A 57,671-nucleotide genomic window follows, 5' to 3' on the forward strand; every position below is an offset into this window, starting at 1 on the left:
CTAAAGCCTTCAATCCAACTTGACTAATTAGTTCTTTCTGGGTTTTTTTTAAAAGCAAATTGGCATTAGACAATAAATCTGAAGATTCTATAATTAAATTATGTATTTGCTCTTGTAGTTTTTGACTGGGAAGTAAAATTGGCAAATGGCCTAGTTCTACTGGTGAGATCCTGGGAACGACTGCACCATAAATCATAGATTGAATGTAATCCTTTATTATTGGCGAACTTATATATGCATACAAAAACCCATTCTTTACTTTTTCTGACTCAATTCTTATAATTTCTTGTGAGCCTACCGATCCAGAAAAACTTTTGTTAACTAAAGCCGTGTTGCCTACTGTCCCTGCACAGCTAACCAAGAACTGAGATTCCCTGAGAGTCATTTCTTCTATCCAAGGAGTGTACTTCTTTGAAATCTTTTTCGCTGTGTCTAAAGGCTGCACCTTCATCATATCCGTTGCTGTAACATATTTAAAAGAATTGGTTTCAGACTCAACGAATACTCTTTTAAATATTCCTCCTTGATAAATTTTGTCACATAAATTTGAAAGACTATCGTATTTAACGCCTTTTTCGATTAAGTCCGTAATGGTTTTCTTTCCTTTATTTAAATAGTAGTCAGGTTTAAGAACGGTTAATCCCTCGTCAAATCTTGATATTTTAATTAATCCAGTCTTCATCTATATTTTGGAATTTATAAATTGCAGATATTCATTATAGATTTCAGGCAAATCATCGTCTAGCTGCTTTAACTTTTCTTTTCTAATTTTCAATATTTTCTCGCCATTTCTCTTTTTTGAGAGATACCTTGTTTCGGAACTAAATAATAATTCAGCTCCTTCATCATCACGCAAGTAAATTGGATTTCCTCTTCTGTCCTTACCCAATTTTTCTGCTATTGCCATAAATACATCATAGCCTTCGTCTTGTTCTTGTGCCAATTGTACTTCTTGTTCTGTTTTCTTTTGCAAGAATAGTAATGAGGCTTGGACACCAACTTGTGGCAAGAACGCTTCTACTGGAAGATCTACGGAGGCAAGTATTTTGAAGTGATTAAGAATCCACTCTCTTACCGAAAGCATATTGGGATTTCCTAGAATGCCATCTGGCAATACAATCGCCATTTTACCACCTTCTTTCAGAAGATTGTAGCAAGCCTCAATGAACAAAACTTCTGGCGCACTACTATACTGGCTTAGGTAGTAGCGGGACGCAATTTCCGTTTCGACCTTCACTTTGGCACCAAATGGTGGATTGGTAAAAACTAAATCAAACTTACCACGAGCATCGGTAGTGTATACATTTTCAATATCCTGCATAACTCTGATACTCTCTTCTATCGTGCGGTTTATTTTTTCAACCTCTGCAGGGTGCTCCCATAGCGGGTAAGCAAGTGAGTTTACGTGAAAAATATTGGCGTGACCATCGCCGCCCATAACCATGTTCATGCGTGCTGCTTTCTTTAGATCAGGGTCAAAATCAAACCCAAAAATGCTATGCTCGGCGTAAGTTCGAACACGTTCGTTCACTTCTATAGAATTATATTTTTCTTCTAATAATGGCCCTTCCAACTCTGGATACATGTATTTGGTAATTTGCTGGCGAACATGGTCAAGAACCATTACCAAAAAGCCACCCGAGCCACAAGCAGGATCCAATACACGATGATGTTCTTTAGGATCAAGCATTTCTACCATAAATTTCACAATGTTACGTGGCGTAAAGAATTGTCCCGCCTCTTGTTTTAGGGTATTGCTCACTATAGTTTCATAAGCAAGCCCTTTTACATCTACGGAAGCATCTAGAAAAGAATATTTTGAAAGTTCTCCCGCAATAAAGGCCAGTCCTTTATCCGTAAGGTCAATGCTTTCATTTCCTTGAAACACTTCAGAGAACAAATTATCGTTTTTGAGTTCTTCAAAAAGACTTTTAATTCTTTTTGCTACAGCCTTTCGACCTTCTTCTGAATTCTGTTCTTTAACACCTACCCAAAATTTACGGCGGTAGCTTTCTCCGTTGGGTAACTCCATGAATCTTCGCTTCTCATCGTAGATTTTGCAAAATATAAGGTTCAGTAATTGCCAGAAGGCATCTTTTTTTCGACCTTCATTTCCATAGATATAATCATGCGAACGTTTGAATACTTTTATCAAAGAGTCATTTGCGGGCGTACGTGTATGCGAGCGGTCTGCTCGGTCTAAATCTTCCAAGGTTTCTCCTTCTCCGGGAAAGTCTGATAAATCGGTAAATTCAAAATCAAAACCAATCCCATCATCTTCTTTTTGAAGAAAATGATAGCTAGAGCCATTTGCCCAAAGACCAAATTCACAACTATTAACTGCACCCATTGCATTCTCCAAAGTAGCAGAAAGGCCTTTTTTCTTATCGGTTTCCTTAACCTTATCATCTTGTACTACACATATACGAATAATAAAATCTTGTTCGTGCGGTTTGTCTTTTTCAAAGATGGCTAAATCTATCTTTTGTTTTTTAGTTCGACCAGTATCTGGATCTTCGTAATCAATGGTATAATTGCGCTCCATATCACCTAAGTCGAATCCATATTCTTCATTGAGCATTAAGATTACGGATTGCAAATTAGTTTCTTGCGCCTTTATTTTTTTTACTTCTCCTGTTAGTATGCAAACGAGTTCATTATCTTCTAATACTACTTCTTCTTTACTTTTTATAGTTGTGGCCATATAAATAATGGTTGTGTTTAATTAAGTTGGTTGATTATGTTTTCTATACTATTTAACACCTCTTCAAACGAGAATGCCTTGTGCGTTTCTATAATTTGATTGATCAGTTTACTGTCTTCCTTTTTATTGTTTTCAGCAGTTAATATTTCAACTATGGAAGCTTTGGTTTTTTGATGGGTTTTGAGCAATTCATTGATATCCTTACCTAAGAGAGTTGCGCCACTAGTTATTGTTGAAAAAGGTTCAACTCCATAAACTTCATCATAATGTTCCATAGCAGCTCGCTCTGAATTGATATTGAGATAGTTTTCTAAGATGAATCCCATATCATCAGCGTCCTTGTTATTTTTATGATTTCGGTCTTTCCACGCGGCTATTTTCAATAAAAAAATACCACTAAGGGTGGCAATTTTAATATCAGTCTCTTTATCGATACTAATGGATAAAGCTGCTTCATCGGCAGCCGAAAATCCTAAGACTGACATAGCAAACTCTTCATCGGGCGGCCAGAATATTCTACTATCCTGTTTCATTATTTCTCCAAAAGGCACAATATCCAATTGAAACTTACCCTTATAGATAAAGCGTTGTTTTTGGTTCTTGTCTTTGGTAAAATTTTCAAGACTTATAATTTCCTCTTCAACCTTTTTCCATTGTTCCCAATCGTTGACTGTTATGGCGATATCGAGATCATGTGTTAAGCGACCAGATTTTTCATTATGTAATTCCATAATGATGTCTCTTGCCGTAGCTCCAATCACAAAAAAGGAGATTCCTGCCTCTTTAAAGTATTGTGTAAGCTCCATTAAAATGGGCTTTAACAGCGGATGAGTGAATCTACTGCTAGATATATTGTAAGTCATTCTCCAATATTTGTTTTGCCGTTTCTATATTTCTGCCGTAACCGCTATTAATCAAATCAGCATATACCAAGAGGGCAGGGGCTACACCAGTGTCATCAAAATCATTCTTCCAAAATTTTTGTAATACTTCAATTTCCCCATCTTCACTTGGCACTAATCGAAGCACCTTAGCCAATTCTGATAGTTCTAGGTCAGTAAAAAGAGTGAAGTGTTCCGGTCTTAGATTATTGGTAAGAATAGCGCCACCAGGCTCCCCACCCCAAAGAATTGTTCCAAGATTAGTATTCGTATTTATATTTCGCCAATGTTGTAAATAGTCTGGATCAATAAAACGCATACGTTTTCTTACGATACGTGGTCTAAGAACTTCATTGTATTCGACAATCCATCGTTCTAAGAGTGCTCCTGTGTTCTTAAGAACACGTTTATCACTAGTTTTTAAAAGATAATTTAAGTCTTCAAGCTCTGCCATAACATTGCTTACTGAACCTATAGAAACATCTGCCTTTTCTGCGATTTTTCGGTAAGAATCCTGAAGGTGTTCGGGCTTCGACAAAAGATGGAAGAGTATCTTTAAACCAGCCTCTTGAAAGGCACGAGATTGATTAGTTTTTTCTCTTTTGACCTTCTTTTGCCCCTCAATATATATTACTAAATCATTGTGCTTGATAAAGGCATTGCCAGCTACATCGATATAATTGATAAGACGTTCCTTCAATTCCTTTGCAGCCATTTTAGAAATATACTCAGCAATTAAAATAACAGGCCTACTGTTATTATTTTTCATCTCCTGTAGTTGAGATAAAACAAGACCTTGATTAGAAGTTCTAACAGCAGATTTTGCTTCGACGATGAATTGCTCGTTTTTGATGCGCAATAGAGCGTCATAATTTTGACGGCTACTATCTATTTCTATAGGAATGTTTATGAGCTGCTCAAGCTTAGAAGTGGCTTCATATATAAAGTCATTGTTACGATACATAGTTTTTTATGTTCATTATTTTCATTTGTTCAGCGACAATGAACATTCAAATATAATGAACACTTTGTTAAATGCAAAATATTCTTGTATACTATTAATGATGTATCCGACAACAAGTTTTCTTGCCTTCAAATACCTCCAATATAATAAGGGTTTGAAATGAACAGTTTGAAAGCCGATTTAAATCACTGAGAAATTTCTGACAACCTTAGAACTAAAATAAGTTGCGAAGAAAACAGATAAGATACATATTAAAAAAGCACTTCACTCAATAAAAAAGGCAGCTACATTCTTATGTTAACACCTGTTTTAGGCTTCCACATATTGGACTCAAATCAAGCCCCCCGATTAACAGCCTGATACTATATCCAATTGAACAAAAGGGGATTCCCTTTATATAAAAGTTAAAACTGGTGACACTCTTTACAGATTGCACCTTGTGTAAAGAGTTTAATGTGCGGCGAGAGTTTTAATATCTTCCTAAAAAGTTCAAAAAAAAAAAAACGATACGTTCATAAATACCCCTCAAATTGATTTAACTTTCTCTTTAACAGAATTTGAAATATATTTAGCACCTACCAAAGCCGACCATGACTGAAAACATAAGAAGATTGTTCAAGCTGATGGACCATAATACCAAGGAGGAAGCCTTGGTCTGCCTAAAGAAAGAGTTTAACCTCCAAAATAGGAAATTAATAATAGACGGATGGATTTTAGGTGGACTAATACCCGAGGCCTATCAAGAAAGAACCGTCAAATTGTTTCAAAATCTACTTAGGAAGCAGCAGGCTTTAAAAGCTAAATAAAAAGAACGGAATTTAAGACCATAGTTCAAATTAAGCATTAAAATTTATGTCGTTATTCCCACCTAAAGGCACCTTCCATTAGCTGCACTTCGCTGTTCTTGATTCCTAATTTCTTAGCCACATCTTTCCAACATCTAACTGCTGTCAATACTTCACTCAAAATGACATTCATTTCCTTTTCATTTAAACGAAAATATTCCCCAACACTTTTAGCCAAATCAAAGTTTAAAGCATTATCATCCATATCAATATTTAGAGATAAACCATCCTTTTCAATCGATGGATTCAAGTCATAAGCGGGTGAGAGCACCCAACCCTTATCCCGTAAAATAAAACCGTGGTTTCGCAAATGGTCGTCGGTGTTTGAGATGGCAATATTAAATACAATGCGTCGCCAAAGTTGGTGCAAGTTGGCTTCGACATCAACTCCGTAATTCTCAATAAATTCCACAATTTCGAGATAGTTTGGGGATGCATCTTTAATGGTCTCTTCTGTATTCCCTGTCATGGTCATTGCCGAGGCAAAGTGTATGCGTTTATCCTCTTCCCTATCAAAGCGTTTGGTCAAGAAAGTATGATGTTGGCCGCTGATTTTTTCCACTTTGGATTCTGCCATATCGATGCCGGCAGCTATGGCCAATCGATAGGCCAAAAATTCCCATAGCGCTTTGTCAATTGTATCTGTTTTGGATGAAAACTTTGCAATCCACAAGTTTTTCCTTGTATCAAAAACATTGGCCTTGGGTCTGGCACCACCCAATGAGGAACCTGGCGCAATCAATACGGCGATCCATTTTTTCAGCGCTTCATCCTGAGCATCACTTTCCAACTGTTTGACAGCTTCCTGCAAGTCGCCCAAGGATGACCAGGGCGGTGTTGGCGTCTGGGCATCGTTATCCAAAAACGGACCTTCCAAGTCGGTCTTAAATCGTAAAGCGCCCATTCGGCTTTCATCAAAAACACCTAGTAGATAATCTATTTCGTAAAGGGCTTTTGGCTTTTCATTTTTCGCCCGAGCATCTTGTGCAGCCCTACGTTTCATAAGGGTTTTGCCCCAAGTATCAGGCATACTGTCTAGAAAAATGCCAAAATTCTCTTTGTTGGTAGGAAACTGTGGCCCGGAATAAAACTCAATGTCAGGGTCGAGCAAACGCTGTGCATCGGTTTTTAACCACGCTTTATCGTATTCAAAACTGAAGGCTTTCTTTCCTTTAGCGAAATGCGCCGATAGCGTACCGATGAGGGTTGGTTTTTCTAAACAGACCCAATCTGCAAAAACATATATGTCAAACTTTCCTTCTGCCATTATTATAATAAATCAAGGTCTTGCAGTTTTCTTCCGAATTCATCGTCTACTGCTAGCTTTTTAAAATCCTCTTCAAGATTCAATACTCTAAACACATTGAAGTAAGAACCTATGGCAACCTTTGGGTCACCCTTTTCTATTCTATACAATGTAGTTCGGTTAATTCCTGCGCGTTCGGAAACCTGCTCGGTCGTAAGCTTTCTTCGCTTTCTCGCCAACTTTATATTCTCGCCCAACTGCTCAAAAATCTTATGGTACTTTGGCAATAGAATAGCTTTCTTAGGATTCATTTTGTTGCATATTTTCCACAAATTTAATATTTATGTTGATATTATGCAACATTTATGATAATTCACTAGCATGTACAGCATTTTCAATCCAGACCACCATTTGTCCATTCCCATGGGCCTACCCCATGTGTTTCGATTCCGACCGCCAAATGATTATACTCTAAGCGAGATTGAAAAAAACTACATTTGGTTTTCTGACAGGGATTCGTTGAATGACGAAATGGATTCAAATCCAGAATTTGTGAAGCTTTCATACATATCTTTATACATTCCAGAATAAGAATCTAGAGGATATGGTCACCTATCAGGGGACAAGTTACACCACTTAGTAAACTACCATTTGACAGTACTCCAAATTCAAAAAGTTCAATTAAATCCTGTCATCGTAGTTTAAGACCATCTGTTTGTTATCAAAGAATATTGACCCCGCCATCACTATTTAACTATTGAATATCAATATATTACGAAACTATTCACTATTGGCTTTTAGCCTATTTCGAGTAAAATTTTTGTAAAAGCGAGCATCTTACCGAACAAAATTTACAAAGTACAAGCCTAGGAAACCAACATAAAATTGACCTCAACACCAACTATATCAATCCGGTACAATTACAACTATAGCATGGAATATGAAAGGTGTTAGAATTTTGTTTTTTAAAAATAAATCGTACTTTTACCTTCTTGAAAAGCGTACACGCGACCGAACAAAACGGGCATTTTCAAGAAATTTGACGGAATTATTAACCTTTTGGCTTTCAAGGGCTTAGGATTTAAAATATACATCGCGGGGTAGAGCAGTAGGTAGCTCGTCGGGCTCATAACCCGAAGGTCGCTGGTTCGAGTCCAGTCCCCGCTACTATTAAAATAAAGGGTTTCCAAAAATGGAAACCCTTTTCATTTGTTCTGGGTACAACATAGGTACAACATTTTGAAGTCCTTACAGCCCCATTTTAGATGATATTATTCAATATTATATTTAATTATTTTGTACCACAACATTTAATTGGTGTCCTTAAATACGTTGACTTTAAAGGCCTATTGTTGTATTGAATGTCTCATGGTCAAATATGGCGAGATAATCACTATAACTACCACTAAAAATTCAAATGGACATTGTTTAATCCCAAGCAAATCCTGTCAACAATCTATAGCAAAAGGCGTACAGGACCACTGCAAGTAGAGCGGTGCAAATCCAAAAGTAGATTTTAAAACCATTTTTAAGAATTTTGTGTCCGAGGTTACGGAAGGCCTCCGCATAAATCTTTTTAAAGAGTAAAATTTGGTCCATAATGATTTGGGTTATAAGTTCAGTACAAACCTACGCCCACTGTCGGCATTAAAACCTTCCACTCTGATAATCGGTTTTGATTTTCGGTAAAACATCAAGCTTTTGGTGAGAATGCCCTATGGTGAAAGATTATCCAAATTCTAGTTTGGACAAAGGGTTGGGTTTAACCGATAAATGTCTCTCGTTACCATGTATTGCAATTATACTGGAGGAAATATGGTCTCGTCACAGCCATTCCCGAACTTTTTCCACAATGCCCGTAAACTTGTCATCACCATCAATCCAAAGTGACAATGATAAACTCCGATCTCCGGTTAATATCATGTTCTGAATTGGAACACCGCACCCCATTGGAACAATGGTTCAACAATCTCTTTTCACCGTATCCTATGGCACTTTCTATTCGATTGCCCTCTATCCCTTGGGATACGATATAATTTCCCGTGGATTTGGCACGACGGTCCGATAGTTTTTCATTGTACCTATCACTGCCCCTAGAATCCGTGTGGGATTCGATCTTGATGACCATTTTGGGATATTCCTTCATGACCTCCACGATTTTGTCAAGCTCCTGCGCTGCATCGGCCCTGATATCCGCTTTGTTGAGATCAAAGTAAATGTCGTCAATCTTGATTTTCAACACCCCATTTTCCATGACTATCAATTTGTTCAATTCCTTGGTCATGATCAAGGGGACATTGTTGGTCTCTCCCAAAACTTTACCTGTACTGAACTCCTCGGATACCCCATCATATCCCTCCTTGGAGACCTCAATGGAATAGCTCTCTTCACAATCCAATATGTTTTCAAAAGTAAATGCACCATAGGCATCCGTATTGCCAGCGGCAATCAATGATCCATCTTTCTTCTTTAATTCAACGATGGCATTGACCACAGCTTGGTCATTGGCTTTTCTGAGTACTGTTCCCTTAACAAACTGTTCGCATTTGGGTTCCAACCGTCGAAAGGAATAAATATCATCATCACCTGTTCCCCCTTCGCGATTGGATGAAAAATAGCCTCGGTTGGAAGCTTCATCCACGATATACGCAAAGTCATCTTTGGGGCTATTAATCAGCGGCCCCAAGTTTGAAGGAAGTGAAAAACTATTTCCCAATTCACTCTCGAAGATATCCAGTGCCCCAAGACCTAAATGTCCATCCGAGGCAAAATATATTTTTTCATTGGTCACAAAGGGGAACATTTCCCTTCCACTGGTATTGATAGTGGGCCCTAGGTTGACAGGCTTCGAATAGTTTCCGGTACGGTCAATGGATACATAATAAATATCGGTTCCTCCAATACCTCCAGGCATATCGGATACAAAAAACAGTTTTTTACCATCAGGACTTAATGCTGGCTGTCCGGTGGAGTAATCCCTACTGTTAAAAGGTACTTCCTCCGGAAAGGTCCAATACCCCCCTTCCAACTGTGTGCGATAGATTTTAAGGTGATTGGTGCCAGTACTGTCCCGTTCGAGGTTTTTGGCTGTATAATTATTCCGGGTAAAATACATAATAGTACCTTCCGGGTTGAAGGTTGCTCCGGCCTCGTGGTATTTCGTATTGATGTTATTACCAAATATCCTGATATCCACTAAATCACTGCCCAGTTGTACGGTATCTGCCTCATAAAGGTTGAGATAGGGCTGCTTGTTCCATTCGTACACCCGTGTATGGAGTTTCATGGTATCCCTGCTAGAGGCGAAGACAATCTTGTCCTGATAATACATTGGTCCAAAATCGGCCAAGGTTGAATTCAGTGACAAATGGGTAACCACAAATTGGGGTTGGCGATTTCGAAGTTCATCCAGGGCGAGGTCATTATCACTGAACTGGGAAACCTCGAAATCATCCCCATTGAACTTTTCAGCATAGATTTTCATCAGTGCTTTGGCAAGAGGATAGTTCCCAACTCCTTTCAACGTATGGATATACCTGAAAATGTATTTTGCGGCCAGTGTTTCCTCATATTTGGAGAAGAGTTGACCATACCACTTTACAGCGTTGGTCATATCGGAGTTATAATAATAGATATCCCCTAAGCGTTGCAGGGTTTCCTGGGAATCGTCCCCTTTTTTTGCCAAGCGCTCATATTCAGCAGCAGCTTGGATGTAATGATAATTGTGATATTTTTTTTCCGCTCTTGAACCTTTGTCTTGGGCAAATCCAAAACTGAAAATCAGTAATACCGTGATTATATGGATAGATGTTTTCATAAATTTTGACTTAGTAGAATCTTGGGGATTTTAAACGCTTTTCCTGTGTCTTTAATTCGAAGCGGAGAAATACCTCATGGGTTCCGCTATTGAAGTTTCTAAGGTCGGTTGTGGTACGGTCGTAAGCATAGCCCACGTTCAATGCCGGCGAAATCTGTAGGCCCAACAGGCCTGAGAAAGAATCATCCCAACGATAGGCGATTCCGGCGGTCACCGTCTCCCGGATCATGAAGTTTGCCGACAGATCTGCTATCACCGGAGCCCCAGGCACCCACTTGACAAAAAATGCGGGCTTGAACTTGATATCCGCCGATATGTCCCTGACCAATCCACCGATCAAAAAATAATGGAGGCGTTCGGTGGCAATCTCCTGGGTCGCCCCGTCATAGTGGTCCTCCGAAAAGAAATTGGGGATGGCAAAGCCAAGATACGAACGTTCTGTATGGTAATACGCTCCCGCTCCCACCGTCGGGAAGAACCGGTTTTCTATGTTATTTTGGAAAGCAACATCTGGGTTTCGAATTAGACCCTCAGAAAAGTCCACGTTAAAGATACGTCCACCTGCCTTCAGTCCGAAGGAAAGCCTTTTATTGTTTGCCCCGACCTGGATACTGTACGAAACGTTGCCATCCAAAAACAATTCATTGGAAGGACCAAGTTCATCATACGTGGCAACAACCCCTAAACCTACTTTCTCACTTACGGGGCCATCGATTGCCAAAACCTGTGAGGTGGGAGCCCCATTGATGCCAACCCATTGTGAGCGATGCATCCCCAAAATGGACAGGTGCCCTCTTGAGCCCGCATACCCGGGATTTACCGTTATGGTGTTGTACATATACTGTGTAAACTGTGGGTCTTGCTGTGCTTCCAACTGAAATGATATCAGCACGAACAGAATCAAAAATGCTTTTTTGAACATTGTTTTTAATGGTATTGTTTTCATAATTGCCGATATCATTTTAACGATTGATGTATAGCCAGTCCGCGATGGGTTCCGAACCATCGCCCAGATCTAAAATGTAGTAGTAAGTGCCTACGGGCAGAAACTCTTCCTTTTGGATGACTGCCCGTCCATTGGATATTCCGGCGAACTCATTGTTATATCCCTGGGCCTGGAATACCAGATTGCCCCATCTATTGTAGATTTTCAAGGTATTGTTGGGGTATCTTGAAATACAATCGATTTCAAAGGTTTCATTTACCCCGTCCCCATTTGGTGAGAACTCATTGTAGAATACCAGACAGGTTGGTTCGATGGATGCCGTATCCGAATCGTTGGCGGTATCCATATCAAACTGGTCCACAAAGGCCAGTTGGGCCACATTGAGGTAATCCTCAATATCCAATACTTCCACCGTTAAGGTCAACGTAGCCGTCTCACTTCCATTTAGGGTGTCAATTTCCCAGAAGCCTTCAGATGCATCGTAAGCGCCTAAGGTGGCGGTAGCGGTGATAAATCGATAGCCGTTGGGCAATTGCTCCTCGATACCGATGTTGGTTGCTGGCAATGATCCGTTATTGGTCGCCGAAATGGTAAAGTTGATTTCATTGCCAATATTTGGCCTTGCGTTGTCAACGGTTTTTACTACAGCAATATCTACCGATTGAGGCATAATTGTGATACTGGCCTCATCATCATCGGGAATTCCATCCGCTAGGTCGTCCGTGTCAAAATCCGATGTAGCATCACTATCCGGGTCGGCTTGGTTACTAGCCGTAATCTGAACACGATTTGTATATTCCCCGTCGGTCCCAGTTGGTGCATTTACCCGGGCCAAGATGACCAAGGTCTCAGTAGTACCATTTGGGATGACCCCATTGGTATTCCAAACACCTGTATTTTCATCATAAGTACCGGCTGTGGCCGTGTGGGCCTCGTAAGTAAACCCAATGGGCAATAGCTCATTGACAACAACACCGGAGGCATTGCTATCACCACTATTGGTCAAATTAATAGTGAACTCGATCACATCACCAACATTTGGTTCGATATCATCCACTGTTTTGGTGATCGATAGATCGGCCAAGCCCGTTGGTTCCGGATTTACCGTATCCTGATCATCTTCAGAGTTTAAGTTGTTATCTGGTGAAGAATCAGGATCGAAAGTGTCCAGAGCAATCAACTCCGCTGTATTGCTGTACTCTCCATTGGACAATACCGTTGCAACAATCACCAAAGTCTCTGTGGTGCCATTTGGAAGAGATGCAATATCCCAAGAGCCAATAATCTCGTCATAGGACCCAATGGAAGTGGTCGCACTTACAAAATCATAACCACTGGCCAAAATATCCTCGATTACCAATCCGGCGGCATCACTTGGACCATCATTGGTGATGGCCACGGTAAATGTGATATCAGTACCCACTGATGGAGCGAGATTATCCGCTGTTTTCACCACAGAGATATCTGTGATAACACGAGGCAGGGTAACTTGCCCGTCCTGATCATCCTCATTGGGGTCATTATTATTTGGGGTTGAGTTCGGATCCAACTCATTGATTGCAATCAATTCTGCTGTATTTGCATAACTTCCTGTGGTATTAATGCCTACTGTGATATCCAAAGAAGTATTGGTATTGGCCGCTAAACTTGCTACATCCCAGATGCCGCTTGTAGGGTTATAGGTGCCCGCCCCACTATGCGATACATAGTTATATCCTGTTGGAAGCTGGTCCAACACTTGAATTCCAGTTGCCTCGCTTGGGCCATCATTGCTCAAATTCAGTGTAAAGGTGATTTGATCCGAAACATCAGGAAACTCATTGTCCACCATTTTGGTCAAGGAAATATCGGCCAAAGGAATTGGGATAGTAGCTGCCTCGTCGTAATCATCTTCTGCAATAACACTATTTCCAGGAACAGAATCCGGATCAAGATTATCAGAATTGGTTATTTCCGCACTATTTGTATAAACGCCGGTTGGGTTTACAGTTGCCTTTATTTTAAGCGTTTCCGTTGTTCCATCAGATAAGCTTCCATTCAATTGCCAGGCTCCTGTATTTTGATTGTAATTTCCAGCTGTTGCAGTATTTGAGATGTACGTATAGCCATTAGGTAGCAAGTCTTGTACGATTACGCCCGAAGTGTCACTTGGTCCATTGTTGGTAATGTCAATGGTAAACTCCACTTCATCTCCGACCAAAGGTGTGGTGTTGTCCACAGTCTTTACAAGATCAAGGTCCGATACTAAAACAGGGGTTGGCTCAATAGTTGCCTGGTCGTCTTCCGTATCATCATTGTTTGCTGGAAGGGAATCAATATCATCTTCATTTAGATCGGTCAGTTCCGCGGTATTGGTATAAATTCCATTGGGTAAGACCGTTGCCTGAATAACGATGGTCTCAAAAGTACCATCAGGAAGGTTTCCTACTGTCCATGAACCATTGAGTGGTTCGTAAGTGCCAACAGATGGAATCGCTGAAACAAATTCATAACCGGATGCCAACAGATCGGTCACTACAACGGTAGTGGCATCACTGGGGCCATCATTGGTCACTGTTACTGTAAAGCTGATGTTACCTCCTATGTTTGGAGTATTTGTATCGGCTGTTTTGGTAACGGAAACATCCACAAGTTGTCGTGGAGTGACCACTACTTCATCTTGGTCATCTTCGGATGGTGTGGTATTGTTTGGTGTAGAATCCTGGTCCAACTGGTCGTGGGCAATAACTTCTGCGACATTAACATAGTCCCCAGTAGTATTGACCGAAGCCGTAATGTTCAGAATTGCGCTGTTCCCATTGGCCAAACTTGCAATACTCCATATCCCATTTCCGGAAACATAAGCTCCTCCACCATCATCGGATACATAGGTAAAGCCCGAAGGCAGTAGGTCCAATACCTGGATACCTGTAGCTTCACTAGGTCCTTCGTTGGCAACCGTTAGGGTAAATATTACATTGTCATTTACATCAGGTGTAGTTGTATCCACTGACTTTGTCAAAGCAAGGTCCGCCACTTGTATTGGTGTTACCACAACATCATCTTGGTCATCCTCGGCCAAAATATTATTGTTGGGAGTGGAATCCACATCGAAAATGTCCGTTGCAATAATTTCGGCCACGTTGGTGTAGTTTCCTGTGGGATTGACCAAAACATCGATTACCAAAGTTTCAGTATCCCCGGCTGAAACGTCTCCTACCTGCCAAATACCTGTATTTTCATTATAAATTCCTGAAGTTGCGCTGTACAGGACAAAATCGTATCCCGATGGAAGCAAATCCTCCACTATTACATTATCAGCGTCCACACTTCCCACGTTGAACACTGTAATTTCAAAGCTGATCTCAGTACCCACCAAAGGTGTGGTATCGCTATCAACAACTATTTTGGTCAGCTCCAGGTCTCCAATGTTAGGAAAGACCTCTAATGTGGTTTCATCATCATCGTCCCCATCACCATTTCCATCTTCATCAACTGTATTGTCGGTTGTAGGATCACTGTCCGGGTCAAACTGGTCACTTGCCGTGATTTGGGCACTGTTCACATATTCATTGGGTGCACCTGTTGGTGCATTCACCGTTGCTTCATAGGTTACCGATGTACTTCCGCCATTGGCAAGTACGGTCAACCCAGCCCAAGATGCGGTGTTTCCAAACAAGGAACCTCCATTATTGACCGTGGTCAATGCATATCCACTTGGGAGGATGTCTTCCAATGCGACTCCTGTGGCCACATTGGGTCCAAGGTTGGTCATTGTTAAGGTAAAAGTGACGGTGTCCCCGACATCTGGCGTTGTATCGTCAACTGATTTGGCCAAACTCAGGTCCGCTTGTTGTGGAACTACGGATATGTTATCTTCATCATCTTCACTTTGGTCCCCATTGTCGTTATTGGGTGTACTGTCCGTATCGAATTGATTGGCTGCAGTGACCTGGACTTGGTGCTCATATTCACCAGTAGTGCCGGTAGGTTCCAGTACTTCGGCATTGAACGTCAAGGTCAAGGTATTGCTTCCAACAGGCACCGTTAGACCGGACCAGTCGATATTGGCTCCGCCCAAGGAACCACCATTGCTGATTCCGGTTACGTTTCCAAATCCAGGAGGTAATACATCCTGTATGGAAACCCCTGTGGCCAACACATCACCCAAATTGCTTAAATCTATGGTGAAGGTAACAACATCACCGACATTGGGACTGGAATCACTTACATTGATGTCCAACTCTAAGTCAATAATCTGTGGAGTGATAACAAAGAAATCCTCGTCATCCTCACTTTGATCGCCGTCATCATTGAAGGGTTCACTATCTGGGTCATCTTGATCACTGGCTGTAATCTCGGTAATGTTCAAATATTCATCTGGGAATCCATTGGGTGCATTTACCGTTACTTGATATGAAACGGTAGTGCTACCAACCGGAAGGGAGGCAATGGTCCAACTTAAAAAAGTTCCTGCAATGGCTGTACCGCCATTGTTTATTGTGGTCAGATTCAATCCCGAGGGCACCTCGTCCTCTAGGACTACATTGGTCGCTGTATTTGGTCCAGCATTGGTCACTGTCAATTCGAAGGTGACCGTATCCCCAACATTCGGAGTGGCACTGGATACCCCGGAAATATCTTTAACAAGACTAAGGTCTGCGGACTGAAGCGCAAAAGCAGCACTGTCCTCATCGTCCTCACTTTGGTCCCCATCATCGTTATTAGGTGTACTATCGGAATCGGGCAGGTCGGACGCGGTGATCTCTCCTGTTGTCGCATAACTGCCAGTGTCGTTGATGGTTACCTGGTAGTCCAGGTCCAGGGTCGCGCCATTGGCCACATCCAAACTGCTCCAAGTGATGGTACCGCTGCCCGGGTTGTACACACCACCGTTGGTGATGCTTCCAGCAATGATGTCCATTCCGGATGGCACTGCCACTGTGACCTCTATCCCGGTCCCGGCACCGGTCTCTACGGCATCGTTGTTGAATACCGAGACGGTATAGTTTACGGTATCACCCTCATTCCCGTTGGGGCTTGAATTGTTGATACTCAGTTCCAGGTCGACCTGTTCAAGGGATACCTGCGCACTGTCCTCATCATCTTCGCTCTGGTCCCCGTCATCGTTGTCGGTACCACTGTCAGGGTCGTTCTGGTCGCTTGCCGTGACCTGTGCCGTGTTCAAATATTCGTTCGTTGCACCGGTAGGTGCGTTCAGTGTTGCGGTGAAGCTTACGGAAGAAGAGCCACCGTTGGTCACCGATAGCCCGGACCATGTGATGGTGTTTCCAGACTGCACGCCCCCATTGTTTATGGTCGCGATGGTATATCCCGAAGGGACCACATCGGCAAGGTTTACTCCTGTTGCATCGTTCGCTCCACCATTGGAGACCTCAAGTGTAAAGGTAACCGTTTCCCCAACACTTGCAGTGGTAGGGAGTACTGTTTTGTCCAGGCTCAGGTCTGCGGACTGAAGCGCAAAAGCAGCACTGTCCTCATCGTCCTCGCTCTGGTCCCCATCATCGTTGTTGGGGGTACTGTCGGAATCCGGAAGGTCGGATGCTGTAATCTCTCCCGTTGTGTCATAACTGCCAGTGTCGTTGATGGTCACTTGGTAGTCCAGGTCCAGGGTCGCTCCATTGGGCACATCCAGACCGCTCCAGGTGATGGTACCGCTGCCAGGGTTGTACACACCACCATTGGTGATGCTTCCCGCAACAATGTCCATTCCGGATGGCACTGCCACTGTGACCTCTATCCCGGTCCCGGCACCGGTCTCTACGGCATCGTTGTTGAATACCGAGACGGTATAGTTTACGGTATCACCCTCATTCCCGTTGGGGCTTGAATTGTTGATACTCAGTTCCAGGTCGACCTGTTCAAGGGATACCTGTGCACTGTCCTCATCATCTTCGCTCTGGTCCCCGTCATCGTTGTCGGTACCACTGTCAGGGTCGTTCTGGTCGCTTGCCGTGACCTGTGCCGTGTTCAAATATTCGTTCGTTGCACCGGTAGGTGCGTTCAGTGTTGCGGTGAAGCTTACGGAAGAAGAGCCACCGTTGGTCACCGATAGCCCGGACCATGTGATGGTGTTTGCAGACTGCACGCCCCCATTGTTTATGGTCGCGATGGTATATCCCGAAGGGACCACATCGACAAGGCTTACCCCTGTTGCATCGTTCGCTCCACCATTGGAGACCTCCAGAGTGAAGGTCACCGTTTCCCCAACACTTGCCGTGATGGGAAGTACCGTTTTGTCCAGACTGAGGTCTGCGGATTGCAGGGTGATGCTTGCAGTGTCCTGATCATCCTCTGAAGGGATATCGTTATTTGGCGTAGAATCAGGATCAAATTGATCACTACCTGTAATCTCCACAGAATTGTCATAATTTCCACTTCCATTGACTGTGGCATCAAAGGTCAGGTTCAATGTGTTTCCATTGGTGACGGAAAGATTGGACCAATCAATGGTAAAATTACCTGGATTGTAGACACCATCATTACTAACAGTCCCTAAGACCAGGGTATAGCCCTCTGGTATTACATCCCTAACGGCAACTCCGGTTGCATCAGAGCCCGCAGAGACATCATCATTGAATATGGAAATGGTAAATGTTACCGTATCTCCTGGATTAGCTGTCGTGGGGCTAACCGTTTTTGTCAACTCCAAATCGGCCAAGCCGTCAATAGTGATTGTGACCGTATCACTTTCGTCCGTACAGATTCCGTTCGAAACTGTCCATTGAAACTCATAGGTTCCAACATCTGTGCCGATAACATCTGTTGCTGGGTCGGTATCATCGATAAAAGATGCGGTAGTAGGTCCCGAAAGCTGCGTCCAGGTTCCAGAACCGACTGTTGGTGTTGTTGCACCTAAAGTGACCGTTGCGAATTGTTGCAAATTTTGATCGGGACCAGCTTCTGCGGTAACGGGTTGTGAAATAATTTCAACTTCCATGGTATCGGTAAGGGAACAACCTCCATTGGTTGCTGTCCATGTAAATTCGTATATGCCCGGTTCCAAATCCAAAACCAACGAATTCGGGTTGTTGACCGAGGTAATGTTTGCTGCTGTTCCAGGGTCGGTTACACCCGGGCCCTCTGTTTGGGACCAAGTGCCCGTGCCTGTGGTCAAGGCAACCGCATTTAAATTGGTCTGGGTTGCATCACAGAATTGTTGATCGGGACCGGCATTTGGCTCTGAAGGTGGATCATCGGTAAAAGTGATATCCACGGTATCCGTGGACGGTGCACAAAGCGAAGGTGCTGTAAAAGTGGTACCATTGGTAACCGTCCAAGTGAGCTGATAAGTTCCCAAGACAGTAATATTTGATAAAGTCGTGGTTGGGGAGTTCGGGCTGTCTATTACCGCGGCTCCTCCTGAAGGGTCTGTTGAGAACGTCCAGGTTCCTATACCCACTGTTGGTGCCGTTGCGTTCATCTGCACGTCCAATTGACAGGCATTGGGCTGGTCCGCACCAGCATCGGCTGTCGATGGCGCATCAAAAACTTCTATACGGACAACATCTGCCGTATTGGCACAGTTGCCCGATTCAAAATTCCATTCCAAAATATAAATACCGGGAACCGAAAGACCTGATAAGGTAGAGGTAGGGCTATTCGGCGAATCTATGGTGGCGACACTCCCAGAAGGTTGTTCGGCAAACCGCCATTCCGCATTGGTAACATCCACAGGAGCTGTATTTCCCGCCAACGTGGTCTGATTGGGTACGACAAGGTCGCCCTGACAGAGTATTTGGTCCGGCCCCGCATCTGGATCTACCGAAGGAGCTGTACTGGATACTACGGTAACTTCATCGAAAGTAGAAGTACACGAACCTCCATAATCTGTTGTGAACCTAAAGATATAGGTGTTTCCAGGGATGATGGTCACTTCAGCCACATTGCTATTGGCAGGGTTTTGGTTTATTGTTGCTACCGGAGCACCATTCGCAGTTTGGGTCCAAGTTCCTGTAGATCCAAAAGTGGCCTCCAACAAAAAATTTGTTGTTTCACAAAAGTTCAGATCTGGTCCCGCATCCGCAGGAACAAAGACATCGACGTCCAAGTCTGCAAATGTGGTGGGACAGTTGCTATCCCCTACTATGGTCCACCTAAAAGTATAAGAACCAGCGACCAAATTGGTGACGTTGGTATTGGGATCGTTCACATCTGCAATGGTCGGGGTGTTCGGGGCGCCGGAAAGTAATGTCCAAAACCCGGTCTCCACATTGGCATCAAAAGCGTTTCCTGACAATATGGTATTCGTAGCGTTACAGATTGTCTGATTGGCTCCGACCGATGCCGTTGTGGGTGGAATTCCGACGGATAGGGTCACTTGGTCCGAATCGGTGGAACAGGTTCCATTGTCAACGGTCCATTCAAAAATGTACTGTCCCGAAAATCCAAAGGTGAACTGGGCCGTTGGGCTCGTACCATCATCTATGGTGAAACCGCCTGGTCCGGATATTTGTGTCCATTGACCACTCCCTGTGGAACTGGTGGCTGCCATGGTAAAAGTATTAGAGCACGCAGCTTGATCAGGCCCTGCATCTGCCGAGGCCGGAACACCAATAGTGATTTCCACATCATCAAAGGTGGATTGGCATCCTGCCTTTGAAATGGTCCAAGTAAGGACATAGCTTTGTTCAACTGTAATGTTGGCCGTTGTATTGAACAATGTGGTATCGGTAAATGAAATCCCTGTTGCCGGCACAGCGGTCCACAGACCTGTTTCACCAGCTTGGGGAGCATTTCCGGCGAGGTTTACCACTGTAGTACCCGTGTTTAGACATTGGTCACTCCCAGCATCTGCCAAAGTTGGCCCTGGAGTTCCACTTGTGGTGACCGTTACAGTATCCGAACCCGGTGCGGGACATGTATTGTCATTAGGGTTTTCTATGGTCCATCTAAATATGTATGTTTCATTGGCATTATCCAATCCAGATATCAATGTATTTGGGTCATTGGCATCTGCAAATGAAATACTGGATCCAACTGGAGCGGTTTCCACGGTCCAGGTTCCTACCAAGTTGTTTGTGGGAACGTCTCCAGCCATTTGAATAGGGGCCCCAAAACAGACCAAACCTTGGTCAGGACCTGCGTCAACGACTATCGGCGCATCTGAAGAGACCTCTACCGTAACAGTAGCTTCTGCAGCGGGGTCACATACGTTTCCACCAGAAATACCATATTGAAATTCATATACCCCAGGTACCAATCCTGATATACCAGTGGTCTGGTCGAATGGACTATCTATAGTAGCAGTGTTCGGGCCACTTAACTGTGACCACAATGAACTACCAGTGGTTACCGTATTTCCAGTTAGAGATGTTGTGGTTACATTACAGGCCAATACCTGACCGGTACCCGCATTGGCGCTTGTTGGAGTAAGTGAAATCGTAACATTGATGGCATCCGTAGCTTCATCACATCCCGTTTGGACCGATCCGCTCACCACTCTTCGGAACAAAACGGTATAGGTTCCCTCAACATCAAAATCAATACTCAATGGAGTGCTTCCCGTGTTTTGAAAATTGTTGGAATTGACCAAAGTGGATGAAGCAGGTCCGCTTACTATGGCATAGGTATTTGAACCATTACCTGTAGTTGTAAAGGGAATATCTACCTCTGTTTGGCCACATGCGGCAATGATGTCATTACCACCATTCGCCGTTATAGTTATTGGATTGGTCGAATATCGTATGGTTGTACTCGCCGAATCATCACAACCTGTGGTGGCATTGGCAATGGTATAGGTGAACACATACGTACTGCTGCCATCCAATCCAGAAACCTGTGTGGTGCTGTTGGATGGATTTAAAATACTGGCCGCCGGCCCAGAGGTCTGTGTCCATTGTATGGTTTCCCCAGAAAATTGGGGCTGGGACCCTACCAAGGTCGCCGTGGTTATACCAGGGTCACAAAAACGTATTGTACCGTCCTGGGTACTTGCATTGGAAATATCCTGGGTTGCCTCGTCCACGGTAATGGTGACTGTATCCTGACCTGAAGCACAGGGGCCTACCACCGTCCAACGCAACACATAAGTTCCCTCGATAAGATTGGAAACTGTAGACCTATTATTGTTGACATTTGCGAAATTAGGTGTACTGGGTCCACTTACAAAGGACCATGTACCAACCTGACCGTTGATATTGTTTCCACCAAAACTACCATCAAGAGTTGTGGACTGGGTAACGGTATAACAGTTGTCCAGATTTTGGTCGGCTCCTGCATCTACAGGTGATTCGCCCCCATAATTGGTCACGGTCATGATGTCAAAGGATTCACAGTTTTGACCCGGTGCATAATCAGGTCCCGTGATGGTCCATCTTAGTGTGGTGGTGCCTGCACTTCCTTCGGGCAATGTTATGGTGGATGTAGGGGAGTTCGGAAAATTTATGATAACACCGGCACTATTTCCACCATCAATAGTCCATAGACCTGTTTCACCTGGGTTGAGAGGTGTATTTGCTATGATTGATATGTTTCCAGTATTGTCTGGACATGAGGCCACATCTAGACCGGCATCTGCCGTCGTAATGGGCTGCACAGTAATATCTACATCTTGGAATTGTGTGGTACCATCGGTACAGGTTGCCGTCAGTCTAAAGGAATAGATATTTCCCCCTATCAATCCATTGATAGCTGTGTTAAGATCGGAAGGGTCCGCTATTATTACCGAGGGACCCGCTACTTGAGACCATGTTGGTCCGCTTTGCACCAGACCTGTTGCGGAACCGGAAAGGGTAAAGGGTGAATTTTCGCAAATGGTCTCCGCAACCCCGGCATTGACCGAGCAATTTTGCCCAAAAGTGTCTTGAACCGAAGAAAGCAAAACAACTAAAAATACAAAGGTTACTTTAAATTTACCTGACAATAGAAACATAGCTACAGATGTTTAGATTACATTATTTCAAAGAATTTTCAAACATATTATTAAAATGTCAAAACCATAACAATATGTTGTCATTCGTCGATAGGATGTTGCCAATACGGGTGTAATCGATGAATGGATTTATAAAAATGTAATTTTATACGTGTTAATTAAATCTTAAGACACACGATTTCATTGTTTGTCACTTTTGAAGTTTTTGCTTTTATCAATGAAACAACAGGTAATTTTATCCGTGCTTTTTCGAGAGGACCTTACCAACTATCGGATATAAAGAATTTCATAAATAGGGACTTACTGGCATATTCTCAGAAATGTCCTTTTATAATTTCCTTTGGCAAGGCCCGTTCATTGGATAACCTATGGGAATCCAAATTCCATGAAAACATTTTTAAAAAGCATGGTTCAGTGGTGTTTTTTGCGTGGCAACAAGCTACATCCCGAACCTGTAACAACTCGGTTTGCAATTACAATTTTAAAAATCGCAAGTTGTTCTATAACTTGTAAATAAATACTTACAATCGAAGCTGCGTTTCATGATTGTGGGTTTTTATGGGATGGGAACATAAAACTTGTCTTATTAACGATATATAAGATGTATGAATTTTGAAGAGGCTAAAAAGATTGTACGTGCACACACCTATTTATTGGGAAAAACCGTAAACGGGATGAAAATTGACGAACTTTTTATTTACCCGCTTGATGAGGCATCTTATTCGGTTTTTATCGCGATGTACCGTACTGCCTTGAACAATGAAGAATCGTTAAGGCCATTTATCGAAGAGGAAATGGGCATAAAATGTATTCTTAATAAATCAAGTATTAATATGGGCAATAAAATCCATAGCCTGACCATCAATGAGGTCAAGAATCTTATCGAGGATTAGCGAACTTTTACCAAATTACAAGATTGTCAAATTGCAGCTAAAGAGACCGAAAACACAAAAGAAGAGTATCTTTTTTGATACGAAACTGACCAATGTTATGTTTGGATTTACTTCACAAGGTCCACTAAACCAAAATTAAGGGAGTGGGTGTACCAAACGACAATAACTGAATTTAACGGATTGTTGCTATAACAATGCGGCTTTTTATAAAATCACTGGTTAATGGCAAATTTTGAGAAGGAGAGTGGATTCCAAAGACAGGTTCGTTTTATGACATTAATCCGTTACTAAGAATGGTGACAGAAGATTATTTATTCCGTATTCGTTGCTTTTGTTCAGTTAGAAAATCCCTTATCAAGCGAATCTGTGCATCAATATCCTTAATCTTGATAATTTGATAGATAATGCTCCGCTTTTTGCCATCGGTCAGCTTGTTGAAAATCGCTCTTGATTCCGGTTCCTGTTCCAAGAAAACAGCAAGCACCTCTGGCATATCGACCCCTAACTGGTCTGGGTCTTCCTCTATTTGATAATGTACTTGGTCACCTAGTTCCTTTTCGAGCGCGTCAAGATACTTGCCTGCAACGATGATGAAAAAGTTTCCATCTCCCAGATGGTTCAATCCACAGCGGTAGGATACCTTCTCGTCGATGGTACATATCATTCGGGTAGCTCTTTTGCGACTGAACTGGTTGATAATATTCGCGTTCAATCTTAAATAATAATAACCGCCCTTGCGTTTTTCAAGTTGCTTGATGGTCTGCTCCCCTTGGTAAGATTTCATTGGCTATCGCTCTCTACAAATTTTTTGAGCCCCGCAAGATCTTTGAGGTGCATCTTGTGGACCCATTTGGTTATTCCACCAATATACGCAATCAAGAACTGGGGTTTTTTCAGGGTCTCATCGAACCAAAGGTTGACCTGGGTATGCTGCCCATGCAGTGGTTTGAGTATGAAGTGCAGCCTTACGTCCTCCTCGAACGGTACAACATCACTCTTTAAAAAGAAACTGACCTTTTCATTGGGGACAAGATGCGTGATTTCCTGATAACCGAACTGCTTGCCCTTTCTATTCAAGAACACGGTCTGTGCGCCAATTTGCCCATCCACGTTTTTGACGGCGCAAAGGGAGTTGGTCTCGGATGGCCATGCAGACCAATTCATCAGCCGCTCTTGGTACCTAATTGCATCATACACTTTTTCAACGGTAGCGTTTACGTTTATGGTTTCTATGTACTGTACTTTTTTTGGGAGTACAATTATGAGTACTATAGTTGCGGTCAAAAGACCGGTACCTATGGAGATAAGTATTGTTGCCAACATATTAACTAGTTTATGACAACAAATGTACTCGGTCAAAATATCCGATTTTTTGCCCTAGATCAAAAAATCAGCTCCTCCTTCCACGGACCCTGCTCAGAGTGCTCTGGGTAATTCCTATAAAACTGGAGATGTACTTCAGAGGATATTTGGCCACCCAATTTTTTTCGTTTTCTACCCTGCGGTAACGTTCTACTGCATCATCGCTCTGAAAGGAGATAAGGTTTCTTGACATACTGGCAAAACCCTCCTCAACGGTCCTGCGCAATAAAGTATTGTAGGCTGGCAGGGTAGCGGCCAATTTATCGCTCTTGCTTTTTTCAATGGAATAGACCAAACTATCCTCAACAGTTTCTATCGATACAAGTGCAGGTGTTTGGTTCAGATAACTGTCCATTTCGGTGAATACCTGGCCCTCGGTTGCCATCCAAACGGTGTAATCTTTATCACCCTTTAAATAATAGAGACGAACCGTTCCCTTTTCGATTAAGAAATACTGGTTACAGAAATGTTTCTGCTTTAAAAGGAACCGGCCTTTTGGCAATGAAAGAAGCGTCAGGTTTTCATAGATTTTTGAAACGTCTTCATCGGTTCCATCGGATAGTCTAATTATTTCGGTTCTTAGTTGGTTCATTGTTCAGGATTGAACAGTAATTTATAAATTATTTACGAGTTCCAAATAAGGGCCGTTTTAAAGGACAACATTATGAATTCAATATGCCCCAAAGGTATAAGTCCCATTCTTGGTCTTTTTTAATAATATCGGTAATTGACCTTTTATGGGAGACTTTACAGATTGAAAATAACCGACTTAAATGAGGCCCAAATCTTACCAGGATTTACCTGCGCCGGATCCTGTTTGATTTTTGTAGTGTTCGGGAAGATAAGCGTAAACCAAAAATCAAGTAGGGCGCATTTACTTATGCCCTTTTGAAGTCGTGATTTTTCATTGGACTGATTATTTTCTTTTCTTAAAACTGTACTGTTTCCCTCTTTCCTTTGGGATTCTTTTAAAAGGATTCCTTTTCCTTAGTTAAAAACAGGGTACTTTTTATCCCTTTTTGACTTTGCTGCTACTTTGAAGTTGGGTGGCAATTCAAGATGTGTCATTGTCATGACAATCTTGCTTTTTCTCCCGCTGGTCGCAAAAGAAAAATGGGAAATGAAAAGGGAACATATTCAATTTAGATGTAGCATCTATGAGAAGAAAATGCTCAAGCTTAAGGCCAAAAGGGCTGGACTTTCTCTTTCCGAATATTGCCGTGGTTCCGCCCTTGGTCATAGCATCATCGAACGCCTGACCCCAGAACAATTGGAACATTATTCCATGCTGGTGAAATACAAGAACAATTTCAAACGGATAAGCAATATGTTCAAAAAAAGAGATCCAAGGCTTGCCAAGGAAGTTAAGGAATTAGCTATTCAGATAAGGAACCACCTTTACAACTTCAATAGATGATAGGGAAGGGAAAATCCATATCACATACCAGGGCATCCATCTCCTATGGATGGAACCAGGAGAAGGATGCAGAAATCATTCATAGTCAACATTTGGCCGGGGAGAACCCTAAGGAGATTACGGAAGAATTTAAAATCGTTCAATCACAGAACCCACGAACCCAGAAGAACACACTGAGCTTCGTGCTGAGCCCCAGTATCGAGGATGGTAAGCGTCTATCAAAACAGAAACTAAGTAATCTTACCAAAAAGTTCATCAAGGCCATGGGGCTAAAGGAAAGGCAGGCCATAGCATTTGTACATCGGGACAAGGAACATACCCATATCCATTTATACGTCAACCGTATAGGGTTTGACGGAAAAGCATACAAGGACAGCTTCATCGGAAAGAGGAGCCAGCAAATGGCCCATGAGGTGGCAAAGGAAATGGGATTGACCACTGCAAGGGATGTCCAACACCAAAGACTTGACAAAGTCAAACAGATAAGGAACGAAATAAAGCGGGTACATGAAGAAGTGATGCGATCGGAAAGACCGAAAAGTCTTGATGCCTATATCAAGTCAATGGAAGAAAATGGTATCAAAGTAATCCCCAGTATCAACAGGCAACAGAAACTTCAGGGATTTCGGTTTCAGTACAAGGGACAAAACCTTAAGGGAAGCGAAGTACATCGTTCCATGTCGGCAGGAAGAATAGTCGCCCAAATCTCAGACACCACCAACAAGGTAATTAATAAGTCAAAAGTACCAACAGCAAAGTTGGCGGGAAAAACAATCGAATTGGGCACTAATATCGCAATGGCCTTGGCAAAAAGGTTCGCGAAGAAAGCCATTAAAAGAGCCATTGACCAGGGCATCGGAATTTAAAAATAAAGGACAATGAAAAAACTGGATGACATTATGGAACTGCTGACTGACGAAATCAACGGGTTCCAGAATTCAATCAAAAAATTGGAAGGCCTATCCAAAGGTCTAAATGAGGTAAAAGTGGATACTTCCAAGTTGGAATATCTCCTAAAAGAACACCTTAGGCACCAGGAAAGGGTTCAGTCACAGAATATGAAAACATTAAACCATATCGATAAGAAACTGAAACGGACCAAGCTCATTCCCAAATGGTTGTTGGTGCTCTTTCTATCCGTGCTAATTATACTGAGCATGACAATTGGATATTTGAGTCTTCAAGTGGTTCAATCAAACAAAAAGGAAAAAGCTCTCGCAATGAAAGAAAGAGTGGAACTTCAAAATCAACAGTAGGTTGCGCCCTTTTCCGATTTTACTTCACGCTTATCCCTCGAAACGCTATAAAATCGGAACAGGATCCATGCGCAAAGTTTAGGGGTAAGATTTGGGAACAATTGTTTAAAAGTTGACTACCTTATCGAGGGCCTCATCAGCATCTTTTTTCATGAAACTTGCTTGGTAAGCAACTGTTGTGGTTATTGAAGAATGTCGATAAAGTTTCTGTAACATCTGAATGGGTATTTTATCGCCCGAAATGTTTCCAAAAGTGTGTCTCGCAATATGCATGCTCAACCTTTTATCAATACCTACAGTTAACGCGACAAGCTGCAATCTTCTATTTAAAGTTCTAGTAACTGTTCTTGTTCTAACCAACAACTCCCGCTTATCGGATAAGTCTGTTCCATATAGGTAAGGAAAAACCAAATCCGATTTGGAATCATGTTTATACGAATCTAAAATCACCTGTGCTTTTAAAGGAATTTTTAAAGACACTAGTTTTTGGTTCTTGTTCATACGGTACAACAACCTTCCATCTTTAAAATCTGACCATTTCAAAAGCAATACATCACTCACTCTTATTCCCGCAAAATAAAAACTGATAAGCCAAACATTCAATGCTGCCTGTTGAGCATCCGTCAATCCTTTCGCATTTTCCAAAATCTTCACTTCCTCTTTCGAAAGACCTATTTTCTCGGATTCAGGTATCCGAATTTGGATTTTACTTTTTCCAAAAGGATAGTGTTTCCTTTCAACAATGGATTCTGAGATAGCGAGATTGAAAATCTTCCTTATCAGAATCATATAATTTGCAGCAGTTCTAGGTCTTCTAAGTTCCTGGTGGAGAATAAAGCTTTCAAAGTTTTTTAAAAGAAAAACAGTGATTTCCTCGAAATAGAGTTTTTCCTTCCCAACAAAACTCATGAATTTGGATACTCTTCCTTTTTGGGTTTGATATTGTCTTAGCTTATCAGCATTTTTTAGGTTTTCAAGATGAAGCTTCGCAACTTCAAAAAAATCCAATTTATCTGTACCAATAATATCTTGCTTAATATTTGATGCTGTTGAGTGTCCATTCTGGATCTCTATAGCTATCATACTATTATTGGCCTCTGACAGTTTGTTTAAAATAAGACTATTTAGCATTATGGAATTCGGGTGAGATTTTTTCACCCTTTTATTCTTCTCATCCCAATATTTCTCATCAATATATTGTCCAATAAAAAGATAACTTGCCTTACGGTTCTTTGTAATTCTTATTGCTATGGGATACTTATTTTGTTTGTTAGGTTTCTTTCTAAGAACGACCTGTACGCTTGACATATCAATATACTTTTATACAAGGTACAAAATTATGGGTACAACATAGGTACAACATATTATGATATTAAATGCACTTTTTTGATTTCAAAAAATATATATTAATCTTTAATTAATTGATTTTCAGTAATATTAATTTAAAATAAGATTTTAACGTAAATTCTCATAACCCGAAGGTCGCTGGTTCGAGTCCAGTCCCCGCTACTAAAAAAGAAAGGCTTCACGAAAATGTGAAGCCTTTTTTATTTTAGCTGGATGCAACAGCCTGCTATTTTATGGTTCCATTTCAGACGAGTTCATTCGATATACCCCTTACTGATATTTAATAATTTTAGACGCTACGGCTCAATAAACCTACTAACAAACCCTGTTTCAGGCGGACTTTTTGTTTTAAGGGATTCGAGCTTATTGTAAGGCCGATATCTCTTCTTTTAAAAAATCAGACAATAGAACCTCCCGATTTAACTCTTGGTCCCAGAGTGACTTGTTGGATAAAATGGTATTGACCATTAATTCTATATTATCCAAATCCCAAACCTCTTGAAAGAAAGTGATATAGCTTTCATTATCCTTAATCGGAATTTTTTCAGAATGGTATTCCCCTTTATAGAACAATATGAGGTGAGCCAGGGCATTGACTAAACCTTCAGGCACCTGCTTGTAACGTTCCAAATAGCTCAAAATACTGGGCAAAACCCTTACTCTGAACTTGGATATAGAATTCAAAGAAATATCCAATAACTTATGTTTTATAAATGGATTCTTAAATCGTTCCAACACTTCGTATGCATAGGCTTCAAGCTCCTCTTTAGGCATATCCAGGGTGGGTATGATTTCCTTAAAAATGATTTGGTTAAGAAATTTCGCCATCTTTTCGTCCTCCACAGCATCGCGAACCTCTTTGAACCCGTTCAGATAAGCAATAGGCACCATGGCTGTGTGCGTACCATTCAAAATCCGAACCTTTCGGGTTCTAAACGGGGTCAAATCATCGGTAAATATTACGTTCAAACCTGCTTCTCCAAATCGAAGAAGGTCTTCAAGTTTCTTAGGGCCTTCTATGACCCATAAATGAAAAGGCTCGGCCTTTACAACAAGATTATCTTCATAGCCCAACTTCTCCTGAATGACATGAATATTATCCTTTGGAAAACCGGGAACAATTCTGTCAACCAAAGTGTTATAGAAAATAACCCTACGTTCAACCCACTGAACAAAATCCTTTGATAAATTCCAAAGCTCAATGTACTTTAGAACGCATTCTTTGAGCTTGTCCCCATTTTTTTCAATCAATTCGCAAGGAAGGATTTTTAATTCCTTTGGGGGATGTTTATCAAAGCTGATAAAATAATGATGCAATAAGGCTGTAAGTTTTCCGGGAAACGTTTTAGGTAGCGTTTTTGGATTATCGTCCTTTTCATCGAAAACGATTCCCGCTTCGGTAGTGTTGGACACAATAAACTCTAAATCCGGGTTTTCTGCGAGTTCTAAAAAAGCCTGATAATTCTCAAAGGGATTTAGGACACCTTCAATGGAAGTAATTAACCTAGTGGTTTGGGTTTTTCTGCCTTTTTCCAGGCCTTCAAGTAAAACATGGTAAAGGCCCTCTTGTTCATTAATCCATGCTCCCATTCCTTTTTGCAAAGGTTGAACAATCTGAATGTTCCCATTAAAATTGGTTTTCTCGTTAAGGATGTCCACCATCCAATCCACAAATCCTCTCAAAAAATTACCTTCGCCAAATTGAATGACACGAATGGGCCGTTCTGGCACCATGGGCGACGTTTTTTTATTTAGTTTTTTCATGTTGCCTATGAATCAAAATCCGAAGTAGTCTTTGGCATTATGATAGCAAATATCCGATACGATTTTCCCCAACCACTTCTCATCAGCTGGTAATTCGCCATTTTGGACATCGGTCCCCAAAAGGTTGCACAAGATTCTACGGAAATATTCGTGTCTTGGGAATGACAAGAAGCTTCTTGAATCAGTTAGCATACCAATAAAGCAACTTAACAGACCTAAATTGGAAAGACTGTTCAATTGTTTTTCCATACCATCTTTTTGGTCCAAGAACCACCAAGCCGAACCGAACTGCATTTTTCCTTTAACGCTACCGTCATTAAAATTTCCTATCATACTGGCAAAAACTTCGTTATCCGATGGGTTTAAATTGTAGATGATTGTCTTCGTCAACTGATCGGTACTATCCAAAAGATTTAAAAAATTGGCAAGGGGTCTTGCCTGCTGAAAATCGCCAATACTGTCAAATCCCGTATCGGGGCCAAGCTTGGACAGCATTCTTTGATTGGTATTGCGCAGAGCACCCAAATGAAACTGCTGCACCCATCCAACCTCGTCATATTTTCTGCCAAGATGGACCAAAGTCTCAAATTTGAAGTAGGCTATCTCCGTATTGGACAAATTTTTGCCACTCAAAACTTGTTGAAAGATCAAGGAAGCATCAAATTCTCCTAAATCAAAGTTGTGCAACTGCTCCAATCCATGGTCCGCGCTCTTGCAACCTAATTCGTTAAAAAACAATATGCGTTGATAAAGCGCTTGAATCAAATCCGAATAGGTCTTGATTTCGTAATCAACACATTCACCCAAACGGTTTAGATAATCAATATATCCTTTGGATTCTTCTACCGAATAGGCCTTATCAGGTCTGAAGGATGGGAGAAGTTTTAGGTTAGGTTCCTCCCTTTGAAATTTTGCATGATCTCTTAAATCATCTATTGGGTCGTCGGTGGTAGCTACGACATCCACATTCATTTTTTCCAAAAGGCCCTTTGTTCTAAACTCCTTTTCTTGAAGAAGCTCTCCGGTCAAGTCATATATCCGCTTTGCACTGTTTGAATCAAGAAGCTCAGAAATACCAAAATATCTTTGGAGTTCCATATGCGTCCAATGATAAAGTGGGTTTCTAAGGGTGTAGGGAACCGTTTTTGCCCACATCATAAACTTTTCATCATCAGTGGCATCTCCAGTAATGTATTTCTCTTCAATCCCCAATGTGCGCATCGCACGCCACTTATAATGGTCGCCTTTTAACCATACTTGTGTACAGTTATCATACTGATGGTTTTCTGCAATTTCCATCGCAGGCAGATGATTGTGATAATCAATGATGGGTAAGGCCTTGGCAAAATCGTGGTAAAGCATTTTGGCAAAATCATTCTGAAGTAAAAAATCTTCATCCATGAATTTAGAATTTGATTTGTGCAATCGATTGTCCTTAGTTTTCTTTATGGATATTGCCATGTAGCGTTATTAAATTGTAGGATTTATGATTTCTTTTTCAATGATGAGGCCCTCACAATCAATTCAGGTTGTAAGACGGTCTTTTTGGGAACAATTTCCTTTTTCTCTGAATTGAGTGCGTTGAAGAAAAGATTGGCGGCTGTATGCCCCATTTCTATGGGAAACTGATTCACTGAAGTCAAAGGAGGGTCTGTGAAAGAAGTAAAGGGTTCGTTCAAAAAACCTACCAAAGCAACATCCTCAGGTATTTTGAGTCCTTTCTCTTTTAAAACCTGCATGGCTCCCATCGCCGCATAGTCACTGGCAGAGAATATGGCATCAAAATCCGCACCACTGTTCAATAAATCTTGTGCATGTGAACGCCCATCCTCTAGCTGAAGATTACCGCTAAAAATCAAAGTTTCGTCCCGTTCAATGCCATGGTCTTCCAATGCGTTCACATATCCACGATAGCGCTCCTTATAAATATCTATTTTTCGTTCCGTAGTGAAATGTGCAATTCTAGTACACCCTTGTTCAATCAAATGGGAAGTAGCTAGGTAAGCACCTTGATAATCATCAATTACAACTTGACTAGTTTGCAAGTTGGGCGTGGTTCTATCAAACAATACTAAGGGAAGTCCACGTTCCAATACTTGCTCATAATGATCAAACTGTTGGGTATTTTTACCAATAGAAGCTATAATTCCATCCACCCTTGCGTTCAAAAAGGCCTTGACCGCATTCTCCTCATTATCAAATACCTCATTCGATTGACTAACTATAACTCTATAATCCAAAGAATTCGCGACCTCTTCAACACCTCTAATAATAGAAGAGAAAAAAGCACGGTTTATAGTAGGAACCAACATTCCAATAAGTTGCGTGCGCCCACTCCTCAACGCAGATGCTATTTGGTTCGGTTCATAATTGAGTTCCCGAGCCGTTTTCAGAACAGCTTTGCGGGTAGTATCACTTATCCTAGGATTCCCATTTAGAGCTCGGGATACCGTAGAAGCTGTCACATTCAACTTTTCAGCGATATCGTGTATGGTTGTTTTTTTTGTGTTTTCCATTTCGTACAAACGAACTTTTTACAAAAATACTTAGCTCTAAGATTCTAAAACATGTAATCGATTGCGCAATTTATAGATTAATTAGACTATTAAAAAATATTGACCAAATTTTTTTAAATGGAAGAAAAAGCTTTGATTTATTTGTATTTGCTCATTTTTTGCGTCTATTATTTGTGAATTTAATATTTCTTTATTATTTATGCAATCGATTGCACAAACAAACAAACTGAAATTGATTATCAAATAATGAAGATGCTAACAATCAGAAAAACAATTGTCCCAATCTGGTTTTTATGTTTTGGTTTTGTCCTTTCTTGGGGCAATGAACCTGTAAAGATTTCTTCCCGCCATGAGGCATTCCAATCTTTTGGTGCCGTAAGCGGACGTGTTTTAGGCGAGGCTGGAGAACCACTGCCCGGAGCTTCTGTAGTAATCCGTCAATTGGTTATCGGAACTAGCAGCTCCTTGGAAGGACTGTTCAATTTACCTCGAGTTCCTTATGGGTCTCATGAAATTGAGGTTTCCTATATCGGTTTTGAACCGTATCGTACGACAATTGAGGTCAATTCTTCTTCCCTTTCTTTAGGAGATATTGTATTGCAACCATCGGTTAATACGCTAGGTGAAGTAATTGTAACCGGAAGTTTGGAAGGACAGCAACGAGCTTTCAACCAGCAAAAAAATGCGGATAATATTAAAACCATTGTTTCGGCAGATTTGATAGGACGCTTTCCAGATATTAACGTAGGGGAAGCCATGCAACGCGTTTCTGGTGTCACTATTGAAAGAGATAACGGTGAAGGTAGTATCGTGAAAATCAGGGGAACCCCTCAAAACTTTACCACGGTATCCATTAATGGTGAGCAAATTCCAACTACGGATGAAGGAGGTGGTCGTACAGAAGGACTTGCGCTTATTAGCGCAGATCAATTGGCCTCAATGGAAGTTAGCAAAGCGATTACACCAGAAATGGACGGTGACGCAGTGGGAGGTGCCATTAATCTAATAACGCCAACAGCGGCCTCGGCCAAAGGAAGAATTAAAGGTTCTATAGGTGGTGGCTATAACGACCTATTTCAAAGAGGTAGTCAAATCGTACGATTAAAATACGACCGAAGATTTGCAGATAACAAATTCGGAATACTCTTTGGAGGTAGCTACTATAACACGGTAAACGGTGAAGAGCGGTTTGAAGCTACCTATCGCAATCGCCGAATCGGTAGCGAAGATGACCCCAATTCATTCAGGGCCAATGTCATTGATGATTATCGGTTACGCCCTTTACTGAATGAAAGGACTCGAATAGGCGTTAATGCCACATTTGACTATCGTTTTAACGACAACTCTCAGGTAATCTTCAAAGCGATATATAATAAACTTGAAGATGAATCTTTGAGAAGGAGAATCCGTTTTCGTCCAAGGAACAACTACAATGACCCCCTGAATCCCGACATTGCCGGTCCGGATAATGATGTACGTGTGAGGCGTGACATCAATGATCGTGTTATTGACAGGGAAAACATCACAATAACCTTTGATGGAAAGCATCCGCTTGGGACTTTTGGACAGCTTGATTATGGAATCAACTACACTCGTTCAGAGAGGGTTTTACGAAGTGATCGTTTTGTTTTTCGGGAACGCGATTTAACCCTACAACTGACCAGAGATGGGGATTTCACCTTGTTCTCTTCTCCAGATTTCGACTTTGAGGACTATGCAGCCTATGATTTCAACTCGTTTCAACAAGATAAACCCATACTGAATCGAGGCGACAACACAGTAGCCAAAATAAACCTTACGGTTCCTTTTAATCTTGGAAAAAACGCGGGAGAATTCAAAACAGGAGGAAAATATCGAGACTTGGATAATATTCGAAGAAGAAACACCATAGAGTACAATGAATTCAATGGTCCGTACAATCTCACCCAAGTCTTTGACAACAACGAAAGTTCCATTTTTGATGGTCGTTATCAAATGGGGCGTTTCCCTGACCCACAAAGAGCCATGCAGCACTTTGTAGATAATCAAGCGGCCTACCAAATTGATGAAAACGCTTCTCGTATTAACAGTGAGAGCTTCTTTTTTGATGCGGGTGAAGATGTTTATGCTGCCTATTTCCAAGGAAAACTACAGTTTAATAAATTCAGGGTTTTGGCCGGTGTACGTTATGAGAAAACCGATGTGAATTATGATGCACTAAGGCTGGAGATAGAACCACCAGCTCAGGATGGAGCACCGGCTGTTCCAATTTCATCAGAACCAGTTTCCGGAAGTAATTCTTATGACTTCTTTTTACCTATGGTACATCTTAGGTATGAACTTAATGACCGCACAAACCTTAGGTTTGCTTATACCCAATCGTATGCCAGACCGGAACTTCAAGACTTGGTTCCATCACAAAATATCAACTTTGCAGACCAGTTGTTGACTACTGGAAATCCAGAGTTGTTGCCTGCAAGTGCAGACAATCTTGATTTGCTTTTTGAATCCTATTTAAAAGGAGCAGGGGTTATTTCAGGTGGAGTTTTCTACAAGAGGATTGAAAACTTCATTTTTGATCAGATTTCCAATGTCGATTTCAACAATGATGTATTCCTTCAAACCGAACCGATTAATGGGGATGAAGCTGAGTTGTTGGGTGTAGAGTTGAACTTTACCAAAAAACTTGACTTTTTACCAGGATTTCTCTCAGGTCTTGGCGTCTTTTTAAACTACACATGGGTTGATTCCAACAGTAGTTTTGAGTTTTTTGATGAGGATACAGAAGAAACTCTCGTTAGAGACGATGTTTCTTTTGTTGGTCAAGCAGATAACACTTGGAATGCTGCGCTTTCATATGATTTGGGTGGATTCAGTGCAAGAGCTTCTTTGAATTATAATGGACGTTCGCTTTTAAGTTTTTCGGATGACCCAGAACAGGATTTTTTCTTGGAAGAACGCTATCAGTTGGATGTAAACGCATCACAAAAGATTTCAGACAACTTAACGGTCTTCGTTGAATTCGTCAATCTTACCAACGAACCTAACTTAGAGTTCCAGTCTGTACGCAGCCAGGTTACCAATTATGAGATTTATGATTGGTCTGCCCGATTTGGTCTAAATTTTAAATTCTAACACAATGAGAATAAAAAGTAAACTCATGCGCACAGGTATCGTAATCATTACCTTGTTTCTGGTGTTTTCTTGCAATGACGATGATGATTCATTTGAACCACCAACCTTCGATTCCCCTGAAATAGAACTTTCCATAGATAGTGGATCATTCCGTATTGGCCAAACCATAAGGGTAACAGCCGAATATGAAGCATCCGCCCTGTTTAGGGAGTTTGTGGTGCAAAGGGGCAATTCTATAATTGAGCGCATAACCTATCCAGAAAGAACAGAGGGAGAAGATGACTTCACATTCGAGTTCTTAATAACAGATGATCTTTTGGGCACAACCCAAACTTTTACATTTACTGTTACCGATTCCCTCGGTGAATCGGAAAGTGCAACCTTTACGGCAACCGTTTCTGAAGTGGAGCCCGCCTTTGCTTTCGAAGATGTAGAAATCAACGGAACCACTTTTAGACAAGTAACTGGAAGGATTAACTTTGATGAGACCTTTGACAGGGATAACCTTTGGTTGCTCAATGGCGAAGTTGAGGTGGACGACATTACAACCTTGACCATTGAAGAAGGCACCACCGTATACGCTTTGGATGAAAACACCGAGCTCAACGTTCAAATCGGAGGTACCCTATTAGCCGAAGGAACTCGGGAAGAACCCATTATATTCACATCCATAAATGCGGCACCCAATCAACCTGAAGACCCGGATAATGGGGATTGGATTGGAGTGGTACTCCGAGGAGATGACACTCCAGACGGTAACTCGGGAATTTTAAGATATGTGCGTATTGAGAATGGCGGAAACGGGGATGAGGCACTCCAACTACGACAAGTAGGAGGCGCAACCACAATTGACTTTGTTCAAATTCACAATGCGGATGATACCGGAATCCGAATGCGGGGCGGTTTTGTAAACTTAAAGCACATCTTTGTAACCAAACCAGATGATCGCGGTGTACGCTATAGTGATGGTTGGGAAGGTAATGGTCAGTTTTGGGTTATTGTTACCGATGTAGATGATAGTGAAGGTATTCTCGGAAGGGATACCGATGAATCCCCTAGAAACTCGGATGCTATAATGTCCAACGTTACGGTCATTGGTCCACTTCTCGTTGGTGATGGTGCGGGTGACACGGATGGGGTCCAAATACGGGATGGAGGCCAAGGAGAATTCCATAACTTTATTGTTACCGGTTTTGACGATTCCTTCAGAAACAGAAGCGATGATGGTGATATGATCATTAGAAATTCCGCCGTATTTGGTAATGGTCAGGCGGGAGATGAGGACGGATTGCATAGCAGTATTGATGATGAATACTTAGATCCAGTAAATCAGAATTCGGTAGACGAAATAACCTTAACGGACACCTTTATTGGGGTTTCTACCACCAATTCATCGGATGCTTCAACACTAGGCGATTTCTTCGAAGCTGTGAACTTCGTTGGAGCCGTTTCACCAGATGATGATTGGACCTTGGGATGGACCATCAATTTTGATGGTACACCAAGAGAATAAAAATAAGTTTGAGTTGGTTAGTTTTAGTTTAAAGAAATTGTAAGTGAATAGGTCAGAATTCATTAAAACGATTTCATCGGCAACCCTGGCAACAGGGTTGCCTTTTCCTATCTGGAGTCTGAAATCCAATGAATGTTCGATAGCCATGTTCGAGGATATGGCCAAGGATGATGACTTCGTAATCAGGGACATAGACACTTTTATGCTCCGTAAAGCTCTTTTTATCTCGGTCGAACTCAACAATGGTATAAAAGGATGGGCTGAAGCCATGCCCAATGACAAACGTAGTTCCCGTACCTTAATAGAAAAAACCCTAAAGAACTACTTTGAAGGTACCAACATCTTCGACGTGGAAAAGACGTGGGACCATTGCATAAAGTCCGAATATGATTTAGGTCCAGGAGGTCTACTTACCTATTCATTATCGGGAATTGACTGCGCCGTTTACGACGCCATGGGTAAAGTCACTCAAAAACCCGTTTATGAGCTTTTGGGAGGTAAACTCAGGGATTCCGTAGAGATTTACGCCAGTTTTACGCGAGATGTCTATCCTACCCCCGACCAAGCTGCAGCCAAGGCAATAGCATTGGTTGAAGAAGGATATAAAACCCTAAAATTCCGAATGCGTTGGGGACTGGAAAATCAAGACCCCCCCAATGACAATACAGTTGACTTTGCCAGGGCTCTTCGCAAAGCTGTTGGTCCCGGTGTTCAATTGGCCATGGATGCAAACATGGGACATACCCAACAAAGAGCGATTGCCCTGGGCAAAGAACTGGAAGAATTCAATTTGACATGGTGGGAAGAACCCACTGCTCCCTATGACTATTCCGCTATAAAAGCCATTGTAGAGAATGTCAATATTCCCATTGTTTTTGGGGAACACGCCTACACGGTCGACCAGATTAAACATCTATTGACCTATGGAGGCTCATGGGCGGTAAACCCTGACCTACTTAAATGTGGAGGCTTCACCGGCGGTAAACGTATCGGGGATTACATTGCTGAAAAAAGAGTGAAACTGGTAGCCCACAATTCCAGACCTTCCTTGAGCACTGTTTGTATGCTTCATTGGGTTTGTGCCACTAAAATGGCCACGCTTCCTCAGGAGTTCGCGTTGCGTGAAAAAGCGCCCGGGGCTTTCGATTGTTTGACAGGTTTTCCTGAGTTTAAAAATGGTCGCTTGTATATTAGTGATAGACCTGGATTGGGGGTTGAAGTGGATGAGGACCAAGTTAGGGCCTACGATAAAAAATATACCAAATGAGAGGTGCTGTATTGTCCATTTCCTTATTCATTTTTCTGTTGATATCATGTAGCAATCAAAATCAGAATGAATTAAATATTCTAGATTTTGGAGCAGTTCCTGATGGCAAGACCATGAATACACAAGCCATTCAATCCGCAATTGAAGAGGCATTACAATCACAAGGAAAAGTAATCGTTCCTAAAGGAACTTTTTTAACCGGGGCATTGACATTGGGTCCCAATATCACTTTGCAAATTGATGAAGGAGCGACACTTTTGGCCAGTCCAAATATGGAAGACTACCCCGAAAAACATTTCATTTCTGCTCCTTATGCCGATAGTTTGATAATTAAAGGGAAGGGAACCATAAATGGAAATGGCACCGCTTTCTTTGATAATGATTGGAAGTTTACGGAAAGACCACAACCCTGGATTGTCATCAGTGATGCTAGAGGAGTTTCGGTAACTGGAATACGTTTTGAAAATAGCCCGTCGCATACCCTGAATTTCAATTTTTGTGACGGAGTTACTGTGGACAATATTTCCATAAAAAATGACCCCCGAAGTCGTAATACGGATGGAATCGACATTCGAAACACCAGAAACATTACCATTACCAACTCGGACATCCGCACCGGTGATGATGCTATTTGCCTAAAAGTGACTTCCAAAGAACACCTATGGCATGACCCAAAAGGGAATCCCAGACCAAGAACCGTAGAAAATGTTTTGGTGAAGGATTGTTATCTCGAAAGTGATGATTCTGCTCTAAAACTGGGAACAGGAAGTGGTCATTTCACCCAAAACATCGTATTTGAGGATATTACTATCCGTAAAACCCGATATGCCATGGCTTTGTTTATGATGGATGGTGGGGTTTATCGGGATATACTTTTTAAGAATATTGATGCGGAAACAGGAGCACGCCATCCTCAAGAATACGGTATTTTTATGGATATTCATCAGCGACAAGAAGACTCTCCCGTGGGTCAAATTGAGAATATAAGGTTTGAGGATTGTTCGATTACCACAAATGGAATTTTTTATCTCTCTGGCCATCCCGAACAACAGCTGGACAAAATCCAATTGGAAAATGTAAGCGTGACTTTCATGGACCATTTAGATAATTCTTCATGGAAAAAACCAAAAGGAAACAGGAAAATTAAACAATGGGCCTCGACATCCGATTTTGTTCGTGAAAAGGGAAAGTTTATCCTCGCAGACGCAAAGAATGTACAGATGAACAATGTAAACTTTAGCAAGGTGCCAAATGATTCCATCGCTTTGTTTTGGAAGCACAACGTTTCCATGGATACTTTAAATATTAAAATCACTCCATGACCCATAAAATACTCCTTGCCATTCCCCTTTTTTGGTGTTTAATGGGGTGCGCCCAAAAAGAATCCCTGGATTTAGATGAATCATATCAACAAAAAATAAAGGTTTCATTAAACCGAGCGATACAACATGCTGGTAAAGTGTGTTTGGATTCCAAAGGAAAAGCTAAGGGCGACTATGAAATGATATCCGGCGAATGGTCGGAGTATGAACCTGCTTGGCACACAGGGCAATTGATACAAGGGCTTTTGGAAGCCTACCAGGTAACCCAAAACCACGATGCTTTAAACCATGCGAAAAAAGGCGGAGATTGGTGGACAAGTCTCCAATTTCCTGAGGGACATCCACTGGCAGGTTATCTAAATGCGATTCATGGTGCAAGTGTGGGAAACTTAATCAATACGACCACCATTACGGATGGAACGCCCGGGCTCTTCGACCTAAGCGCAGTAACGGGAGACGACAATTATGCTGAAGTCGCCAGCTCGGCTGGAAAATGGATTTTGGACAACCTCTATCTTCAAGAGCATCGGCTAAGCTATAATATTGTGAATCCAGAAACCGGAGAAATCTGGAAAGACAAAAGTCCGCATGCCCAACATCAAGGTCATGAAATTACAATCAAGCAGGTTGCACGACCCAATGCCGAGGGCTATTTGTGGAAAGACATGTTTGAATTTACAGGGGAGGAACGTTATAAAAATGCCTTTTTAGAGGTTTGCGATGGACTTATCGCCAGTCAAAGTGAAAATGGCTTCTGGATGGATTTTGAGCCGAATGACCCCAACACTGGAAAAATCCATGCTCGATTCAATACTTGGAATGCTGAGGCTTTGATTGAAGCATATACATTGACCCAGAATCAAAAATACTTGGATGCCGCTCTTAAAACGGGTCACGGATTGGCTTCTATTCAACAAAAAAATGGGGTGATTTTCTACTTAAGCTATACCGATGGGTCAGTGGATAATCGCTCTCCATGTGGTTCAGGAACTTCATTTGCCGGTATTCTCTGGCTACGATTATTAGAGTTGGGGCATACGGATTTCAAGGCGAATATTAAAAAAGCACTGGACTTCACTTTAAATAATCAATTTTCAGTTGAACACCCCGACGAAAACTTAGCAGGAGGGTATTATGAAATTCGCCAAAAAGCGAAAGACAATGGAAAAATGAAGCTCATCTATCGCGACATTGCCACAGCATTTGGATTACGGTTTTTAAGTGATGTACACCAACATGAATTTCAGTAGGATATGAAGTCATCAAAAAGTATATCACAGTACAGTTCGAGAGTAAAAACAATAATTGGAATCGTTCTGATGTTGTTCAGTTTGGCATGTAATATGCAACCTAAGGATGATTTCACCAAAGAAAAGGCCCAACATACCATAACTGAAGCTTGGTCTACGACATATCCCAGGATTTTGGAAACTATTCAAACTCCCACCTTTCGGGATACCACAGTGGTTATTAAGGACACTGCGGATTTTAGAAACAACATCAACAAGGCTATTTCGCAGCTTTCGGAAGATGGTGGCGGTACGATAAAAGTCAGCCCAGGAAGATACCATGTTAAGGGCAGTATCTTTCTAGCATCAAACATCCGATTGTATTTGGAAAACGGGGTGGAACTTTGGTTTTCACCCCATCCTTCTGATTACTTACCTGTTGTAAAATCCCGTTGGGAGGGGACTTTTCTTATGAATTATTCTCCACTGATTTATGCACTTGATGCCGAGAATATCGCAATTACCGGAAAAGGGTTGATCAATGGTCAAGCTGAAAAAAAGTGGCATGAGTGGAAACAAAAGCAGGATGAAGATAAAAAGCTTCTCCGCCAAATGGGGAATGACAAAATCCCTTTAGAAGAACGAGTTTTTGGAGAAGGGCATTATCTCCGTCCTTCGACCATTGAATTTATCAACTGCAAAAACATCCTTTTGGAGGATTTCAGTGTAAAAGGTTCACCTTTTTGGACGATTCATCCCGTACTTTCCGAAAATGTTACGATACGTTCACTAAATATTGGAGCGGGTACCACCAATGATGATGGTATCGACCCCGAAAGCTGTAAAAATGTACTCATCGAAAACTGCATAATTCATACCCATGATGACTGCGTGGCGATAAAAGCAGGTCGTGACCAAGATGGATGGCCCTACCCTCCCACCGAAAGTGTTATCGTTCGAAACAGCACCTTTAATACCGAAGTAGGTAGCGGATTTTGTATAGGATCCGAAATGTCCGCTGGGGTGCGAAATGTTTTTGTGGAGAACTGTGAACTAATTGGAAGCGGAAAACATGCCTTTCAGTTTAAAAGCAATCCGGACCGAGGCGGTTTTATCAAAAACGTTTTCATACGAAACATTGACGTTGGAACCGTAAAATACGGTTTTGAGTTCACTACTGATTATAAGGGTTGGCGGGGAAACGAATATTTTACAAAGTATCAGGATTTCTATTTTCAGGATATTCGAATCGAAGAAGCCACAGATAAGTCCATTGTCGTCAAAGGTAGACCTGAAGAACCTATTCGAAAGGTATATTTTGAAAACTGCTTTATTGACCAATCTCCGCAATCGGAAGTGGTTTCGGAAGCTTCACAAATACTTTTTGAGAACACCAAAATCAACACGAACATATTACCTACAAACAATTGAACTATGAAAAGAATACTTCTTTGTTTTTTCCTATTCTGCCTTTTTGGAATCCAGTCGATATGGTCTCAAGAACCCTTACTTCAAAATGCATACAACAGGCCTTCCACCCTGCTCAATGGCAACTGGAAATATGTTATTGACCCGTACGACACGGGGTATCGCAACCACAGAAATTGGCTTCCCTTTGATCGGGCTGAATCTACCAAGGCCTCGGCAAAACCCTATTATACCGATAAGGTCATAGAAAATCGCTGGGACCGTGTGGAGTACAATTTTAATACCTCTTCAGAGATTTTGGTGCCTGGGGATTGGAACAGTCAATTCGAAAAACTGGAATATTACGAGGGTGCCATTTGGTATCGCACCACTTTCGATTATACCATCAAGGATGACACAGAAGTGTTTCTATATTTTGGAGCCGTCAACTATCAGACTAATGTATACCTCAACGGGGAAAAGGTCGGTCAGCATTCAGGAGGATTTGACCCTTTCAATTTTGAGGTCTCCGATAAACTAAAATCCAAGGATAATTCTTTGGTGGTCCGTGTGGACAACAAAAGGGAAAAGCATCGTGTCCCCAACTATACAACAGACTGGTGGAATTATGGGGGTATTACCCGAGATGTGAAGCTTATAGAAGTTCCACAAACCCATATTCAAGATTACCAAATTCAATTGGACCCCAACAACTCCGATTTGATTAAAGGTTATGTCCAAATATTGAAAGGAGCAAAGCAGAATGTGACGATTGAAATCCCAGAAGCAAAGATTAATGAAACCTTTCAGTTGGATGAAATGGGAAGAGCTGAATTCCAAATTTCAGCAAAGCGCATTAAAAAGTGGTATCCAAAACGCCCCAAATTGTATAAGGTTGAAATCACTTGCGGTGAAGACACTTTACTGGATAATATTGGTTTCAGAACCATTTCAACGGATGGTCCAAATATCCTATTGAACGGAAAGTCCGTTTTTCTCCGTGGCATCAGTCTTCATGAAGAAAACCCCATAAAGGTTGGCAGAGCAAATTCTTTGGAAGAAGCCCAAATGCTCTTCGGATGGGCTCAAGAACTCAATTGTAATTTTGTACGCCTCGCACACTATCCCCACAATGAACATATGCCTCGGCTGGCTGACAAATTGGGAATCTTACTTTGGGAAGAAATACCGGTATATTGGGGCATTGATTATGAAAATCCGGAGGCTTTTGCCCAAGCCAAATCACAATTGGAAACGCTTGTACATCGTGACAAAAACCGAGCAAGTGTAATTGTATGGTCAGTGGCCAATGAGACCCCAGAAGTTCCTTCGCGATTAAGGTTTTTAAGGGATTTAAAAAAGATTACTCTTGCTATTGACGACACTCGATTTATTAGCGCTGCCCTCGAAAGAGATGAAAAAAGTACTGCTGATACCGTTAAGATTCCCGACCCTTTTGCCGAAGATGTAGATATGATTGCATGTAATGAGTACATCGGATGGTATTCTGGGTTACCCGAGCGATGTTCAGAAGTGACTTGGGAACTACCTGATGACAAACCATTTTTTGTCAGTGAGTTTGGGGGTGGAGCATTGTACAACCATCATGGTGATAAGTTAACACGATGGACTGAAGAATATCAAGAGTACTTATATGAAGAACAAATCAAAATGCTTCGCAAAATTCCAACCTTGCGAGGCATGACCCCTTGGATTTTGGCTGATTTTCGTTCACCCAGAAGAAACTTGCCTTTAATTCAAGATGGGTGGAATCGAAAAGGGTTAATTTCCAACGGAGGTCATAAAAAGAAAGCCTTTCATGTTTTAAAGGCCTATTACGATGAAATGGAGGAAATCTATGATTATTCCATAAAGGACTAATTCAGATTCCTTGACATCATGATACCTTTGAAAGTAAAACCGTCAGTTCGAGTGTTTTCCAAAGGAAAAAGTATCGAGAACAAGGTTTTTAATTTCGAAATGCACTTCTCGATAAGATTTTCTGGAAAAACACAGAAAATCACTCGAAGTGACGAATTTTCTTAAGAATTGGCGATAGATTAATTAGAATCTTTCATCGTTAAAATGGCATGTTCCAACCCTCGCAATTCCGCTAATCCTTTTAAGCGTCCAATACCCGTATATCCGGGATTAGCTTTCTTGTTCAAGTCATCCATCATCTGATGGCCATGATCTGGCCGCATAGGGACCGGATATTCTTTTCCTTGCTGCATAACACTAAGTTCTTGCATGACTTCTACCATGGGCACGTCACCCTTTAAATGGTCAGCTTCATGAAAATTCCCTTCATCGTCCCGCTCCGTTGAACGCAAGTGGATAAAATGAATACGATCTTTAAATTGGCACACCATAGTAGGTAGGTCATTATCGGCCCTAACACCAAAAGAACCAGTGCAAAAGGTCAAACCGTTATTGGTGCTGTCCGTTTGCGTAAAAATGCGCTCTACATCGGCCATTGTACTGACCACTCTGGGCAACCCAAAAATGTCGAATGGAGGGTCATCGGGATGGATAGCTATATTGACACCTACTGCTTCACAAATTGGAATGATTTCATCCAAGAAAAGCTTTAGGTGTAGTTCCAACTTTTCGTGGTCAATGTCCTTATACCTATCAAGTTGCTCCTGAAACTGTTCCAAAGTGTAGCCCTCTTCCGCTCCGGGTAATCCTGCAATAATGGTTTGGGTAAGCTCTGCTTTTTCGGAAGCTCCCATATGTTCAAATCTCGCTTTTCCCATGGCGATCTGCTCTTTTGTATAGTTCCTTTCAGCATTTGGGCGTTTTAGAATAAACACATCAAAGGCTACAAAGGCAGCTGTTTCAAAGCGTAATGCTCTCGCCCCGTTTGGGAGTTCATAGGCAAGGTCGGTACGGGTCCAATCCAGAACGGGCATAAAATTGTAACAGACCGTTTGAATGCCTTCTTCCGCTAGATGTTCCAGGGAGGTTTTGTAATTATCGATGTGTTGTTTATAGTTGCCACTTCGCGTTTTGATTTCCTCATGAACAGGAATGCTTTCGACCACGGCCCATACTAACCCAGCCGCTTCGATTTCTTCTTTGCGTTTTCGAATTTCTTCCCTTGGCCAAACTTTTCCGTTGGGAATATGATGCAAAGCAGTAACCACGCCAGTAGCCCCCGCCTGCCGAATATCTGAAAGACTAACCGGGTCGTTTGGTCCGTACCAACGCATGGTTTGCAATAGTTTCTTCATCTCTTCAAACTAATTTTTTAAACTCCCGAATAGGCCCCAAAGCCACCATCCACAGAAAGTACCGTGCCTGTTACAAATTTTGAAGCGTCACTGCTCAAATAATGAATAGCCCCGAAGAGCTCATTCGGCTGTCCAAACCGACTCATTGGCGTGTTACCAATAATTTGGTTCGCTCTATCCGTATAACTTCCATCCGTATTCGTCAAGAGTTCTTTGTTCTGTTTTGTGAGGAAAAAACCAGGAGCGACAGCATTTACTCGTAATCCTTCCCCATATTTTTTCGCAAACTCGATGGCAAGCCATTTGGTGAGATTATCGATAGCGGCCTTCGCGGACGAATACCCCATAACCCTAGTCAATGGCCGCTCGGCAGACATACTGGAGATATTGATGATACTTCCCTTTTTATCATCCAGAAAAAGGGGTAAAAAGGATTTAATGGAGAGATAGGTCCCCACGTAGTTGAGGTCGATGATTTTTCTGAGGGCCTCTACATCACTATCCAATAGCGTTTGCTCCGGGTTGATAATCGCCCCCGCCATATTACCGCCAGCAGCATTGATGAGTACATCCAAACTACCAAATTGGGATTTTACGGTATCCGAAACACTTTTTAGGTTTTCCTCATCGGTTACGTCGCAGCCAAAGGGTGCGGCTTTACCACCGTTTTTTATAATGTCATCTGCCACTGTTTGGGCTTCTGACAACTTCCTTCCCAGTATAATAAGATTTGCACCTTGTTCCGCAAGGTATTTGGACCATTCTGACCCCAAGACCCCAGTTCCACCGGTTATAAGAATATTTTTTCCTTCAATATCAAATAAGTATTTCATGCAAAACAGTTAAAGTGAAATTCCCCGTTTCCAAGGTATAAAATCATCTTGTCCCAATTTTTGGGCCTTGGTTTTTATTTTGCCACTGACCACATCGATGATATACTCCATCAATTCCTCTCCCATTTGTTCGATTGACTTTTCTCCCGTAATAACACCGCCGGCATCCACATCGATAAGATCAGGCATTCGTTGGGCCAAATCCGTATTGGAAGAAATTTTGATCACCGGTGCAATAGGGTTGCCCGTTGGCGTGCCCAAACCTGTGGTGAACAAAATAATATTCGCCCCTGAACCTGCCAAAGCTGTTGTGCTTTCCACATCGTTGCCAGGCGTGCAAAGCAGGTTAAGTCCGGGTTTATTTGCATATTCGGCATAGTCAAGTACGTCGGTTATGGGAGATGTGCCTCCTTTTTTAGCAGCTCCTGCGCTCTTCATCGCGTCGGTGATTAAACCATCCTTAATATTACCTGGACTAGGATTCATATCGAACCCTGAGCCTACAGCAATAGCTGCATTGGAATACGTTTCCATCAACTTCGTAAACTTATCGGCAATAGCATCATTCGTACAACGATTAATGAGTTGTTGTTCCACGCCACAGAGTTCAGGAAATTCAGCGAGCATGGTTTTTCCACCCAAGGCCACCAAAATATCAGAGGCGTGGCCAACAGCCGGATTGGCTGAGATTCCAGAGAATCCATCGGAGCCCCCGCATTCCAGCCCTAGTGTCAATTTTTCCAAGGGAGCAGGCCGGCGTATCGTCTTATTGGCCTCAGTCAGTCCTTGAAAAGTTAACTGAATGGCCTTAACCAATAAGTCTTCTTCGGTCCCTTCTTTTTGCTGTTCCAAAATGTGCAAGGGTTTATCAAAATGGGGATTCAGGGCATTCAATTTATCTTCTAAAATGGAAATCTGGGCGTTTTGGCATCCCAAACTCAGAATAGTGCCTCCTGCGACATTCGGGTTGTTCAAATACCCTGCAATTAAAGCACAAAGCGCTTCAGAATCCTGCCGGATGCCTCCACAACCTCCTTGATGCGTTAGGAACTTAATACCATCCACTTGCTTAAAAATTGGGGACACTTCAATTTGTTCTTCCTCCAACGCGATAGCATTTTTCGAAGTGTTTTCACTTTGATAGTGGGCCACCAACTTTCTTACATAGCTTTTGTATTTATTGGGATGTGCGAAGCCCAACTCCTCCAAGAAGGCATCCTTCATGACGTCCACGTTGCGATTTTCACAAAATACCAAAGGAATCACGACCCAATAATTGGCCGTTCCCACTTGACCATCAGAACGGTGATATCCCAAAAACGAACGTCCCCCAAACTTTGAAATATCCGGTTGCTCCCAATCCAAATGGGGAATTCGCTTTCCAAAAATATCCGCTTTGTGGGACACGTTTTCCGTAGTCAACACTTCGCCCTTTCCTATAAATTGGCAAGCCTTTCCCACTACACCACCGTACATCATGATGGTATCACCTTTATTGAAATCAGTCAAGGCAAATTTATGTTTGGCCTTTACAGCCTGTTTTAATTGAAGGGTATGGTCTTCCAGCCGTATCGTTTCTCCATTGCTCAAATTATCCAGAGCTACCAGCACATTGTCAAACGGATGAATTTTCAGGATTTTTTGTTCCATTTCAAATTAAATTGCTAATATTGTGCAATCGATTGCACAAATTAACTAAAAATCTTTTACTTTTCTTCAAGTAATTCGAAAATAGTAGGTTTCCAATCGATTTTAATTCGTGATATTTAGATCAAAAAGCATACGTAATGAAAAAAGTGGTCACCTTTGGTGAAATTATGTTACGCCTAGCTCCTCCGGGATTTCTACGTTTTTCCCAAACCAATTCTTTTGATGTGATTTATGGGGGTGGTGAATCCAACGTAGCAGTTTCGTTGGCCAACTATGGTATTCCAGTGGATTTTGTAACTCGATTACCTGAAAATGACCTTGGAAAATGTGCCATGATGGAACTACGCAAACGAGGGGTCAATGTAGAAAACATTATTTGGGGCGGAGAGCGATTGGGCATCTATTTTTTGGAAACCGGCGCTGTTGCCAGAGGTAGTAAAGTGGTGTATGATCGCGCTCATTCCGCTATGTCACAAATTGAGAAAGGAATGATTGATTGGGAAACCGTTTTCAAAGATGCTGACTGGTTTCATTGGACGGGTATAACCCCTGCCATTTCGCAAGGTGCGGCCGATGCCTGTTTGGAGGCCTGCGAGGTGGCCAGCAGAATGGGAGTAACGATATCTACCGATTTGAACTACAGAAAAAAGCTTTGGAAATATGGAGTTGAACCTGAAACTATTATGACACCCCTCGTGGAACATTGTGATGTTATTCTAGGGAATGAGGAAGATGCAGAGAAGCATTTTGGCATCCATCCGGAAGGTGTGGATGTCACCCAAGGTCATTCAGTAAGTACCAAGGCCTTTGAATCGGTCTGTAGACAAATGATGGATAAGTTTCCGAAAGCAAAAAAGGTCATTACGACCTTAAGGGGGTCCATTAGTGCTTCGCACAATACTTGGGCCGGTGTGCTCTATGATGGAAAGACTTTGTATGAATCCAATACCTATCAAATTACGCATATCGTGGACCGTGTTGGAGGTGGAGATTCTTTTATGGGCGGATTGATTTACGGGTTACTAACTTACGAAGGTGACGACCAGAAAGCATTGGATTTCGCGGTAGCAGCTTCCTGTTTGAAGCATACTATTAAAGGGGATGCGAATCAAGTAACTGTGGATGAAGTTGAAAAGCTTATGGGTGGTGATGCTTCAGGAAGAGTCTCTAGATAAAAACAAATAGTACGCATGGACGAAGCCAATCATCAACAACTGTTGAATTGCATGCATGAGACGGGATTGATTCCTGTTTTTAATCATACAGATAGTGATATTGCCAAAAAAGTACTGGATGCGTGCTATGAAGGAGGAGTACGTGTGTTTGAGTTTACCAATCGGGGCGAAAATGCTTTGGAGGTTTTTGGAGAGCTAGTTACGCATGCCCAACAATACAGCGACCTTTATCTCGGCATAGGAACCCTATTTACCAAAGAGGATGCGTCCCATTTTTTTGATGAAGGTGCACATTTTTTAGTCTCACCCGCATTGATACCAGAGATTGCCAATTTTGCCAATCAAAAAGAAGTATTCTGGGTTCCCGGATGTGGTACGGTCACTGAAATGTATCAGGCCCTGCAGCTCGGAGCTAAGTTGCTCAAAGCATTTCCCGGGAATGTTTTAGGACCTGGATTTATAAAAGCAGTAAAAGCAGTGTATCCCAAGGTCCCTATTATGCCTACTGGAGGGGTAAAACCTACCGAAGAGAATTTGTCAGCTTGGTACAATGCTGGGGTCCATTGTGTAGGTATGGGAAGTCAACTATTTAAAAAAGACCTTATTGAATCCGGCCACTTCAATGATTTGACCGAATCCGTTTCCAATACCATACAAACCATCAAAAAAATCAAAAAATAGGTTGAAAACCAGATTGTTTACACTCGTAATCCTGTTTTGTTGCTTGCTTTCCTGCAGTAGTAAGGAGGAGACCAAGGTGTTACGACTGGCTCATGGGCTCGATACCAATCATCCTGTGCATTTAGCCATGGTGGATTTGGGAAAACAGTTAAAAATTACTTCCAAAGGAAAATTGACCGTAAAGATTTACCCTAGTGGACAACTGGGTGCGGAACGAGAATGTCTGGAATTACTTCAAATTGGCAGTTTGGACATTACCAAGGTTTCCGGAGCAGTTCTCGAAAACTTCGTGCCGGAATATAAAGTGTTGAGTGTTCCCTATCTTTTTCGGGATAAAAACCATTCCCATACTGTATATGATTCACCAGTGGGGCGTCAATTCTTGGAAAAAGGCGAGGATTACAGACTTCGCGGACTCTGTTTCTATGATGCAGGAAGTCGCAGTTTTTATACCAAAAACAGACCTATCGAAACGCCTGATGATTTGAAAGGAATGAAAATTAGGGTGCAAAAAAGTAATATGGCGGTCAGCATGGTACAGCAACTAGGAGGTTCCCCAACCCCCATTTCTTGGGGTGAACTGTACACTGCCCTGCAGCAAGGTGTTGTGGATGGAGCCGAAAACAATCTGCCAAGTTTCCATACTTCCAAACATTATGAAGTATGCAACTACTACAGTTTTGATGAGCATACTGCGGTGCCCGATGTGTTGTTAGTTGGTACGGAAACATGGAATCGACTGAGTGAAAATGAACGGGGATGGCTTCAGCAGGCGGCTGATGCTTCCGCAATTTATCAACGTGAATTATGGGCGGAAGCAGAAGCAGAAGCGCTAAAAGTAATTACGGAGGCCGGAGTGAAGATTAACTATCCCAACAAAGCGCTTTTCGCAGCCAAAACCAAGAAATTTGACCAGCTTTTTGAACCAAACTCCGAGGCCTTCCAGTTGATGCAGTCCATAAAAAAAATGCAGTGATGAGAAAACGGGTGAATGCCATTCTGGAAAAATTGCTTTTGGTCATTATGACCCTTATGCTGATTTCTGTGATATGGCAGGTGGTATCCCGATATGTATTGGGGAGTCCCAGCACGCTAACCGATGAAATTGCCAGTTTTTCCCTAATATGGTTGGGCCTGTATGGTGCTGCTTACGCAACTGGGAAAGAATTACATTTAGCTATAGACCTGATTCCAGTTTCAACGATAAACAAGGCCCCTATTTTGTTTTCAGGACTGGTGGCGTTTGCCATTATTGTATTTGCGGTGTGTGTTATGGTTATTGGCGGCACCAACTTATGTATACTTACTTTTAAATTGCAGCAAAAATCTGCTGCTTTGGAAATTCCTTTGGGTTGGATTTATAGTGCAGTTCCCATTTCAGGACTTTTTATTACCTATTTCAGTTTGGATACCTTTTTGAAAAGGCGCAACAGTTATTTAAAAAACTAAAATGGACTATACGGAGGCACTCATATTGGTGATTAGTTTTGTTGTCCTAATGGGGATTAGGGTCCCCATTGCCTTTAGCATCGGACTCTCTGCTTTACTCACCTTAGTGGTTTCCATGCCAAGCATACCTGCCATGACGACTCTGGCACAACGCATGGCCACATCTCTGGACAGTTTTGCGCTTTTGGCCATTCCCTTTTTTATTCTTGCCGGCCAAGTGATGAACCAAGGCGGTATTGCCCGTAGGTTGATTGATTTCGCGAAAGCCATCGTAGGCCCTTTACCTGGGGGTCTTGCCTTTGTAAATATCATCGCCTGCATGCTTTTTGGGGCCATTTCGGGTTCAGCGGTTGCTGCAGCCTCGGCCATAGGCGGATTTATGAATCCAATGATGGAAAAAGAAGGATATGATAAATCATTTAGTGCTGCTGTGAACATTACGAGTGCGACCACGGGACTCATTATTCCTCCTAGTAATATTTTAATTATTTATTCACTCGCCAGTGGCGGGGTAAGTATAGCCGCGCTGTTTCTGGCGGGCTATGTCCCAGGTATTTTAATTGGACTGGCCTTGATGCTGGTTGCAGGTGTTTATGCATGGAGGAAAAAGTATCCAACCGCTAAATCAGTGGGTATCAAAATCTTTCTGAAAAGATTTTTGGATGCGCTCCCAAGTTTACTGCTGTTGGTCGTGGTGATTGGAGGTATAGTAGCTGGAATTTTTACTGCTACCGAAGCTTCAGCAGTAGCTGTTGTCTATACGTTTGTACTCGCCTTTGCTTACAAGGAAATTGAACTAAAGGATGTTTCTTCCATACTTTTGGAAACCACAAAAACGACAGCTATTGTTATCTTGCTCATTGCAACCTCAGTGGCCATGAGTTGGGTTATGAGTTATGAAAGTATTCCCCAGGAGATTAGTGCCGGACTGTTAAGTATCAGCAATAATCCCATAATCATTTTGATAATCATCAATTTGATTCTACTCTTTGTGGGCATTTTTATGGATATGACCCCAGCGGTATTGATTTTTACACCAATTTTTCTGCCCATTGTTACCCAGATGGGGATTGACCCCATCCATTTCGGGATCATTATGATATTGAATCTCTGCATTGGACTTTGTACCCCACCTGTGGGTTCGGTATTATTTGTAGGTTGTGGAGTAGCCAACCTAAAGATTCAGCAAGTAGTACGCCCGTTACTCCCACTTTTTATTGTGATGTTGGTGGTTTTGATGATAATCACCTATGTCCCAGAACTTAGTCTTTGGGTACCCGAATTGTTTGGGTTTTAATGTTGTAAGCAGTTTATGTTTAAAACCTGGTTAATAATGAACACCTTAATTTTATTATATCGAATTAGACTTAACAGGATTAGCAGTCGATGGTAGACACAAAATCTTTAGAAATGGAACGGTTTTATGCTTTAAATGACTCATTATTTGTCTGCCTCTCTTACTTTAATCCAAAACTTAAACCAGCAGGTCTTTAGTTATCTTTACATCAATACTTTATTGGTAATATATATGTTGGGTGGATTCAAAAAAATTCTTCTATGGCAAAAATTTTTCGAAAGTTCAGAAAACGCTTGATGTCCGAAAACAAATTCAGTAAATACGCCCTGTATGCTGTAGGGGAGATTGTTCTTGTGGTCATTGGTATTTTAATCGCGGTACGGATAAATGATTATAACACTTTTAACAAAGAACGTAAGGAGGAGTTTCGCCTGTTAAATAAATTCAAAGAAGACTTTAAGCAAGATTCTATTGATTTGTCTGGTTTAATTGAGAAAGAAACTAGAGTACTGAATAATATAGATTCCATTTTCAGAATACTTGAAACCGAAAACGACCAACACCTTCCTCAATTGGCCTCGATAAGTCAGACGATAGCCAATTCACATATTTTTTATACCCAATCAGGCACCTATGACGAATCCATTTCCGCAGGAAAAATGGATGTTATTCTAAACGATTCGCTGCGAGAGACCATCTTTGGTTACTACGGTGAAGTTAAAATCAACTTGAGTGACGCGGTATTCGATAAATATCAAACCAATGAAATAGTGCCGGCTTATATGGAAATAATGCTTCAGAACAAACAGGCTGCAGGGCTAATGGGCTTAAACAATCCCTATTTGGAGGACCTTTCTGTCTCAAGGCTTTATCAAAACAAAAAGTTTAATGAGATACTTATCTGGAGAAAAATAAACGCCGGATACGCAGTTGGCACTTGGATGGAGTATCAGGAGTTATGCTCCAGTATATTGAGTCTGGTAAAAGAAGAAATCCAAAATCACCCGCAAAATTAAACACCAAAGATTATTGGTTCTAGTCCGTTTGTTTACTCAACGAAAGAGATTTCATGCAAAGGGGCAGAGACTTTTGTTTTGAGCAACAAAATCCAATGTTCAAAACAGCACATTTCCTATTTACGAAGTTTTACCCAATGCCGTACTAATTTTTAAGGGATTACGTTTTCTCTTCAGAATAACCACTTTTGATGGATAAAGAAGTCTAGAAATCATTTTTAAAGCAAAAATGGTTACTCGAAGCTTCTTTTTGATAGTTTTATTGCATCATTTATTAGGATTCACGTCTAAACTTATATGATAAAAAGTGAATGGCATGGGTGGTGATATAAGTAAGTATTATGGACCACTCCTTGGTTACATCCAAAAAAGGGTGCATCTCTTCGAGGATGCTGAAGATTTAACTCAAGAAGTATTCCTAAAGTTATCCAAGTCTGATTTAAATTCAATCGGAAATGTAAAGGCATGGATGTACAAAATTGCGAAGAACACAATCATAGATTACTACAGGTCCAAAAAAAGGAAATGGGAGCGGTTGGAAAATGATTTTATCAACGAATCTTTGGATGAAACGAATGCTATTGAAGAACTCAGTCCGTGTATTGCGCCCTTTATAGAAAAACTCCCCGAGGAATACCGCATGCTTCTAAAAATGTCGGATTTAGAAAATATTCCCCAGAAAGTAATTGCGGAAACCATGGACATGAACTATGTCACCGTGCGCTCCAAAATACAACGAGGAAGAAAAAAGCTCAAGGAGATGTTCGCCGAATGTTGCCAAATCACTTCCGGTGGTAGAGGCAGTATAATTTGCCATCAAAAACCCAGTAACTGCTGCAACAACTAAGGTGAATCGCCGTCGACTTTTACCAAAATCCTTTCCACTATTTCCCTGGAAGTGGTAAGAGTTTCCATATTACCGTATATAAATCCGTCCTTCCCGGAATGATGGCCATGGCCAATTAATTCCATCAAATAGTATTTTTTGTCCCTGTTTGCCAAATCCAGTACCGTTTCATAAACCAAAGAGGGTTGTCCCAACTGTCCGGTTCCATTGTGGAACACCTCATCATCCGGAAAATCGAATTCGGAATAAAACTCGTTGTCATCAAAAGCGACATTTATTTCCAGTCTTAAACGGACAATATGCACTGTATCGGTTACTGCTGTTCGAAATCGGAAACTGTTGGGTAAGGTTTCACCTGAAACAGTATCGGCCAAAGGGTTTGTCGTACTAGGGGCATATAATCCGTCAGCCTGTAACACCCCTCTTTTATGGGACCAGACAGGAAGCGCATCGACTCTCCTAAATTCTTGCTCAATCTGTTTTTCGGCATCAAAACTTTTAAAGTTTTCTTTGGTTCGCCCTCCAAAAAAAGTTCCTTTTGCAGTAGCATGCGTCACAAAAAGTGAGGTGATAAAACTATCATCAACACCTTCCAACCATATCGCCATTTGTGGATGCCAATAATGCGGGCCAGCTATCAATTCGATTTCCAATTCGTTTGGCAGATTCCCACTGAAATCAACCACAACAAACTTATCTTTTTCAATCTCTCTAGATTGGTTAGCTCTCATTTTCGTTCCAAATTCCATAAAACTTAAAATCGGTTCCATATTAAAAAGGGACATTCCCAACACCAGAATAAATAGGATTCCAACCCATATAAAAGCACCTTTAGGTCCCCGGCTCGTTACATAACTTTTTAGCCCCTTCCAATTGTTTCGAATATGAAACAACGCCCCAAATAGGAAAAGAAAACCAAAGACCGTATGCGCTGCAGCAACCCTTAAATCGTGGTTGAAAAAGAAAGATAGGATACCTGTAACCGACAAGATAACAAAGCACAAAGCGATACTTGTGCTTATCAGTTTTCGCCGAATCATACGAATTTTTTTATTTGATTCCTGTGACCTTCTTACAATCGCTTTTTAAGGTCCGAAAGTCTTGATTGTAAAAGTGATACCTGTTTGGCTTTGTTTTTAGGGAAATCCACTTTGGTTAGCTGCTTATTCAACTTCTCAGAAAATTCTTTTTGAATGATTTCAATTTCGTCTTTGATGATTTGTAGACTTTCTTCATCAGTTTCTCCCACTATACCATGTATATCATAAGACCGCGGATCAAATGAAATCCCTTCATGATTTTCCATCATGGATTTTAAATCAATAAGACTTAAACGTAAATCAGTGATGATTTTAGCCTCACCAAACTTCGTTTTCGCACCTCTACAAGCAGATAGGGTACAGCCCGAATTTGCTCCAGTAACCGAATGATTATTATTCGAAACTTGTTCTTTGGCTTTCTTTGGGCTTGTCTCACAGGACTGTGCCCATGTTTCCTGAATACTTCCAATAGAAAGTGCAGTAACTAGGCTTAACATAAAATAGTTTTTCATGATATGAATTTTGATTTCCCTTTTAAAGACGAAGAGTGCTACGAAAAGATGCGGTATTGTTTGCATAAAATCATCTCTTCTTCTTTTTCCAGTTCCTTGGTAGTTTTGGACAATTCACCAATATCATTTATGATAAGATGTGCCGAATCGTCCTATTCTATAGATAATTCCGCAAGTTCAATTACTTCTATTGATTTTTTGTATTCAACCCAAGGTACGATACATAACCTTAATTTATTTTTGGTTTGGTATTTGATATTCAAGGAAGTAATACCTTTAACTAAAAAGTCATGGTTTCTTCCAAAATTGTTGCCTTCAGTTTCTTTTATTTCCTTTTAATGCTTCCAATGAAGGCGCAGAATCTGTATGAGGGTACCTTTATGACCAGTGATGGCCAGTTTGGAATGCAGATGAAAACGGTAGATGCAGGTTTTCAAGGTATCCTTGTAGCCAATCAGACCATGTATGCTTTAAACGGAACAAAGACCAATAATGGTCTAAAGGGAATGGTCTATTCAGATGCCGGAAATTACTCGTTTTTTGGCAGTCCTATACAAGGTGGATGGCATATAACCTCTGAAGGCACTTCCTATTATTTTTATCAAATTTCAACGGAACACGAGTTAGCTGGTTTAGATTTAAGCCCATATTTTAAAAAAGGCTCAACAACAAGCCAAAATTCATCAACTACCCAATCATCACAAAACCAAAACACCAAGGTTTCAACCAATTATGCAGGAATCTCCAAACAGGTTTACAACAATCTAGCCGGTAGTCAACTGGTTTATTATCAACGCACGTCCTATTTAAACGATAGCAGGGCAAGTTCCCTCACCTATGTAAATTTCTGTGGTGATGGAAGATTTAGTTTAAACTATGATGGCGGATTTAGTGTTGAGGGAGACTATGGAGGAAATGCCCATGGTGTCACAAGAGGATCTAATTATGGTACTTGGAAAGTTGAAACGGCACCTAATAAGAATCCTGCAGTGGTCCTTTATTATGCTGATGGTCAATCGGGTCGATATTATGTCAACTTAGCTAATCTGCAAGCCGGTCGCTGGAGAATCGGCAATACGCAATATGCTTTGGTAAAAAATAAGATTTACTGTGGCAGATAATCAAAGAATATACTGTTACTCAAGTTGCGAACATACTTTGCCCTTACACAGAATACTCTCAAGCCAAATATCTAAACCATATTTGTTAGGTCAGTAGATTCCCCTCATCATCCCATTCGGCAATGACGCCT

Annotated in this window: 44 protein-coding genes and 1 tRNA gene (2 of these 45 cut by a window edge); 22 read left to right on the forward strand and 23 right to left on the reverse strand. The window is 41.6% G+C overall.

Going from position 1 to position 57,671, the window contains the following annotated elements; all coding sequences use genetic code 11:
* The 4 genes in view from mads5 to CLV81_RS01285 are tightly spaced (at most 37 nt apart) and all read right to left on the reverse strand, a layout consistent with a single transcriptional unit that may run on beyond the window.
* Positions 1–682: the start of a methylation-associated defense system restriction endonuclease subunit S MAD5 gene (gene mads5 / locus CLV81_RS01270; protein ID WP_106143257.1), read on the reverse strand. It extends 731 nt beyond the left edge of the window; only the first 682 of its 1,413 coding nucleotides appear in the window; its start codon is at positions 680–682; the stop codon falls past the left edge of the window.
* Positions 683–2,704, reverse strand: a complete 2,022-nt coding sequence (gene mads2 / locus CLV81_RS01275) for a methylation-associated defense system DNA methyltransferase MAD2 (RefSeq protein WP_106143258.1) — start codon at positions 2,702–2,704, stop codon at positions 683–685.
* A gap of 17 nt (positions 2,705–2,721) precedes the next feature.
* Positions 2,722–3,510 (reverse strand): nucleotidyl transferase AbiEii/AbiGii toxin family protein, encoded by a 789-nt coding sequence (locus tag CLV81_RS01280; RefSeq protein WP_245911889.1) that lies wholly within the window; start codon positions 3,508–3,510, stop codon positions 2,722–2,724.
* Between the two features lie 37 nt (positions 3,511–3,547).
* A complete protein-coding gene (locus CLV81_RS01285; protein ID WP_106143260.1) occupies positions 3,548–4,549 on the reverse strand; it encodes a type IV toxin-antitoxin system AbiEi family antitoxin in 1,002 nt (333 codons plus the stop codon).
* Between the two features lie 590 nt (positions 4,550–5,139).
* Here CLV81_RS01285 and CLV81_RS01290 point away from each other — a divergent pair.
* A complete protein-coding gene (locus CLV81_RS01290; RefSeq protein WP_106143261.1) occupies positions 5,140–5,355 on the forward strand; it encodes a hypothetical protein in 216 nt (71 codons plus the stop codon).
* A 52-nt stretch (positions 5,356–5,407) separates the two neighbouring features.
* Here CLV81_RS01290 and CLV81_RS01295 read toward each other — a convergent pair whose 3' ends face one another.
* The gene (locus tag CLV81_RS01295) at positions 5,408–6,661 is read right to left on the reverse strand and encodes a type II toxin-antitoxin system HipA family toxin (protein ID WP_106143262.1); all 1,254 of its coding nucleotides are present in this window, start codon (positions 6,659–6,661) and stop codon (positions 5,408–5,410) included.
* 2 nt (positions 6,662–6,663) lie between these two features.
* A complete protein-coding gene (locus CLV81_RS01300; RefSeq protein ID WP_106143263.1) occupies positions 6,664–6,951 on the reverse strand; it encodes a helix-turn-helix transcriptional regulator in 288 nt (95 codons plus the stop codon).
* A gap of 70 nt (positions 6,952–7,021) precedes the next feature.
* Between CLV81_RS01300 and CLV81_RS01305 the strand changes: the two genes are divergently transcribed.
* On the forward strand, positions 7,022–7,231 hold the full coding sequence (locus CLV81_RS01305; protein ID WP_106143264.1) for a hypothetical protein: 210 nt from the start codon (positions 7,022–7,024) through the stop codon (positions 7,229–7,231).
* 503 nt (positions 7,232–7,734) lie between these two features.
* A tRNA-Met gene (locus CLV81_RS01310) sits at positions 7,735–7,807 on the forward strand.
* 261 nt (positions 7,808–8,068) lie between these two features.
* Here the strand turns inward: CLV81_RS01310 and CLV81_RS20635 are convergent.
* The 4 genes from CLV81_RS20635 to CLV81_RS01325 all read right to left on the reverse strand — a co-directional run bounded on the left by CLV81_RS20635 (position 8,069) and on the right by CLV81_RS01325 (position 22,276).
* Positions 8,069–8,239: a DUF6747 family protein gene (locus CLV81_RS20635; protein WP_170068316.1), complete on the reverse strand. Its 171-nt coding sequence runs from the start codon at positions 8,237–8,239 to the stop codon at positions 8,069–8,071.
* A gap of 277 nt (positions 8,240–8,516) precedes the next feature.
* Positions 8,517–10,457, reverse strand: a complete 1,941-nt coding sequence (locus CLV81_RS01315; protein ID WP_106143265.1) for an OmpA family protein — start codon at positions 10,455–10,457, stop codon at positions 8,517–8,519.
* A 10-nt stretch (positions 10,458–10,467) separates the two neighbouring features.
* Positions 10,468–11,403 carry a PorP/SprF family type IX secretion system membrane protein gene (locus CLV81_RS01320; protein WP_245911890.1) on the reverse strand — a complete coding sequence of 312 codons (936 nt, stop codon included), beginning with the start codon at positions 11,401–11,403 and terminating at the stop codon, positions 10,468–10,470.
* A 16-nt stretch (positions 11,404–11,419) separates the two neighbouring features.
* On the reverse strand, positions 11,420–22,276 hold the full coding sequence (locus CLV81_RS01325; RefSeq protein ID WP_106143267.1) for a PKD domain-containing protein: 10,857 nt from the start codon (positions 22,274–22,276) through the stop codon (positions 11,420–11,422).
* 605 nt (positions 22,277–22,881) lie between these two features.
* Here CLV81_RS01325 and CLV81_RS01335 point away from each other — a divergent pair.
* Entirely contained in the window at positions 22,882–23,169 is a 288-nt protein-coding gene (locus CLV81_RS01335) for a hypothetical protein (protein WP_106143269.1), read from the forward strand.
* 307 nt (positions 23,170–23,476) lie between these two features.
* Here CLV81_RS01335 and CLV81_RS01340 read toward each other — a convergent pair whose 3' ends face one another.
* From CLV81_RS01340 to CLV81_RS01350, 3 genes are all read right to left on the reverse strand, one after another.
* Complete coding sequence (locus tag CLV81_RS01340) at positions 23,477–23,953, reverse strand: YdeI/OmpD-associated family protein (RefSeq protein ID WP_106143270.1); 477 nt, start codon at positions 23,951–23,953, stop codon at positions 23,477–23,479.
* Entirely contained in the window at positions 23,950–24,492 is a 543-nt protein-coding gene (locus CLV81_RS01345; protein ID WP_106143271.1) for an SRPBCC domain-containing protein, read from the reverse strand. Before CLV81_RS01345 ends, CLV81_RS01340 begins: the two co-directional genes overlap by 4 nt.
* A gap of 67 nt (positions 24,493–24,559) precedes the next feature.
* Positions 24,560–25,123 (reverse strand): Crp/Fnr family transcriptional regulator, encoded by a 564-nt coding sequence (locus CLV81_RS01350; RefSeq protein WP_106143272.1) that lies wholly within the window; start codon positions 25,121–25,123, stop codon positions 24,560–24,562.
* Between the two features lie 528 nt (positions 25,124–25,651).
* Here CLV81_RS01350 and mbpA point away from each other — a divergent pair.
* Genes mbpA through CLV81_RS01365 form a run of 3 tightly spaced genes read left to right on the forward strand, consistent with a single transcriptional unit; the run spans position 25,652 to position 27,204 of the window.
* Positions 25,652–25,948 (forward strand): mobilization protein MbpA, encoded by a 297-nt coding sequence (gene mbpA, locus CLV81_RS01355; protein WP_106144859.1) that lies wholly within the window; start codon positions 25,652–25,654, stop codon positions 25,946–25,948.
* On the forward strand, positions 25,945–26,814 hold the full coding sequence (locus tag CLV81_RS01360) for a relaxase/mobilization nuclease domain-containing protein (protein WP_106143273.1): 870 nt from the start codon (positions 25,945–25,947) through the stop codon (positions 26,812–26,814). The genes mbpA and CLV81_RS01360 overlap by 4 nt, the downstream gene beginning before the upstream one ends.
* A gap of 12 nt (positions 26,815–26,826) precedes the next feature.
* Positions 26,827–27,204, forward strand: coding sequence for a DUF6730 family protein (locus CLV81_RS01365; RefSeq protein ID WP_106143274.1), 378 nt, complete (start codon positions 26,827–26,829; stop codon positions 27,202–27,204).
* A gap of 105 nt (positions 27,205–27,309) precedes the next feature.
* Here the strand turns inward: CLV81_RS01365 and CLV81_RS01370 are convergent, their stop codons facing one another.
* The 4 genes from CLV81_RS01370 to CLV81_RS01385 form a co-directional block, all read right to left on the reverse strand.
* Positions 27,310–28,512 carry a site-specific integrase gene (locus tag CLV81_RS01370; protein ID WP_106143275.1) on the reverse strand — a complete coding sequence of 401 codons (1,203 nt, stop codon included), beginning with the start codon at positions 28,510–28,512 and terminating at the stop codon, positions 27,310–27,312.
* A gap of 402 nt (positions 28,513–28,914) precedes the next feature.
* Complete coding sequence (locus CLV81_RS01375; protein WP_106143276.1) at positions 28,915–30,315, reverse strand: tagaturonate reductase; 1,401 nt, start codon at positions 30,313–30,315, stop codon at positions 28,915–28,917.
* Positions 30,316–30,327: 12 nt separating this feature from the next.
* Positions 30,328–31,776: a glucuronate isomerase gene (uxaC, locus tag CLV81_RS01380; protein ID WP_106143277.1), complete on the reverse strand. Its 1,449-nt coding sequence runs from the start codon at positions 31,774–31,776 to the stop codon at positions 30,328–30,330.
* A gap of 23 nt (positions 31,777–31,799) precedes the next feature.
* On the reverse strand, positions 31,800–32,831 hold the full coding sequence (locus tag CLV81_RS01385; RefSeq protein WP_106143278.1) for a LacI family DNA-binding transcriptional regulator: 1,032 nt from the start codon (positions 32,829–32,831) through the stop codon (positions 31,800–31,802).
* Positions 32,832–33,083: 252 nt separating this feature from the next.
* Here CLV81_RS01385 and CLV81_RS01390 point away from each other — a divergent pair, with 252 nt between their 5' ends.
* Genes CLV81_RS01390 through CLV81_RS01420 form a run of 7 tightly spaced genes read left to right on the forward strand, consistent with a single transcriptional unit; the run spans position 33,084 to position 44,564 of the window.
* A complete protein-coding gene (locus CLV81_RS01390; RefSeq protein ID WP_158259054.1) occupies positions 33,084–35,945 on the forward strand; it encodes a TonB-dependent receptor in 2,862 nt (953 codons plus the stop codon).
* 4 nt (positions 35,946–35,949) lie between these two features.
* Positions 35,950–37,458 carry a hypothetical protein gene (locus CLV81_RS01395; protein WP_106143280.1) on the forward strand — a complete coding sequence of 503 codons (1,509 nt, stop codon included), beginning with the start codon at positions 35,950–35,952 and terminating at the stop codon, positions 37,456–37,458.
* Positions 37,459–37,501: 43 nt separating this feature from the next.
* On the forward strand, positions 37,502–38,725 hold the full coding sequence (locus CLV81_RS01400; protein ID WP_106143281.1) for a mandelate racemase/muconate lactonizing enzyme family protein: 1,224 nt from the start codon (positions 37,502–37,504) through the stop codon (positions 38,723–38,725).
* Positions 38,722–40,047 (forward strand): glycoside hydrolase family 28 protein, encoded by a 1,326-nt coding sequence (locus tag CLV81_RS01405; protein WP_106143282.1) that lies wholly within the window; start codon positions 38,722–38,724, stop codon positions 40,045–40,047. Before CLV81_RS01400 ends, CLV81_RS01405 begins: the two co-directional genes overlap by 4 nt.
* Positions 40,044–41,297 carry a glycoside hydrolase family 127 protein gene (locus CLV81_RS01410; protein ID WP_106143283.1) on the forward strand — a complete coding sequence of 418 codons (1,254 nt, stop codon included), beginning with the start codon at positions 40,044–40,046 and terminating at the stop codon, positions 41,295–41,297. Before CLV81_RS01405 ends, CLV81_RS01410 begins: the two co-directional genes overlap by 4 nt.
* Positions 41,298–41,300: 3 nt before the next feature.
* A complete protein-coding gene (locus CLV81_RS01415; RefSeq protein WP_106143284.1) occupies positions 41,301–42,707 on the forward strand; it encodes a glycoside hydrolase family 28 protein in 1,407 nt (468 codons plus the stop codon).
* 3 nt (positions 42,708–42,710) lie between these two features.
* Complete coding sequence (locus tag CLV81_RS01420) at positions 42,711–44,564, forward strand: glycoside hydrolase family 2 protein (RefSeq protein WP_106143285.1); 1,854 nt, start codon at positions 42,711–42,713, stop codon at positions 44,562–44,564.
* A 179-nt stretch (positions 44,565–44,743) separates the two neighbouring features.
* Here CLV81_RS01420 and uxuA read toward each other — a convergent pair whose 3' ends face one another.
* From uxuA to CLV81_RS01435, 3 genes are read right to left on the reverse strand one after another with little or no spacing between them, the layout of a single operon-like run.
* Positions 44,744–45,919: a mannonate dehydratase gene (gene uxuA, locus CLV81_RS01425; protein WP_170068317.1), complete on the reverse strand. Its 1,176-nt coding sequence runs from the start codon at positions 45,917–45,919 to the stop codon at positions 44,744–44,746.
* Between the two features lie 17 nt (positions 45,920–45,936).
* A complete protein-coding gene (locus tag CLV81_RS01430; RefSeq protein WP_106143286.1) occupies positions 45,937–46,752 on the reverse strand; it encodes an SDR family oxidoreductase in 816 nt (271 codons plus the stop codon).
* 9 nt (positions 46,753–46,761) lie between these two features.
* Positions 46,762–48,402, reverse strand: coding sequence for a UxaA family hydrolase (locus tag CLV81_RS01435; protein WP_106143287.1), 1,641 nt, complete (start codon positions 48,400–48,402; stop codon positions 46,762–46,764).
* Between the two features lie 137 nt (positions 48,403–48,539).
* On the opposite strand from CLV81_RS01435, the gene CLV81_RS01440 reads away from it, so the two are divergent.
* The 7 genes from CLV81_RS01440 (at position 48,540) to CLV81_RS01470 (ending at position 54,867) form a co-directional block, all read left to right on the forward strand.
* Positions 48,540–49,577 carry a sugar kinase gene (locus CLV81_RS01440; protein WP_106143288.1) on the forward strand — a complete coding sequence of 346 codons (1,038 nt, stop codon included), beginning with the start codon at positions 48,540–48,542 and terminating at the stop codon, positions 49,575–49,577.
* A 15-nt stretch (positions 49,578–49,592) separates the two neighbouring features.
* A complete protein-coding gene (locus CLV81_RS01445; protein ID WP_106143289.1) occupies positions 49,593–50,258 on the forward strand; it encodes a bifunctional 4-hydroxy-2-oxoglutarate aldolase/2-dehydro-3-deoxy-phosphogluconate aldolase in 666 nt (221 codons plus the stop codon).
* Position 50,259: 1 nt separating this feature from the next.
* On the forward strand, positions 50,260–51,234 hold the full coding sequence (locus tag CLV81_RS01450) for a TRAP transporter substrate-binding protein (RefSeq protein ID WP_245911892.1): 975 nt from the start codon (positions 50,260–50,262) through the stop codon (positions 51,232–51,234).
* On the forward strand, positions 51,234–51,707 hold the full coding sequence (locus CLV81_RS01455; RefSeq protein WP_106143291.1) for a TRAP transporter small permease: 474 nt from the start codon (positions 51,234–51,236) through the stop codon (positions 51,705–51,707). Before CLV81_RS01450 ends, CLV81_RS01455 begins: the two co-directional genes overlap by 1 nt.
* A 1-nt stretch (position 51,708) precedes the next feature.
* Complete coding sequence (locus CLV81_RS01460; protein WP_106143292.1) at positions 51,709–53,004, forward strand: TRAP transporter large permease; 1,296 nt, start codon at positions 51,709–51,711, stop codon at positions 53,002–53,004.
* Between the two features lie 260 nt (positions 53,005–53,264).
* Positions 53,265–54,020 (forward strand): DUF6090 family protein, encoded by a 756-nt coding sequence (locus CLV81_RS01465; RefSeq protein WP_146129802.1) that lies wholly within the window; start codon positions 53,265–53,267, stop codon positions 54,018–54,020.
* A gap of 316 nt (positions 54,021–54,336) precedes the next feature.
* Entirely contained in the window at positions 54,337–54,867 is a 531-nt protein-coding gene (locus CLV81_RS01470; protein WP_146129803.1) for a sigma-70 family RNA polymerase sigma factor, read from the forward strand.
* Here CLV81_RS01470 and CLV81_RS01475 read toward each other — a convergent pair.
* Together CLV81_RS01475 and CLV81_RS01480 are read right to left on the reverse strand one after the other, a co-directional pair.
* The gene (locus tag CLV81_RS01475) at positions 54,864–55,907 is read right to left on the reverse strand and encodes a DUF4405 domain-containing protein (protein ID WP_146129804.1); all 1,044 of its coding nucleotides are present in this window, start codon (positions 55,905–55,907) and stop codon (positions 54,864–54,866) included. The genes CLV81_RS01470 and CLV81_RS01475 overlap by 4 nt on opposite strands.
* A gap of 32 nt (positions 55,908–55,939) precedes the next feature.
* A complete protein-coding gene (locus CLV81_RS01480; RefSeq protein ID WP_106143296.1) occupies positions 55,940–56,419 on the reverse strand; it encodes a hypothetical protein in 480 nt (159 codons plus the stop codon).
* Positions 56,420–56,709: 290 nt separating this feature from the next.
* On the opposite strand from CLV81_RS01480, the gene CLV81_RS01490 reads away from it, so the two are divergent.
* On the forward strand, positions 56,710–57,540 hold the full coding sequence (locus CLV81_RS01490) for a hypothetical protein (RefSeq protein ID WP_146129805.1): 831 nt from the start codon (positions 56,710–56,712) through the stop codon (positions 57,538–57,540).
* Between the two features lie 85 nt (positions 57,541–57,625).
* Here CLV81_RS01490 and CLV81_RS01495 read toward each other — a convergent pair whose 3' ends face one another.
* Positions 57,626–57,671: the 3' end of a gluconate 2-dehydrogenase subunit 3 family protein gene (locus CLV81_RS01495; RefSeq protein ID WP_106143299.1), read on the reverse strand. 665 nt of this gene lie beyond the right edge of the window; the window shows 46 of its 711 coding nt (coding positions 666–711); its start codon lies beyond the right edge, outside the window; its stop codon occupies positions 57,626–57,628.

Origin of the sequence: Flagellimonas meridianipacifica, assembly GCF_003001695.1 — a bacterium.
Lineage (GTDB): Bacteria > Bacteroidota > Bacteroidia > Flavobacteriales > Flavobacteriaceae > Flagellimonas > Flagellimonas meridianipacifica.

Bases quoted from the DNA above. Each gene is read 5' to 3' on its own strand.
- CLV81_RS01490 (WP_146129805.1), top strand. From the start codon at position 56,710: ATGGTTTCTTCCAAAATTGTTGCCTTCAGTTTCTTTTATTTCCTTTTA.
- CLV81_RS01480 (WP_106143296.1), bottom strand. From the start codon at position 56,419: ATGAAAAACTATTTTATGTTAAGCCTAGTTACTGCACTTTCTATTGGA.
- CLV81_RS01365 (WP_106143274.1), top strand. From the start codon at position 26,827: ATGAAAAAACTGGATGACATTATGGAACTGCTGACTGACGAAATCAAC.
- CLV81_RS01395 (WP_106143280.1), top strand. From the start codon at position 35,950: ATGAGAATAAAAAGTAAACTCATGCGCACAGGTATCGTAATCATTACC.
- CLV81_RS01295 (WP_106143262.1), bottom strand. From the start codon at position 6,661: ATGGCAGAAGGAAAGTTTGACATATATGTTTTTGCAGATTGGGTCTGT.
- CLV81_RS01290 (WP_106143261.1), top strand. From the start codon at position 5,140: ATGACTGAAAACATAAGAAGATTGTTCAAGCTGATGGACCATAATACC.
- CLV81_RS01465 (WP_146129802.1), top strand. From the start codon at position 53,265: ATGGCAAAAATTTTTCGAAAGTTCAGAAAACGCTTGATGTCCGAAAAC.
- CLV81_RS01345 (WP_106143271.1), bottom strand. From the start codon at position 24,492: ATGTTGGCAACAATACTTATCTCCATAGGTACCGGTCTTTTGACCGCA.
- CLV81_RS01385 (WP_106143278.1), bottom strand. From the start codon at position 32,831: ATGGAAAACACAAAAAAAACAACCATACACGATATCGCTGAAAAGTTG.
- CLV81_RS01390 (WP_158259054.1), top strand. From the start codon at position 33,084: ATGCTAACAATCAGAAAAACAATTGTCCCAATCTGGTTTTTATGTTTT.
- CLV81_RS01300 (WP_106143263.1), bottom strand. From the start codon at position 6,951: ATGAATCCTAAGAAAGCTATTCTATTGCCAAAGTACCATAAGATTTTT.
- CLV81_RS01460 (WP_106143292.1), top strand. From the start codon at position 51,709: ATGGACTATACGGAGGCACTCATATTGGTGATTAGTTTTGTTGTCCTA.
- CLV81_RS01475 (WP_146129804.1), bottom strand. From the start codon at position 55,907: ATGATTCGGCGAAAACTGATAAGCACAAGTATCGCTTTGTGCTTTGTT.
- CLV81_RS01435 (WP_106143287.1), bottom strand. From the start codon at position 48,402: ATGGAACAAAAAATCCTGAAAATTCATCCGTTTGACAATGTGCTGGTA.
- CLV81_RS01415 (WP_106143284.1), top strand. From the start codon at position 41,301: ATGAAGTCATCAAAAAGTATATCACAGTACAGTTCGAGAGTAAAAACA.
- CLV81_RS01280 (WP_245911889.1), bottom strand. From the start codon at position 3,510: ATGGAGCTTACACAATACTTTAAAGAGGCAGGAATCTCCTTTTTTGTG.
- CLV81_RS01410 (WP_106143283.1), top strand. From the start codon at position 40,044: ATGACCCATAAAATACTCCTTGCCATTCCCCTTTTTTGGTGTTTAATG.
- CLV81_RS01305 (WP_106143264.1), top strand. From the start codon at position 7,022: ATGTACAGCATTTTCAATCCAGACCACCATTTGTCCATTCCCATGGGC.
- CLV81_RS01350 (WP_106143272.1), bottom strand. From the start codon at position 25,123: ATGAACCAACTAAGAACCGAAATAATTAGACTATCCGATGGAACCGAT.
- CLV81_RS01320 (WP_245911890.1), bottom strand. From the start codon at position 11,403: ATGAAAACAATACCATTAAAAACAATGTTCAAAAAAGCATTTTTGATT.
- mbpA (WP_106144859.1), top strand. From the start codon at position 25,652: ATGAAAAGGGAACATATTCAATTTAGATGTAGCATCTATGAGAAGAAA.
- CLV81_RS01360 (WP_106143273.1), top strand. From the start codon at position 25,945: ATGATAGGGAAGGGAAAATCCATATCACATACCAGGGCATCCATCTCC.
- CLV81_RS01445 (WP_106143289.1), top strand. From the start codon at position 49,593: ATGGACGAAGCCAATCATCAACAACTGTTGAATTGCATGCATGAGACG.
- CLV81_RS01335 (WP_106143269.1), top strand. From the start codon at position 22,882: ATGAATTTTGAAGAGGCTAAAAAGATTGTACGTGCACACACCTATTTA.
- CLV81_RS01315 (WP_106143265.1), bottom strand. From the start codon at position 10,457: ATGAAAACATCTATCCATATAATCACGGTATTACTGATTTTCAGTTTT.
- CLV81_RS01430 (WP_106143286.1), bottom strand. From the start codon at position 46,752: ATGAAATACTTATTTGATATTGAAGGAAAAAATATTCTTATAACCGGT.
- CLV81_RS20635 (WP_170068316.1), bottom strand. From the start codon at position 8,239: ATGGACCAAATTTTACTCTTTAAAAAGATTTATGCGGAGGCCTTCCGT.
- uxaC (WP_106143277.1), bottom strand. From the start codon at position 31,776: ATGGCAATATCCATAAAGAAAACTAAGGACAATCGATTGCACAAATCA.
- CLV81_RS01325 (WP_106143267.1), bottom strand. From the start codon at position 22,276: ATGTTTCTATTGTCAGGTAAATTTAAAGTAACCTTTGTATTTTTAGTT.
- CLV81_RS01340 (WP_106143270.1), bottom strand. From the start codon at position 23,953: ATGAAATCTTACCAAGGGGAGCAGACCATCAAGCAACTTGAAAAACGC.
- CLV81_RS01285 (WP_106143260.1), bottom strand. From the start codon at position 4,549: ATGTATCGTAACAATGACTTTATATATGAAGCCACTTCTAAGCTTGAG.
- CLV81_RS01375 (WP_106143276.1), bottom strand. From the start codon at position 30,315: ATGAAAAAACTAAATAAAAAAACGTCGCCCATGGTGCCAGAACGGCCC.
- uxuA (WP_170068317.1), bottom strand. From the start codon at position 45,919: ATGAAGAAACTATTGCAAACCATGCGTTGGTACGGACCAAACGACCCG.
- CLV81_RS01370 (WP_106143275.1), bottom strand. From the start codon at position 28,512: ATGTCAAGCGTACAGGTCGTTCTTAGAAAGAAACCTAACAAACAAAAT.
- CLV81_RS01455 (WP_106143291.1), top strand. From the start codon at position 51,234: ATGAGAAAACGGGTGAATGCCATTCTGGAAAAATTGCTTTTGGTCATT.
- CLV81_RS01470 (WP_146129803.1), top strand. From the start codon at position 54,337: ATGGGTGGTGATATAAGTAAGTATTATGGACCACTCCTTGGTTACATC.
- mads2 (WP_106143258.1), bottom strand. From the start codon at position 2,704: ATGGCCACAACTATAAAAAGTAAAGAAGAAGTAGTATTAGAAGATAAT.
- CLV81_RS01440 (WP_106143288.1), top strand. From the start codon at position 48,540: ATGAAAAAAGTGGTCACCTTTGGTGAAATTATGTTACGCCTAGCTCCT.
- CLV81_RS01420 (WP_106143285.1), top strand. From the start codon at position 42,711: ATGAAAAGAATACTTCTTTGTTTTTTCCTATTCTGCCTTTTTGGAATC.
- CLV81_RS01405 (WP_106143282.1), top strand. From the start codon at position 38,722: ATGAGAGGTGCTGTATTGTCCATTTCCTTATTCATTTTTCTGTTGATA.